Annotated in this window: 58 protein-coding genes, 1 tRNA gene, 3 riboswitches and 1 other annotated feature; of the genes, 10 read left to right on the top strand and 49 right to left on the bottom strand. The window is 27.2% G+C overall.

The genetic code is table 11. The features are described 5' to 3' along the window. The first annotated feature begins 62 nt into the window (after positions 1-62). The gene (locus O212_RS0109685) at positions 63-2,702 is read left to right on the top strand and encodes a cation-translocating P-type ATPase (protein ID WP_024614911.1); all 2,640 of its coding nucleotides are present in this window, start codon (positions 63-65) and stop codon (positions 2,700-2,702) included. 39 nt (positions 2,703-2,741) lie between these two features. On the opposite strand, the gene O212_RS0109680 is transcribed toward O212_RS0109685, so the two are convergent. The 4 genes from O212_RS0109680 to O212_RS16045 all read right to left on the bottom strand — a co-directional run bounded on the left by O212_RS0109680 (position 2,742) and on the right by O212_RS16045 (position 7,133). Next, the gene (locus tag O212_RS0109680) at positions 2,742-4,118 is read right to left on the bottom strand and encodes an aldehyde dehydrogenase (protein ID WP_024614910.1); all 1,377 of its coding nucleotides are present in this window, start codon (positions 4,116-4,118) and stop codon (positions 2,742-2,744) included. A 26-nt stretch (positions 4,119-4,144) separates the two neighbouring features. Further along, positions 4,145-4,876, bottom strand: coding sequence for a DUF3298 and DUF4163 domain-containing protein (locus O212_RS0109675; protein ID WP_024614909.1), 732 nt, complete (start codon positions 4,874-4,876; stop codon positions 4,145-4,147). Positions 4,877-5,085: 209 nt separating this feature from the next. Further along, positions 5,086-5,973 (bottom strand): 23S rRNA pseudouridine(2604) synthase RluF, encoded by an 888-nt coding sequence (gene rluF / locus O212_RS0109670; RefSeq protein WP_024614908.1) that lies wholly within the window; start codon positions 5,971-5,973, stop codon positions 5,086-5,088. A gap of 11 nt (positions 5,974-5,984) precedes the next feature. Then, the gene (locus O212_RS16045) at positions 5,985-7,133 is read right to left on the bottom strand and encodes an anti-sigma factor domain-containing protein (protein ID WP_024614907.1); all 1,149 of its coding nucleotides are present in this window, start codon (positions 7,131-7,133) and stop codon (positions 5,985-5,987) included. A 283-nt stretch (positions 7,134-7,416) separates the two neighbouring features. On the opposite strand from O212_RS16045, the gene ispF reads away from it, so the two are divergent. Continuing rightward, positions 7,417-7,890, top strand: coding sequence for a 2-C-methyl-D-erythritol 2,4-cyclodiphosphate synthase (gene ispF, locus O212_RS0109660; RefSeq protein ID WP_024614906.1), 474 nt, complete (start codon positions 7,417-7,419; stop codon positions 7,888-7,890). Between the two features lie 41 nt (positions 7,891-7,931). Here ispF and O212_RS0109655 read toward each other — a convergent pair whose 3' ends face one another. Further along, positions 7,932-9,242, bottom strand: a complete 1,311-nt coding sequence (locus O212_RS0109655; protein ID WP_024614905.1) for a Na+/H+ antiporter NhaC family protein — start codon at positions 9,240-9,242, stop codon at positions 7,932-7,934. Positions 9,243-9,323: 81 nt separating this feature from the next. After that, positions 9,324-9,493, bottom strand: a riboswitch (SAM riboswitch). A 136-nt stretch (positions 9,494-9,629) separates the two neighbouring features. Then, positions 9,630-10,304 carry a hypothetical protein gene (locus tag O212_RS0109650; protein ID WP_024614904.1) on the bottom strand — a complete coding sequence of 225 codons (675 nt, stop codon included), beginning with the start codon at positions 10,302-10,304 and terminating at the stop codon, positions 9,630-9,632. A gap of 170 nt (positions 10,305-10,474) precedes the next feature. Between O212_RS0109650 and O212_RS0109645 the strand changes: the two genes are divergently transcribed. Together O212_RS0109645 and thrS are read left to right on the top strand one after the other, a co-directional pair. Beyond that, on the top strand, positions 10,475-10,879 hold the full coding sequence (locus O212_RS0109645; protein ID WP_024614903.1) for an HNH endonuclease signature motif containing protein: 405 nt from the start codon (positions 10,475-10,477) through the stop codon (positions 10,877-10,879). Between the two features lie 40 nt (positions 10,880-10,919). Beyond that, positions 10,920-11,128: a binding site (T-box leader), on the top strand. A gap of 74 nt (positions 11,129-11,202) precedes the next feature. Then, complete coding sequence (gene thrS / locus O212_RS0109640) at positions 11,203-13,134, top strand: threonine--tRNA ligase (protein ID WP_024614902.1); 1,932 nt, start codon at positions 11,203-11,205, stop codon at positions 13,132-13,134. A 54-nt stretch (positions 13,135-13,188) separates the two neighbouring features. On the opposite strand, the gene O212_RS0109635 is transcribed toward thrS, so the two are convergent. From O212_RS0109635 to O212_RS0109585, 11 genes are all read right to left on the bottom strand, one after another. After that, entirely contained in the window at positions 13,189-14,118 is a 930-nt protein-coding gene (locus tag O212_RS0109635) for a transketolase family protein (protein ID WP_024614901.1), read from the bottom strand. 13 nt (positions 14,119-14,131) lie between these two features. Continuing rightward, positions 14,132-14,941, bottom strand: a complete 810-nt coding sequence (locus O212_RS0109630; RefSeq protein ID WP_024614900.1) for a transketolase — start codon at positions 14,939-14,941, stop codon at positions 14,132-14,134. Positions 14,942-15,008: 67 nt separating this feature from the next. Then, positions 15,009-16,367 (bottom strand): PTS ascorbate transporter subunit IIC, encoded by a 1,359-nt coding sequence (locus O212_RS0109625; RefSeq protein WP_024614899.1) that lies wholly within the window; start codon positions 16,365-16,367, stop codon positions 15,009-15,011. Between the two features lie 90 nt (positions 16,368-16,457). Next, entirely contained in the window at positions 16,458-16,733 is a 276-nt protein-coding gene (locus O212_RS0109620; RefSeq protein ID WP_024614898.1) for a PTS sugar transporter subunit IIB, read from the bottom strand. A gap of 1 nt (position 16,734) precedes the next feature. Further along, on the bottom strand, positions 16,735-17,136 hold the full coding sequence (locus tag O212_RS0109615; protein WP_024614897.1) for a PTS sugar transporter subunit IIA: 402 nt from the start codon (positions 17,134-17,136) through the stop codon (positions 16,735-16,737). A 14-nt stretch (positions 17,137-17,150) separates the two neighbouring features. Beyond that, positions 17,151-19,037 (bottom strand): BglG family transcription antiterminator, encoded by a 1,887-nt coding sequence (locus tag O212_RS0109610; protein ID WP_024614896.1) that lies wholly within the window; start codon positions 19,035-19,037, stop codon positions 17,151-17,153. A gap of 288 nt (positions 19,038-19,325) precedes the next feature. Further along, positions 19,326-19,883, bottom strand: a complete 558-nt coding sequence (locus tag O212_RS0109605; protein WP_024614895.1) for a 5-formyltetrahydrofolate cyclo-ligase — start codon at positions 19,881-19,883, stop codon at positions 19,326-19,328. A 28-nt stretch (positions 19,884-19,911) separates the two neighbouring features. Then, the gene (locus tag O212_RS0109600; RefSeq protein ID WP_024614894.1) at positions 19,912-20,304 is read right to left on the bottom strand and encodes a hypothetical protein; all 393 of its coding nucleotides are present in this window, start codon (positions 20,302-20,304) and stop codon (positions 19,912-19,914) included. A 196-nt stretch (positions 20,305-20,500) separates the two neighbouring features. Beyond that, on the bottom strand, positions 20,501-20,656 hold the full coding sequence (locus O212_RS16845; protein WP_173391483.1) for a hypothetical protein: 156 nt from the start codon (positions 20,654-20,656) through the stop codon (positions 20,501-20,503). Between the two features lie 69 nt (positions 20,657-20,725). Continuing rightward, positions 20,726-22,552: a glutamine--fructose-6-phosphate transaminase (isomerizing) gene (gene glmS, locus O212_RS0109590; protein ID WP_024614893.1), complete on the bottom strand. Its 1,827-nt coding sequence runs from the start codon at positions 22,550-22,552 to the stop codon at positions 20,726-20,728. 527 nt (positions 22,553-23,079) lie between these two features. Then, positions 23,080-23,328 carry a GIY-YIG nuclease family protein gene (locus O212_RS0109585; RefSeq protein WP_024614892.1) on the bottom strand — a complete coding sequence of 83 codons (249 nt, stop codon included), beginning with the start codon at positions 23,326-23,328 and terminating at the stop codon, positions 23,080-23,082. 152 nt (positions 23,329-23,480) lie between these two features. On the opposite strand from O212_RS0109585, the gene O212_RS0109580 reads away from it, so the two are divergent. The 3 genes from O212_RS0109580 to O212_RS0109570 are packed head-to-tail and all read left to right on the top strand — an operon-like array spanning position 23,481 to position 27,544. Further along, positions 23,481-23,927, top strand: coding sequence for a MarR family transcriptional regulator (locus O212_RS0109580; protein ID WP_024614891.1), 447 nt, complete (start codon positions 23,481-23,483; stop codon positions 23,925-23,927). 13 nt (positions 23,928-23,940) lie between these two features. Beyond that, complete coding sequence (locus tag O212_RS0109575) at positions 23,941-25,680, top strand: ABC transporter ATP-binding protein (RefSeq protein ID WP_024614890.1); 1,740 nt, start codon at positions 23,941-23,943, stop codon at positions 25,678-25,680. A 25-nt stretch (positions 25,681-25,705) separates the two neighbouring features. Beyond that, on the top strand, positions 25,706-27,544 hold the full coding sequence (locus O212_RS0109570) for an ABC transporter ATP-binding protein (protein ID WP_035279390.1): 1,839 nt from the start codon (positions 25,706-25,708) through the stop codon (positions 27,542-27,544). Positions 27,545-27,595: 51 nt separating this feature from the next. Here the strand turns inward: O212_RS0109570 and O212_RS17040 are convergent, their stop codons facing one another. The 3 genes from O212_RS17040 to O212_RS0109555 form a co-directional block, all read right to left on the bottom strand. Further along, positions 27,596-28,696 carry a collagen-like protein gene (locus tag O212_RS17040; protein ID WP_024614888.1) on the bottom strand — a complete coding sequence of 367 codons (1,101 nt, stop codon included), beginning with the start codon at positions 28,694-28,696 and terminating at the stop codon, positions 27,596-27,598. A 91-nt stretch (positions 28,697-28,787) separates the two neighbouring features. After that, on the bottom strand, positions 28,788-29,942 hold the full coding sequence (gene thiI, locus O212_RS0109560; RefSeq protein ID WP_024614887.1) for a tRNA uracil 4-sulfurtransferase ThiI: 1,155 nt from the start codon (positions 29,940-29,942) through the stop codon (positions 28,788-28,790). Then, positions 29,939-31,084, bottom strand: coding sequence for a cysteine desulfurase family protein (locus tag O212_RS0109555; RefSeq protein WP_024614886.1), 1,146 nt, complete (start codon positions 31,082-31,084; stop codon positions 29,939-29,941). Before O212_RS0109555 ends, thiI begins: the two co-directional genes overlap by 4 nt. 187 nt (positions 31,085-31,271) lie before the next feature. Between O212_RS0109555 and O212_RS16575 the strand changes: the two genes are divergently transcribed. After that, positions 31,272-31,436: a hypothetical protein gene (locus O212_RS16575; RefSeq protein ID WP_152524863.1), complete on the top strand. Its 165-nt coding sequence runs from the start codon at positions 31,272-31,274 to the stop codon at positions 31,434-31,436. Between the two features lie 95 nt (positions 31,437-31,531). Further along, positions 31,532-31,607, top strand: a tRNA-Met gene (locus tag O212_RS0109545). 84 nt (positions 31,608-31,691) lie between these two features. Here O212_RS0109545 and O212_RS0109540 read toward each other — a convergent pair. Beyond that, positions 31,692-32,324 (bottom strand): cyclase family protein, encoded by a 633-nt coding sequence (locus tag O212_RS0109540; RefSeq protein WP_024614885.1) that lies wholly within the window; start codon positions 32,322-32,324, stop codon positions 31,692-31,694. Positions 32,325-32,351: 27 nt separating this feature from the next. Then, positions 32,352-33,149 carry a metallophosphoesterase gene (locus O212_RS0109535; protein WP_024614884.1) on the bottom strand — a complete coding sequence of 266 codons (798 nt, stop codon included), beginning with the start codon at positions 33,147-33,149 and terminating at the stop codon, positions 32,352-32,354. A 131-nt stretch (positions 33,150-33,280) separates the two neighbouring features. Continuing rightward, a riboswitch (TPP riboswitch) is annotated at positions 33,281-33,385 on the top strand. A 37-nt stretch (positions 33,386-33,422) separates the two neighbouring features. On the opposite strand from O212_RS0109535, the gene thiT reads away from it, so the two are divergent. Continuing rightward, positions 33,423-34,124, top strand: a complete 702-nt coding sequence (gene thiT / locus O212_RS0109530) for an energy-coupled thiamine transporter ThiT (RefSeq protein WP_024614883.1) — start codon at positions 33,423-33,425, stop codon at positions 34,122-34,124. Positions 34,125-34,176: 52 nt separating this feature from the next. Here the strand turns inward: thiT and glmM are convergent, their stop codons facing one another. The 27 genes from glmM to flgB all read right to left on the bottom strand — a co-directional run bounded on the left by glmM (position 34,177) and on the right by flgB (position 56,249). After that, positions 34,177-35,520: a phosphoglucosamine mutase gene (glmM, locus tag O212_RS0109525; protein ID WP_024614882.1), complete on the bottom strand. Its 1,344-nt coding sequence runs from the start codon at positions 35,518-35,520 to the stop codon at positions 34,177-34,179. A gap of 75 nt (positions 35,521-35,595) precedes the next feature. Further along, positions 35,596-35,910 carry a YerC/YecD family TrpR-related protein gene (locus O212_RS0109520; RefSeq protein ID WP_024614881.1) on the bottom strand — a complete coding sequence of 105 codons (315 nt, stop codon included), beginning with the start codon at positions 35,908-35,910 and terminating at the stop codon, positions 35,596-35,598. Positions 35,911-35,996: 86 nt separating this feature from the next. After that, positions 35,997-36,824 carry an AIM24 family protein gene (locus O212_RS0109515; protein WP_024614880.1) on the bottom strand — a complete coding sequence of 276 codons (828 nt, stop codon included), beginning with the start codon at positions 36,822-36,824 and terminating at the stop codon, positions 35,997-35,999. Positions 36,825-37,057: 233 nt separating this feature from the next. After that, entirely contained in the window at positions 37,058-37,321 is a 264-nt protein-coding gene (gene fliN, locus O212_RS0109510) for a flagellar motor switch protein FliN (RefSeq protein WP_024614879.1), read from the bottom strand. 3 nt (positions 37,322-37,324) lie between these two features. Then, positions 37,325-38,209, bottom strand: a complete 885-nt coding sequence (locus O212_RS16235) for a FliM/FliN family flagellar motor switch protein (RefSeq protein ID WP_024614878.1) — start codon at positions 38,207-38,209, stop codon at positions 37,325-37,327. Between the two features lie 15 nt (positions 38,210-38,224). Further along, positions 38,225-38,986, bottom strand: coding sequence for a flagellar hook-basal body complex protein (locus tag O212_RS0109500; protein ID WP_024614877.1), 762 nt, complete (start codon positions 38,984-38,986; stop codon positions 38,225-38,227). Between the two features lie 10 nt (positions 38,987-38,996). Beyond that, positions 38,997-39,770 (bottom strand): flagellar hook-basal body complex protein, encoded by a 774-nt coding sequence (locus O212_RS0109495; protein ID WP_024614876.1) that lies wholly within the window; start codon positions 39,768-39,770, stop codon positions 38,997-38,999. A 10-nt stretch (positions 39,771-39,780) separates the two neighbouring features. Then, complete coding sequence (locus O212_RS0109490) at positions 39,781-40,488, bottom strand: FliA/WhiG family RNA polymerase sigma factor (RefSeq protein ID WP_024614875.1); 708 nt, start codon at positions 40,486-40,488, stop codon at positions 39,781-39,783. Between the two features lie 20 nt (positions 40,489-40,508). After that, positions 40,509-42,563: a flagellar biosynthesis protein FlhA gene (flhA, locus tag O212_RS0109485; RefSeq protein ID WP_024614874.1), complete on the bottom strand. Its 2,055-nt coding sequence runs from the start codon at positions 42,561-42,563 to the stop codon at positions 40,509-40,511. Between the two features lie 17 nt (positions 42,564-42,580). Then, a complete protein-coding gene (gene flhB / locus O212_RS16230) occupies positions 42,581-43,648 on the bottom strand; it encodes a flagellar biosynthesis protein FlhB (protein WP_160166416.1) in 1,068 nt (355 codons plus the stop codon). Positions 43,649-43,675: 27 nt separating this feature from the next. Next, complete coding sequence (locus O212_RS16225; protein WP_051373004.1) at positions 43,676-44,428, bottom strand: flagellar biosynthetic protein FliR; 753 nt, start codon at positions 44,426-44,428, stop codon at positions 43,676-43,678. A 1-nt stretch (position 44,429) separates the two neighbouring features. After that, the gene (fliQ, locus tag O212_RS0109475; RefSeq protein WP_024614873.1) at positions 44,430-44,699 is read right to left on the bottom strand and encodes a flagellar biosynthesis protein FliQ; all 270 of its coding nucleotides are present in this window, start codon (positions 44,697-44,699) and stop codon (positions 44,430-44,432) included. A gap of 10 nt (positions 44,700-44,709) precedes the next feature. Further along, on the bottom strand, positions 44,710-45,339 hold the full coding sequence (gene fliP, locus O212_RS0109470; RefSeq protein ID WP_242829569.1) for a flagellar type III secretion system pore protein FliP: 630 nt from the start codon (positions 45,337-45,339) through the stop codon (positions 44,710-44,712). A 22-nt stretch (positions 45,340-45,361) separates the two neighbouring features. Continuing rightward, positions 45,362-45,685: a flagellar biosynthetic protein FliO gene (locus O212_RS0109465; protein ID WP_024614871.1), complete on the bottom strand. Its 324-nt coding sequence runs from the start codon at positions 45,683-45,685 to the stop codon at positions 45,362-45,364. Between the two features lie 98 nt (positions 45,686-45,783). Continuing rightward, entirely contained in the window at positions 45,784-46,494 is a 711-nt protein-coding gene (locus O212_RS0109460; protein WP_024614870.1) for an OmpA family protein, read from the bottom strand. After that, positions 46,484-47,299, bottom strand: coding sequence for a MotA/TolQ/ExbB proton channel family protein (locus O212_RS0109455; protein WP_024614869.1), 816 nt, complete (start codon positions 47,297-47,299; stop codon positions 46,484-46,486). Before O212_RS0109455 ends, O212_RS0109460 begins: the two co-directional genes overlap by 11 nt. 16 nt (positions 47,300-47,315) lie before the next feature. Next, positions 47,316-48,161 (bottom strand): flagellar hook-basal body complex protein, encoded by an 846-nt coding sequence (locus O212_RS0109450; RefSeq protein ID WP_024614868.1) that lies wholly within the window; start codon positions 48,159-48,161, stop codon positions 47,316-47,318. Between the two features lie 35 nt (positions 48,162-48,196). Beyond that, positions 48,197-48,658: a flagellar hook capping FlgD N-terminal domain-containing protein gene (locus tag O212_RS0109445; protein ID WP_024614867.1), complete on the bottom strand. Its 462-nt coding sequence runs from the start codon at positions 48,656-48,658 to the stop codon at positions 48,197-48,199. Positions 48,659-48,671: 13 nt separating this feature from the next. Next, a complete protein-coding gene (locus tag O212_RS0109440) occupies positions 48,672-50,042 on the bottom strand; it encodes a flagellar hook-length control protein FliK (protein ID WP_024614866.1) in 1,371 nt (456 codons plus the stop codon). Between the two features lie 10 nt (positions 50,043-50,052). Then, the gene (gene fliJ / locus O212_RS0109435) at positions 50,053-50,493 is read right to left on the bottom strand and encodes a flagellar export protein FliJ (RefSeq protein ID WP_024614865.1); all 441 of its coding nucleotides are present in this window, start codon (positions 50,491-50,493) and stop codon (positions 50,053-50,055) included. 13 nt (positions 50,494-50,506) lie between these two features. After that, complete coding sequence (gene fliI, locus O212_RS0109430; protein WP_024614864.1) at positions 50,507-51,814, bottom strand: flagellar protein export ATPase FliI; 1,308 nt, start codon at positions 51,812-51,814, stop codon at positions 50,507-50,509. 8 nt (positions 51,815-51,822) lie between these two features. Then, positions 51,823-52,575 (bottom strand): FliH/SctL family protein, encoded by a 753-nt coding sequence (locus O212_RS0109425; RefSeq protein WP_024614863.1) that lies wholly within the window; start codon positions 52,573-52,575, stop codon positions 51,823-51,825. Continuing rightward, positions 52,568-53,620, bottom strand: coding sequence for a flagellar motor switch protein FliG (gene fliG, locus O212_RS0109420; RefSeq protein WP_051373003.1), 1,053 nt, complete (start codon positions 53,618-53,620; stop codon positions 52,568-52,570). The genes O212_RS0109425 and fliG overlap by 8 nt, the downstream gene beginning before the upstream one ends. A gap of 12 nt (positions 53,621-53,632) precedes the next feature. Beyond that, a complete protein-coding gene (fliF, locus tag O212_RS0109415) occupies positions 53,633-55,174 on the bottom strand; it encodes a flagellar basal-body MS-ring/collar protein FliF (protein ID WP_024614861.1) in 1,542 nt (513 codons plus the stop codon). A gap of 25 nt (positions 55,175-55,199) precedes the next feature. Further along, positions 55,200-55,502: a flagellar hook-basal body complex protein FliE gene (fliE, locus tag O212_RS0109410; RefSeq protein ID WP_024614860.1), complete on the bottom strand. Its 303-nt coding sequence runs from the start codon at positions 55,500-55,502 to the stop codon at positions 55,200-55,202. Positions 55,503-55,515: 13 nt separating this feature from the next. After that, positions 55,516-55,920, bottom strand: coding sequence for a flagellar basal body rod protein FlgC (flgC, locus tag O212_RS0109405; protein ID WP_024614859.1), 405 nt, complete (start codon positions 55,918-55,920; stop codon positions 55,516-55,518). A gap of 5 nt (positions 55,921-55,925) precedes the next feature. Further along, positions 55,926-56,249, bottom strand: coding sequence for a flagellar biosynthesis protein FlgB (gene flgB, locus O212_RS0109400; RefSeq protein WP_024614858.1), 324 nt, complete (start codon positions 56,247-56,249; stop codon positions 55,926-55,928). A gap of 148 nt (positions 56,250-56,397) precedes the next feature. After that, positions 56,398-56,481, bottom strand: a riboswitch (cyclic di-GMP riboswitch). Positions 56,482-56,604 lie beyond the last annotated feature (123 nt).

The raw sequence follows: 56,604 nt of genomic DNA, 5'->3' as shown, positions 1-56,604 counted from the left end.
ATGATTTATATTAAAAGTCTCTTTTTTATACTGAATATTCTATTTTGAAAGGAGAAATTTTAATGAAACAATTTTTTAATAAGTCAACTGACGATGTGCTTAAAAATTTTGGTACAACAAAAGAAGGCTTAACAGATAGTGAAGTTAAAGCTAAAAGAGAAACATATGGTGAAAATGCTTTAAATGAAAAAAAGAAAAAAAGTACTGTTCAAGTTTTCTTTGAACAATTTAAAGACTTGCTTGTTATAATCCTTATAATTGCAGGTGTTGTATCTATGGCTACTGGCAATATTGAAAGTACAATAGTAATATTTGCAGTTATTATTTTAAATGCAATACTTGGAACTGTTCAACACGTTAAAGCAGAGCAATCTTTAAATAGTTTAAAAGCTTTATCTGCCCCTAATGCAAAAGTTCTTAGAAATGGAACTAAGATTGAAGTTCCTTCAAAGGATATAGTTCCTGGAGATATTTTAATTTTAGAAGCTGGAGATTTAGTTGTTGCTGACGGTAGAATTATTGAAAACTACTCTCTTCAAGTTAATGAAAGTGCTCTAACTGGAGAATCTGAAAGTGTTACTAAAACTGCTGATTGTATAGATAAGGACGAGCTTGCTTTAGGAGATCAAAAAAATATGGTTTTCTCTAGTTCATTAGTTACTTATGGACGTGCTTTAGTCGTTGTTACTGCTACTGGAATGAATTCTGAACTTGGTAAAATTGCTACACTTATGGAGCAAACTCAAGAAAAGAAAACTCCATTACAAATTAGTTTAGATGACTTTTCAAAGAAATTAGCAATAATAATACTTATTATTTGTGCTATAGTCTTTGGTTTAAGTGTTTACAGAAATACTCCAATACTTGATTCATTAATGTTTGCTGTTGCTCTTGCTGTTGCTGCTATACCAGAAGCTCTTAGCTCAATAGTTACAATAGTACTAGCTATAGGTACTCAAAAAATGGCAAAAGAACATGCAATTATTAAATCACTTAAAGCTGTTGAAGGATTAGGTTCTGTTTCAATTATTTGTTCTGATAAAACTGGTACTTTAACACAAAACAAAATGACTACTAAACAAATTTATGTTGATGGAAAGCTTATTCCTTCAGAAAAACTTGATTTATCAAATGAAGTAGAACAATATCTTTTAAATGGTGCTGTTTTATGTAATGATTCAACATCTATAGATGGACAAGAGTTAGGTGATCCAACTGAAGTTGCTTTAGTAAATCTTGCTCACTTATATAATTTAAAAGAAACTGATATAAGATCAGAATTTGAAAGATTAAAAGAATTACCTTTTGATTCTGATAGAAAGCTTATGAGTACGGTACATGAAATTGGTGGCAATACTATAATGTTTACTAAAGGTGCTGTAGATGTGCTTTTAAATAGAATTACTTCTATTAAAACTTCAAATGCTGTAAAACCTATAACCGAAGAAGATAAGCAAAATATAATAGATACTAATATGGAACTTTCTCAAAATGGTTTAAGAGTTTTAGCTTTTGCTTACAGAGAACTTCCTGAAGTTCGTGATTTAACTTTAGAAGATGAAGATAATTATATATTCTTAGGATTAATATCAATGATTGATCCTCCAAGAGAGGAATCTGCTGCAGCTGTTAAAGATTGTATAACTGCTGGTATAAAACCAATTATGATTACAGGAGACCATAAAATTACTGCTTCTGCAATTGCAAAACAAATTGGTATATTACAAGACGGTGATATGGCTGTTACAGGACTTGAACTTGATAAAATGGATGATGAAGAATTATCAAGAAAACTTGATCATATATCTGTATATGCAAGAGTTTCACCAGAGCATAAAATCAGAATAGTTAATGCTTGGCAAACTAAAGGCAATATAGTTGCAATGACTGGTGATGGTGTTAATGATGCTCCTGCACTTAAACAAGCTGATATAGGTATTGCAATGGGAATTACAGGAACTGAAGTATCAAAGGATGCTGCATCTATGATACTTACTGATGATAACTTTGCAACTATAGTTAAAGCTGTTACAAACGGAAGAAATGTTTATGCAAACATAAAGAACTCAATTAAGTTCTTACTATCTGGTAATACTTCTGGTATACTAGCTGTACTTTATGCATCAATAATGGCACTTCCAGTACCATTTATGCCAGTTCATTTATTATTTATTAACCTTTTAACTGATAGTTTACCAGCTATTGCAATTGGTGTAGAAAATCCAACTAAAGATCTTCTAAAGGAAAAACCAAGAAATAGTAAAGAATCTATATTAACTAAAACTTTTATTACTGATATAGCTATAGAAGGTTTAATCATTGCTATATTTACTATAATTTCTTTCCATATCGGACTTGAGTCTAGTGCTGCTGTTGGTGCTACAATGGCATTCTCAACATTATGTTTAGCTAGATTATTCCATGGATTTAACTGTCGTAGTAAATCTTCAATATTTAAACTTGGTTTAACTACTAATAAATATAGTATATATGCATTTTTAACAGGTGCTATTCTTTTAAACTTAGTTTTATTTGTTAAGCCATTACAAAAGCTATTTGAAATAGCTCCACTTAATGGAACCCAAATAGGATTTATTTATCTTTTAGCTTTCTTACCTACAGTTATAATACAAGGTATTAAAGTGTTTAAAGAATCTTTCTCAAAAGATTCAAAAGAAGAAAGTAAAGAAGCTACTATATAATTTTAAAAAAACTCCAATCTATAAAGATTGGAGTTTTTTTTATTTCATAAGTTTTTTAACTAATTTAATCTTATCTTTAAAAGGTGCAAATCTAAATGGAAGTTCCATAAATGTTCCTCTATGAACTACTGATTTTCTATGAGTAAAAGTTTCAAAACTTGCCTTTCCATGATATTCTCCAATCCCACTATTTCCCACTCCTCCAAAAGGAAGATATATTGATGCAACTTGAAGTACAGTATCATTTATTGTAGCACCACCTGATGTTGTATTTGTAATTATATTATTTATTTTATTTTTATCTTCTGAAAAATAATAAAGTGCTAATGGCTTTTCTCTATTATTTATAAACTCTATAACATAATTTAAATCATCAAACTCAAGAATTGGGAAAATAGGTCCAAATATTTCATTAGTCATTATACTACTATTTTTATCAATATTAACTAATATAGTAGGCTCTACAAATCTATCCTTTATGTCAAACTTTCCTCCATAATATATATGTCCATCATTTAAATATAAACTTAATCTTTTAACATCATCTTCTCTTATTATTCTTGGATATTCAGAATTATTTTCAATATTTTCACCATACTGCTCTTTTATTTCCGAAACTAATAATTTTAAAAATTCATCTTTTATATCTTTATGTACAAAGAAATAATCTGGTGCTACACAAGTTTGTCCTGCATTTAATAGTTTTCCCCAAACTATCCTTTTTGCACTTAATTTTAAATTTGCATCTTTATCTATAATACATGGACTTTTACCACCCAGTTCTAATGTAACTGGTGTTAAATTTTTAGCTGCGGCTTCCATTACAATTTTTCCAACCGAAACACTACCAGTAAAAAATATATAATCAAATCTAAGAGACAATAATTCTGATACTGTTTCTTTTCCGCCTTCTGGTTCAACAACTTTTATATATCTTTCATCAAAATTTTCATTTATAATTTTTTCTAAAAGTTTTGCTGTATATTTTGATCTTTCAGATGGTTTTATAATTGCACAGTTTCCACCTGCTATTGCTCCAATTAATGGTGCTATTGTTAATTGAAATGGATAATTAAAAGGACCTATTATTAAAGAAACTCCATAAGGCTCTTTATAAACATAAGCTTTACTTGGGAAATAAATTATTGAACTTTTTTTTCTTTCTCTTTTACTCCACTTTCTTAATCCTTTTATCATAGTATTTATTTCTTCATATACAATTCCAAGCTCAGTTGAATATCCTTCAAAATAACATTTATTTAAATCTTTTTTTAAAGCCTCTAATATTTTGTTTTCATTATTTTTTAAAACTATTTTTAATTTTTTTAATTTATCAATTCTAAAATCAACATCTAAAGTCTTTTTACTTTTATAAAACTCTTTTTGTTTAATTAAAATATTTTCTAAATCCCCCATCCTATTTTCACCTCTATTTTTTTACTTTATTTAATTTTACCATATAAAAAATTACCATCAAATTTTTGTATAGGTATATTAAACTCTGGTATTCCTGAGGCGTATGGTGCTATTTCATATTGCCCATAATATATAACTAAATTATCTCCATTTATATAAAACTTAACTTCATCATTTATTCCATTAAAACCTTCTAAACCTTCAAAATATTTTTCTTTATTAGCATCTACTTGCTTCTTAATCTCTTTATCTATAAAAGATTTATAATCATATCCATTTTTAAATAAATTTTTTATTTTTAATTTATTTCCATTTTTAACATCTAAAGTGTATGCTCTTCTAGTTGTAAGTCCATGTGCTCCACCTGTAAATTGATAATAATCTATATAAAAGCTTAATAAATCATCTCTTTCTAAGGTAACAAAAAACTTTGAAAATAATTCATACTTCATGTTGCATATATACCCTGATTTTTTATAATCTTCTAATATACTTTTTACATCATTAATCCAATTATCCGTCCACCATTTTATTTCATTGTTTATTAATTTTAATGTATTTGGTATCAATTGTGGATAACTAACATTTACTTCTATACACTCATTATTTTCATTTATTTTATTTTCAATAATAAATTTATTATTTTCTAACTGATTAGTATCCCCAAAAGAAGTTATCCACATACCCTGTGCAAAGTTTGTGATTAAAAAACTTATTAACATTACTGCTGAAGCCTTTATTATCCTTAATTTCTTCATATCAAATACTCCTTTTTTTCTACATAATATACTTTAAAATGTATCTTTTTATTAGTATTCTTCAAAATTCAATAAATTATCTACAGTTATATCAACAACTTTATCACAAGTTATCCACAGGCATTTGTGGACAATGTTAGTAATATTTTGAATTTATATAAATATTTAAAAAATTAATACTTATTTAAACCTACAAAAAAGAAGTAGATTTATAAATCTACTTCCTTTGTCTTCTTAGACTGTTGTATTAAATTATTTATTCCTTGAAGTTCTTTCTTGGATAAATCTCTCCATTCTCCAACTTTAAGATCATCTAAATTTACATTCATAATTCTAATTCTTTTAAGTTTAACAACTTCATACCCTAAAGCTTCACTCATTCTTCTTATCTGTCTATTCATCCCTTGAGTTAAAATAATCCTAAATGTTTTATCTCCCTCTTTTTTAACAAAACATTTTTTAGTAACTGTTCCAAGTATTCTTACTCCATTACCCATCCTTTTTATGAAATCATCAGTTATAGGCTTATCAACAGTTACTATATATTCTTTTTCATGGTTATTTCCAGCTCTTAATATTTTATTTACTATATCTCCATCATTAGTTAGCATTATTAATCCTTGAGAATCTTTATCTAATCTTCCTATTGGAAATATTCTTTTATTATGATTTACAAAGTCAACAATATTACCCTTTACTTTTTTCTCAGTAGTACATGTTATTCCAACTGGTTTATTAAGAATAATATAAACTAATTCTTCTTCTTTTGATATAACTTTACCATTAACCCTAACAACCTGACCTTTAGAAACCTTAACTCCCATTGTTGCTACTTTACCATCAACAGTTACTTTTCCATTCTCTATAAGTTTATCTGCTTCTCTTCTTGAACATATGCCAGTTTCACTTATATATTTATTTAATCTGATTTCTTCTCCTCTATCTAAATGTTTTATAACATTTTTAGTATCTTCTTTTGTAATACTTTTCTTCTTAGATTTTTTAATAGACTCATTAATAGTTCTATTTTTTTTATTTTTATTGAAATTATTATTTTTTCTTACATTATTTCTGTTGTTAGTTTTTTTTGTTTTCATTTTTTATTCCTCTATTTTTCAGCTTGTTGATTATATAAATTTCTCTCATTTCCAACATTATTTATAGTTAAATCTATTTTATTCTCAACTACATATTTTCTTGTATTTTCTAAAGTTCCATACTCTAAAGGTTCTCCAGTTACAGTAACTAAAACACCTTTCTCTGGTAACATTCCATTTTCTTTTGAATATTTTAAAATACCTTCAAGTGTTTTATCAAATTTTGCATGATTTAACTTTAAACTATTAATCATATCTTCTCCTTTATCAGTTGGAGAATATGCCTCTATTACATTATTAAAACAATTAAGTTCTATCTTAACTTTTGATGTAGTATTTATAAGGATAGTTCTATCTACTGTATTATATTTATAAGTAAATACTCCTCCAGCTATAGCCAATGCTATTAAAGCTATGACAATAAATGGTTTGAAGTCTTTCATTCTCTTTTTGGATTTAGCGCTAACCTCTTCACCAATAGACATTCCATCCTCTTTATAAACTTTACAAACCTGCCCTAAACTAGTCAATATAAGAGCACTTTTTTTGAATATTTTTAAAACTATACCTCTCTCTGTATTAACTTTCTCAGCTTCATTATTTTCTTCTTTATGATTTACTTCTATAACTTCTTCTTTATTTCCATCTTTATTTTCGCCATTATCTTTTTTTTCTATTATAAGTTTTTCAATTACAATTTTTTTATTTTTATTATTTTTTCTTTCTTTAAGAGCTACTACATTTTTATGTTTATCTTCTTCTTTTACTTCTTCAATGGCTAAATAATCTTGCAAGTATTTATAATTAGGATTTGAAAAAATAATAGTATACGCTATTATATAATCGCTCCATTCTATTAACTTTTTCTTATGCCTTTTCACCTTTTTTGATAACATATTAAATGGTATTTTTTTATGACTATTAATATAGTCCAAAAGTTCAACTTGCTCCACTATAAAAAAAGCAATATTTAATATTAAATTTAGTTCATTTTCACTCGGAACATAAGTAAATAAATCTTTAATTAAAATATTATAAGAAAAAAGTTCTTCCTCAAATTTTAAAATTTCTTCTTTTCTAAGTTCGTTTACATTATTACTTATCTCTACTAAATTTGGAGTAGTTGAGAATTTATATTTATTCTTATCAAATATATCCAACTTACAATTCTCCCCTTTTAACAAATGGTTTTTAAACCCTTGTTATTATATATCTTTATCTATATTAATTATACATAAATACCTGTTGTTTTTAAATGAATTTGATGATTTATTATCATATTTTGTAATATATTCTATAAACTATATTTATTTTTCAACTTATAAAAATATTATTATATAAATTAATTTTAAATATAACTATAAAGTTATATTTTCCCTTTACTTCTTTATGATATTCTTTTATGTTAAACTTATAAAAGAAATATTAAAGAGGTGATTATATATGCGTATAGGTTTAGGTTATGATGTCCATCGTTTAGTAGAAAATAGAGATTTAATACTTGGTGGAGTAAATATTCCTTACGAACTTGGATTGCTTGGTCATTCTGATGCAGATGTACTAGTTCATGCTATAATGGATTCTCTACTTGGAGCAACAGCTCTTGGTGATATAGGAACACACTTTCCAGACACTGATCCAAAATATAAAGGAATCTCAAGCATAAAACTATTATCAGAAGTAGGTAAGCTTTTAGATAAAAATGGCTATGAAATAAATAATATAGATTCAACAATAATTGCTCAAAAACCAAAAATGGCACCACATATAGAAGAAATGAGAAAAAACATAGCAAAAGCTTTAAATATCGATTTTGATATGATTAATGTAAAAGCTACAACTGAAGAAGGACTTGGCTTTACAGGCGAAGGTCTTGGAATATCATCACAAAGCATATGCTTAGTTAGTTTAAAATAATTAAAAGAACACTATTTTTAAAATAGTGTTCTTTTTTCAACTTAATTTTCATTCTCTATATTTTTCTCTTTATTTCTTGCCCAATATATAAATATTGCTATTACAGCTGATATACCCATAAGATATGGATAATATAAATAACCCATTATTTGAAATGCAGATACTCCTGCAAGTGATGATGCTGATATAAGCTGAGCTCCATATGGAATTATTCCCTGGAATGCACATGAGAACATGTCCATAATTCCTGCAACTCTCTTTGGTTCTAAGTCAAATTCATCCGATATATTTTTAGCAATTGGTCCAACTGTTACTATTGCAATTGTATTATTTGCTGTACATACATCAACTAAACTTGTAAGAGCTGCTATTCCAAATTCTGCACCTCTCTTTGTCTTAAATCTTTTCATACCTTTATGAAGTATATATTCTATTCCACCATTATATTCAATAAGTGCTATCATTCCTGATATTAATAAAGAAATAATTATAAGTTCACTCATTCCACTAATACCTGTAGCTACATTTTGAAATAATCCAATTATATCAAAACTTGAAGTAAATATTCCGATAATACCAGCCAATATTATACCTGATGATAAAACAAAAATAACATTTACGCCTAAAAGTGCTGCTACTAAAACTCCTATATATGGAACTATTTTTATGATGCTATATTCATAATTTCCTAAATTAAATCCTTCAACTCCACTTGTTATAACGGCAAAAAGAATTGCTGTAATTATTGCTGCTGGAAGTACTATTTTAAAGTTCATTCTAAACTTATCTCTCATATCACAGCCTTGAGTTCTTGTTGCTGCAATTGTTGTATCTGATATTATAGACAAATTATCCCCAAACATTGCTCCACTCACAACAGCTCCAACCACTAAAGCTACTGCAATTCCAGTTTTTTCTGATATTCCAATTGCAATTGGAACTAATGCAACTATAGTTCCCATTGAAGTACCTACTGAAAGTGCTATAAAACAAGCTACTATAAATATTCCTGAAACTAAAAGATTTGGAGGTAACACTGAAAGGCCTAAGTTTACTGTTGAATCAACAGCTCCCATTGCTTTTGCAATACTTGCAAATGCTCCCGCTAATATAAAAATTAAAATCATTAATATTATATTTGGATTGCCTGCACCTTTACAAAAAATATGCAATCTTTCATCAAAGCTAATTTTATTATTCATAACTAAAGCTGTAACTGCTGCAATTAAAAATGGAATTATTACAGAAACAGCATAAAAATCTTTTGCTACTAAAGATATTGAAACATACGATACTATAAAGACCAATAAAGGTAACAATGCCCATATACTACCTATTTTATTATTTTTCAAATTAAAAATCCCCTTTCATTTTTGAGTATTAAAAAAAGCTTCTGATAGAAATCAGAAGCTTTATAAATCCTATATAAACACCACTTATCTATCAGTTTTTAACTGCTGGAATTAGCACCACACCAAATAATTTAGAGCATAACAAAATCACAATATAAAATTAATTACATTGAAAATTTAAGTCTCTCCTATACTATTTAATAGGTTGCCGGGTTTCATAGGGCCAGTCCCTCCACCACTCTTGATAAGACTTTATTTAATTTTAATTCATTGTAACAAGTATTAACCTTTTATGTCAACACATTTTTCACTTTTTAAACTACCATTTAATACCTTTAAACAAAATAAAATATAGGATAAAACTAAGTTTCATCCTATATTTTTTATTTATAATACTTCAGTTAGTTTATCCAATATAATTTTTCTGAATATATTAGAAGCCTCTTTATCATGTGAAATTTTATGTGATATTTCAACAAAATCTTCAGTTGAAATACCAATAGTATTTTTAAATTCTTCACTTTTCCCAGTCATACTTACTGAATCCTTTATAAATTCTGCTAGATCTGAAGCTTTTTTAAATACTTTTATATACAAGAACTTACTATTATCCCCAAGCCAAACTTTATTAAATTTTCTTCCAAATTTTATAAGTTCACTTAAAATTTCATCTTCTGGCTTATCCCACATATAATTTAGTTCATCATATTCTTGTTTCATCTTCTCCGCTTCTTCTTTTGTTATTTTTCCCTTTAATCGTAAATCAGAAATTAATTCCTTTGTCGGTAATGCAGGTACTTTCATAATTAATTTTTTTGTTCCATTTGCCCAATTATAAAAAGCTTTTTGCATAAATGAATGTTGAAGATATCCTAAAAGAACTCTAGGATTTGGAAAATATGAGTATAAGCTTTCGATTCCATTCTTATCGGAAAATATAAGTGCATGTATGTATACAGACTTTGAATTTGGCATTTCATGCGTGAATGCATGCCCTCTCACAGCATTGCAATCATTTACATTTTTGCCCCAAAAGCTAAATGAATTGTAATTATCTTTCATAAATATCACCTTTCCTCATAAACCTCAATATACTATACTATAAAGCATATACTATACACTATACTCTATATAGTATAGTATACTACTTTTTGTTGTTTCTATTCTTGATTTTTACCAATTTTTATATTAATATTCTGTAAACTATATAAAATTCTAAGGAGGTTAATCATTTGTATTTTTGTGAAATATGCAATAAAAAAGCCGATATACACCACATTGTTCATAAAAGTGAGGGAGGATTTGATATAGAGCTAAACTATATATATTTATGTCCCGAACATCATCGTGGAAAAAAAGGGCCCCATCATTGTATAAAGACAGATATACTCTATAAAATTAATTTTCAAAAAAAATTATACAAGCTATTACCTAAAAGATTTTATTCATTTAAGGAACTTTGTATAATACTAAATGCATCAACTAATATAATAAAGCGCTTAACAAAAAGCTTAAAATTATACAAAGAAGGCTATAAAAAAGAGGAAATTATTTTTATATTGATGGGAAAAGCATATTATTCTGAAGAATTAATAGAAAATATAGAAATTGAAGAACTTTGTGAAAGCATTTATTGACATCTTAAAATTGTATGATTATAATTAATATAAATTAATATTAAACACATTGATGAGAAGAGTAAGTTAATCACTTATATTCAGAGAGAAGGTACATTAGCTGTAAGTACTTTTATATAAGCTTAACCGAAGACTACCTCGGAGTGGCTCTAATCCAGCCCGTCATTGTCACGTTACGACATGCTAAAGTGACTCTTTATTTTAAGAGTAACTAGAGTGGAACCACGGATATTATACTTCGTCTCTATATTTTGAGACGAAGTTTTTTTAATTTAGAAACTAAATTTAAGTTTAAAATAAATTTCAGAAAGGAGTTTTTTAAAATGGTTAAAATCACTTTAAAAGATGGATCAGTTAAAGAATTTGAAAATGGTGTATCAGTATTAGAAATAGCAAAAAGTATTAGTGAAGGTCTTGCAAGAAATACATTTTGCGCTAAGATTGATGGAAAAGTAGTTGACTTACGTCATCCAGTAAACGAAGATTGCGAGCTTGAACTTTGCACTTTTGACTCACAAGAAGGAAAAGATGCTTTAAGACATACAGCTTCTCACGTATTAGCTTATGCTGTAAAAAGACTATTCCCAGATGCAAAAATTGCTATAGGACCAGCAATAGAAAATGGATTCTATTATGACTTCGATAAAGAAGGTTCTTTCTCAACAGAAGACTTAGCTAAAATCGAAGCTGAAATGAAAAAAATAATTAAAGAAAACCCAGAAATAGAAAGATTTGAACTTCCAAGAAATGAAGCTTTAGAACTTATGAAGGATGAACCTTACAAAGTTGAACTTATAAATGATTTAGATGAAAATGAAGTAATATCATTCTACAAAATTGGAGATTTCACTGACCTTTGTGCAGGTCCACACATAATGTCACTTAAACCAATGAAAGCAATAAAATTATTAAGAGGTGCTGGAGCTTATTGGAAAGGCGACGAAAATAACAAAATGCTTTCAAGAATCTACGGAACTGCATTCTTAAAAAATAAAGACTTAGAAGCTCATCTTGAAGCTATGGAAGAAGCTAAAAAGAGAGACCATAACAAACTTGGTAGAGAATTAAAATTATTCACTACTGATGAAAATGTAGGTCAAGGACTTCCTCTATTAATGCCAAAAGGAGCTAGAATAGTTCAAACTCTTCAAAGATGGGTTGAAGATGAAGAAGAAAAGAGAGGTTACGTTTTAACTAAAACTCCTCTAATGGCAAAGAGTGACCTTTATAAAGTTTCAGGACACTGGGATCACTATAAAGATGGTATGTTTGTTTTAGGAGATGAAGAAAAGGATGCTGAAGTATTTGCTTTAAGACCTATGACTTGCCCATTCCAATATGCAATTTATAACTCAGAGCAACACAGCTATAGAGATCTTCCTGTAAGATTCGCCGAAACTTCAACTCTATTTAGAAACGAATCATCAGGAGAAATGCACGGACTTATAAGAGTTAGACAATTTACTTTAGCTGATGGTCATATTGTATGTACTCCTGAACAATTAGAAGAAGAATTTAAAGGTGTTGTAAGTTTAATTGATTACATAATGAACACATTAGGAATTGATGGAGATATCTCTTACAGATTCTCAAAATGGGATCCAAACAACACTGAAAAATATATAAATAATCCAGAAGCTTGGGAAAATACTCAAGATATAATGAGAAATATATTAGATCATTTAAATATAGATTATGTTGAAGCTGATGACGAAGCTGCATTCTATGGACCAAAACTTGATATTCAATTTAAGAATGTACATGGAAAAGAAGATACAATAATAACTGTACAAATAGATTTCGCTTTAGCCGAAAGATTTGATATGACTTATATTGATAAAGATGGCGAAAAGAAACGTCCATATATCATCCATAGATCATCAATCGGATGTTATGAAAGAACTTTAGCAATGCTTATAGAAAAATATGCTGGAGCATTCCCAACTTGGCTTGCACCAGTTCAAGCAAAAGTTCTTCCACTATCAGATAAGTACAATGATTACGCTGAAAAAATCGTTAGAGATTTAAGAAATAATGGTGTAAGAGTTGAAGGAGACTATAGAGCTGAAAAACTTGGTTACAAGATTAGAGAAGCTAGACTTGAAAGAACTCCTTATATTCTAGTTGTTGGTGAAAAAGAAGCTGAAAACAATACTGTTTCAGTAAGAAGCAGAAAAAATGATGATGAAGGTTCACTAGACTTTGAAAGCTTCAAAGCTAGATTACTTTCAGAAATCGCAAATAAAGAAAGATAATTTAATTAAAAAGAGCTTAGAAATTTCTAAGCTCTTTTTTTATAAATATAAATTTTATTTATTTAAAATACCTTTTGCTACTTTAATTATATTTTCAGATGTTAATCCATGTTTTTCTAATAATTTATCTGGATCTCCTGATTCACCAAATACATCATTAACTCCTATTTTCTTTACTGTAGCCTTGCATTTATCACAAACTACACTCGCAACTCTATCTCCAAGTCCACCTATTATTGAATGCTCTTCAACTGTTACTATTCCTTTAGTTTCATTAGCAGCTTTTATAATTATTTCTTCATCAATCGGCTTTATAGTTGATATATTTATAACTCTTGCGTTTATACCTTCTTTTTTTAGTTCTTCCGAAGCTTTTAACGCTTTATGAACCATTATTCCAGTTGATATAATCGCTACATCATCACCTTCTATTAATACACTTCCCTTTCCTATTTTAAAATCATAATCTTCATTATAAATATCATCTAAAGGTATTCTTCCTAATCTTATATATACTGGTGAATTTATTTTTGCAGCAGCTTTTACACATTTACATGCTTCAATATCATCTGCTGGTGATAATACTATCATATTAGGCAAAGCTGACATAAGAGCTATATCTTCAATAGCTTGATGTGAACCTCCATCAGGACCAACTGTAATTCCCGCATGTGTTGCAGCTATTTTTACATTTACATTTGGATAACAAACTGAATTTCTTATTATTTCAAAAGCTCTACCTGCTGCAAAAACTGCAAAAGTAGTTGCAAATGGTATTTTACCTGCATTAGCAAGTCCAGCTGCCATTCCAATCATATTTTGTTCAGAAATACCTACATTTATAAATCTATCTGGATAAGCCTTTGCAAATATCTCTGACTTAGTAGCTTTTGAAAGATCCGCATCTAAAACTACTATCTCTTTATTAGTGCTTCCTAATTCTACTAAAGTTCTTCCATATGATTCTCTAGTTGCTCTTTTCATCCTAAATTCCTCCTTACTTGCTAAGCTCTATTAAAGCTTGTTCCTTTTGTTCCTTTGATGGAGCCATTCCATGCCATTCCACATTATCTTCCATAAATGAAACACCTTTACCTTTTACTGTGTTCGCAATTATAGCTGTTGGACTATCATTAATTCCAACTTCATTGAATGCATTATTTATTGATTCAAAATCATGTCCATCACATTCAACCACATTCCAACCAAATCCCTTTATTCTCTCTTTTAAAGGATCAACTCCCATAACTTCTGAAGTTCTTCCATCTAATTGAATTCCGTTTTTATCTATTATTGCTACTAAATTATTTAACTTGTATTGTGATCCTGCCATTAATGTTTCCCAAACTATTCCTTCTTGTATTTCTCCATCTCCTAACACTACATAAACATTACCTTTTTTATTATCAAGCTTATTTGCTAATGCTAATCCACATCCATTAGAAAATCCTTGTCCTAATGAACCAGTAGAAATTTCAACTCCTGGACATTTTTTTGCATCTGGATGACCTTGAAGAAATGATCCAATTTTTCTTAAATTATATATTTCTTCTTTATCAAAGAAACCTTTTTTAGCTAATGTTGCATACAAAGCTGGTGCTGCATGTCCTTTACTTAATATAAATATATCTCTTTCCTCTAATTTTGGATTTTTACAATCTACATTCATCTTTTCAAAGTATAAATAAGTGATTATATCTATTACAGAAAGTGATCCTCCTGGATGACCTGAACCTGATTCATAAATCATTTCTATAATATCTTTTCTTAATTCTTTTGCTATATCATATAATTTATCTTTATTCATAACCAATACCTCACTATTTTTTATATAAAAAAGGAGGAATTTAATTCCTCACTTTTTAATAATTATATTAATTCTCCTGAATTTTTTTCTTATTGCTTACAACTGATATTACAACTAATACTGCTACTATACCTATTAATGTAATAGTTAATCCCATACCACCAATATATTCTTGAACTTTTCCTAAGAATATACCTGCAACTCCAAAATCTGCATCTGAGAATGTTGAATTAGCAAATCCTAAGTTTCCTAATACAGGTAATAACGCTACTGGTAAGAATGATATTATAATACCATTTACAAATGATCCTATAATAGCTCCTCTTCTACCTCCAGTTGCATTACCAAATACCCCTGCAGTAGCTCCTGTAAAGAAATGAGGAACAACTCCTGGAATTATTATTACTAAACCTAATGCTCCTAATGCTATCATTGAAACTATTCCACCTAAGAATGAGCATATGAAGCCTATTAATACAGCATTTTGTGCATATGGAAATACTATTGGACAATCTAATGCCGGCTTTGAGTTAGGAACTAATTTACTTGAAATTCCTTTAAATGCTGGAACTATTTCATTAAGAACTAATCTAACTCCATTTTGTATTAATATAAATCCAGCAGCAAAAGTTAATGCTTGAATTAATGCATAAACTATAAAGTTTTTACCACCTGATAATTGAGTTTCTACGAATTGTGGACCTGCCGCAATCGCTACAATAACATATAAGATTAACATTGTAATTGATATTGATACTACTGAGTCTCTTAAGAAGCTTAATGACTTAGGTACTTTCATTTCTTCTGTTGATTTTGATCCTTTTCCAACAACTTTCCCAATAGCTGCTGATGCTGCATATCCAACACTTGAGAAATGTCCTAAAGCAACTGAATCATTTCCAGTAATTTTTTTCATAAATGGTTGAAGTATTGCTGGTGATAATATCATTATAAGACCTAGTGCTAATGATCCTGTGAATATTAAATGGAATCCACCCATTCCAGCTGATCCTAATATAACTGCGATCATACAAGCCATAAATAATGTATGATGTCCTGTTAAAAATATGTACTTAAACTTTGTAATTCTTGCTATTATAATATTTGCTATCATACCAAATGTCATAATTAATGCTGTGTTTGTTCCGAATTTATCCATTGCCATTGCAACTACAGCTTCATTATTTGGTATAACACCAGATATTTTGAAACCTTCTTCAAACATTATTCCAAACGGTTCTAATGATCCAACTATTATTCCAGCCGCTGATGAAATAACAACAAATCCTACCATAGCTTTTAATGTAGCTTTTACTATATTATCAGCTGATTTTTTTTGTAATAATAAACCTACTAATACTATAATACCTATTAATATTGCTGGTTCTGATAAAAAATCTACTGCAACTTTTAAAATACCGCTCATCTCTTTTCCCCACCTTTGATGTTTATTTATATTGTTTAATAATTTTTCTAGAAATGTGATAAAAAACTATCACACTCCTAGAATAACTTTCTAAAGACCTAATTTTTCTTGTATTTTTACTTTTAATTCATCTCTATCTAGTAAAGAATCTAATATTATAAGTTCTGGTAAATGACTTGCACTATCTGCTAAGTCAATTCCAGTTACAAATATATCTGCATCTGTTGCAACAACATCTGCTAATGATGTATGACTTGCTTCATATTGATCGTCAACTCCTAATTCTCTTAATACATCTGTTATATTCATTTCCACCATAAAACTTGATCCTAATCCTGATCCACAAACAGCCATTATTTTTTTCATCTTAAAATACCTCCTGAATTTCATTTTCACATTTTGAATTTATAATTAAATTTAATTTTTCTTTATTCATACAAACTTCTGCTATCTTTCTTAATACTTCTAAGTGTGATTTATTATCTTTAGCAGCAAGTGTAAAAAATACATTTACTTCTTTTCCTAAAAAATCTATTGGAGTATTTAACTTTACTATGCTAACTCCTTCTTTTATAACACCATCTTCTGGTCTTGCATGTGGCATTGCCACTCCCTCTGCTATACAAAAGTATGGACCTAATTCATCTATCTTTCCTAATATGGCATCATAATATCTTTCCTCTATAATTCCATTCTCTTGTAATACATCACATGAAATTTTTATAGCTTCTTTATAATCTCTTACTGACTCAATAACCTTTACTAGCATATACTCTGCCTCTCCTAAATTATATTTTTAAATTCATCATAACTATTGCAATTTTTAAACTTTTCTATATTATCGTCTTTAGTCAATATGTTAATTAAATTTACTAAATTCATATTTTGATTTTTGTTTGCTAATACAACTATTGCTTTTACTGGTACCTTATTATTGCTTCCAAATTTCAATTCAGATTTAAGCGTTAATAATGACATTGAATTTTCTAAAACATTATCTGGAGTTGCATGTACAAAAGCAATCTTTGGTATAAAAACCATATAATTTCCTAATGTTTCAACAACATTTATTATTTCAGTTGTGTAATTTTTGTTTATCTTCTTTTCTTTCAATAAAGGCTCTGCTGCTACCTCTATAGCTTCTTTCCAATCATTTATTTCTAAATTAAACTTGGTAAACTTTTCTGGAAATAACTTTTCAATATCAGCTTTTGATTTTCCTTTAACAGCATCAATAAGATATTTACAGTTTTTTTCATACCTTTTGTTGTATATTTCATTTTTTATTTTTTCAGCATCAGTACTATCTAATATAGGATTTACTTTTATAACTTTATAATCATCAACTTTAATTGGTATCGTACTTACTATAAAATCAATTTCTTGACTTTTAAGCACATTATCTAAATCTCTCATCCTACATATACTGCTTATTTCGACTTCTGGAAGCATTGCATTTATTCTTGCTTTTAATAAACTTGAAGTTGCAAGACCTCCATTGCAAACAATCAATATTCTATAAGTAAAATTACTTTTTATATTTCTTTCAAAGATAGCATCGAAGTACATAGCCATATAAGCTATTTCTTCTTCTGGAAATTTAACTCCTATAATATTTTCTTTTTTAGATAATATATCTTCTGTTATTCTATAAATAAATGACATCTTATACTTTATTTCTTCTAACATTGGATTTTCTATTACTAAATTATTTTTTATTCTATGTATAGCAACTTTTAAATGCATAGAAATTTGACTTGTAAATTCTAAATCATTTCTACAATCAATCTTAAGAACACTACAAAGTTCATCTAGTATTTCTTTTGTTATGTTATCTACTTCTCCTCCTATGGTTCTTCTTAAACCATCTATTATTTTTAATAAATAACACATTTCATCTTCTTCCATATGAAGTATCTCTTTTAAAATGTTGAATTCTCTTCTTTCTAAAAGATATTTCTTATCTTCATACTTATATTGAACTTTGAATCCATTTTTATATCTAATTGTAGATAATAAAATTATCATTTCTAATTCTTCAAATGACTCTTCCGAATATAATGTTCCAATATCAACTTCAATTTCAGTTAATTTACTTTTTATAACAGAACTTTCAATTTGAATATATTCTTCTATTCTTGATTTAATATCAGATTTCAGTTCATTATTTAACTTACTAAATATACTAAAAAATACATTCCTTATTTTTTCTTCATTATCATTTATAGTTATTCCATGATACACTTTTTTTAAGACGTTTATATCATATTCTTTTAATTTATCTACTACTTGCCTAAAATCCTGAACTAATGTATTTTTACTAACACCTACATCATTTGCAAGTTCTTCAATTGTAACTCTTCCTTTAATTATTAAAAGTAATATAATAATTGTTATTCTTTCGTCAGATGAATAAACATTATAATCAATCTTTTCTATTAATTTTTCTACATATTGATCTTCATTTAATATAAGTCTTATTCCAAGTCTCGGCTTTCTCTCTAGTGTCACTTCAGAATTCACAAGTAATTCTTCTATAGCACTTAAATCATTTCTAACTGTTCTTGGACTTACATCAAAGTTTTTTGCTATTTCATCTAATTTTGTATAAGTTTTTTTTAATTCTAAAAACTTAAGTATATCTTTTTGTCTCTTATTAAGAGTTATCAACTTGTTACCTCCTTAGCTATCTTACAATATCATTGTATTCGATTTCATAATTAGCTACTATACCAATCTCTTTCATTAAATGTGGCAATTTTTAAACTAACTTAATTTCAATTATTTTTATTGTAAGTTTTATATTTATTAATATTTTTTAAATAAAGTTACCAAACTATGTCTTATTTATGTTGTTTTTGTATTATATCATGTATACAAAAAATTTTTAAGTAATTTTTTTCAAAAAACAACAAAAAACAACATCAGAAAATTTTCCGATGTTGTTTTATTAATTTATTATTTAATTACTCTTTTTTCTGTTATTATTTTATCTACTTTTATATCATGATTTTCAGAATAAATACTTTCTAAAACTTGAAAATCATAAGCTAATGCAATTTTATAAGCTGATATATTGGAATTATATAATAACTTATCATAATATCCACCTCCATAGCCTATTCTATTTTTAAATTTATCAAAAGCTACTCCAGGCATAATTATTAAGTCTAAATCTATTATATTAATATTTGTTTCATTGCCAACTGGTTCTAATATTCCATAATTACTTTTAACTAAGTTATCTAAGGAACTTATTTTTATAATGAGCATTTCTTTTCCTTTTACTTTAGGTACACATACTATTTTACCTTTTTTCAATGCATCATTTATTATTATTTTAGTATTTATTTCTGATCCAAATCCTATATATGAGAAAATAACTTTAGCCTCTTTATATTCATAACTATTTATAAAATTATTTATTATTTCACTATCTAATATCTTTTTTTCAGTACTATTTATTTTATCTCTTATATCTATAATATTTTTTCTAATCTCTTTTTTACTTTTCATTATATTTTTAACCTCCTAATATAAACGATTAAAACCATCTACTAGAAACTTCTATTAAAAAATATTTTAAAATTAATATAATTATAATTATTGAAAGTAAAGTTTCTTTAATAGCATATTTTCTTAACTTAATATACTTCATATATTCTTTTGATTTTAACAAAAATATCATAGCTATTGATATTAATATTAGATTCATAAATACTCTATAAAACCATAAATCAAATCTTTTCACTATAAAAAATAGTAAAATTAATATTATCAAAAATATAACCACTAATTTATTTAAATTATTTGGATATTTCCTACTGAAGTCTTCCCCATAAACTTCTTTCAAATCATTAGTTTTTATATAAGCTAAAAATATTATAATTCCACTTAAAATACATATTATTAAAATTGAACTTACTATATTAAACATATTTAATATCCCTTCTTATAATTAAACTTATTATTTATTCAATTATTATAATATCCCAAATATTGCTACTTTAAAATAGTTTCTTCACTTTAGTCTATATTCTACAAATAAATAATATAACAATTTAAAAGTAAATAAACGTAAACTTATAAAAATAAAAGCTTATACACTTTGTGTATAAGCTTTTAAACATAATTTACTTAATTATATTTTCTAAATCTTCAATGACCATATTGATTACATCAATTTTTGACCTTGCAGCGTCATTATCAGGTAACCATTCTAACCCTGATTTCAAACATCTACCAGTATCCTTATACTCTTTAATTAATCTTACTAACTCATCTCTCATAAAAAAACCCACTCCTTATCTTTACTGGAAAATTATCTCAACTTAAATATTATACATCTTTATTGAGTCTTATTCAACTGTAACTGATTTAGCTAAATTTCTTGGCTTGTCTATATCAAATCCCTTAAGACTTGCTACATAGTAAGCTAATAATTGTAACTCAACAGCTGCAAGAATTGGAGCAAACATATCTATAGTTTCTGGTATAAATAGCATTTCATCTAAAACCCCTTGAGCTTTTTCACTTCCTTTAAATGTTATTCCAAAGTTTATAGCTCCTCTTGATTTTATTTCAACTACATTACTTATCATCTTATCCATTAGCTCTCTTTGAGTAAGAACTGAAACAACTTTTGTTCCTTCTTCAATTAAAGCTATAGGTCCATGCTTTAATTCTCCTCCAGCGTAAGCTTCTGAATGAATATATGATATTTCTTTTAATTTTAATGATCCTTCTAATGCAAGAGCAAAGTCCATTCCTCTTCCTAAGAAGAATATATCATCTTCATCTTTAAGTGATTCTGCTACATTTTTAACTTTGTCAGCATCATTTAATAAATCTTCTATTTTTCCAGGAATCATTAATAATTCTTCTTTTAATTTATTTATTTCTTCTGTTTTTAAAGTTCCAAGTAATTCTGCAAAGTACATTGCTATTGTGTGCATTATTACAACTTGTGTAGTATATGCTTTAGTTGAAGCTACTGAAATTTCAGGACCTGCCATAGTATATATAACATGGTCTGCTTCTCTTGACATTGTACTTCCTACAACATTTGTAACAACAAGAGTTTTAGCGCCTATTTTATTACAATCTCTTAATACTGCTAAAGTATCTGCTGTTTCTCCTGATTGACTTAATACAATTACTAATGACTTTTCTGTAACTAATGGATTTCTATATCTAAACTCTGAAGCTATATCAACTTCAACTGGTATTCTAGCTAATTTCTCTACTGAATATTTTCCCATAAGTCCAGCATGATATGCTGTTCCACAAGCTACCATATATATTCTATCTATATTTTGAAGTTCTTCTTTTGTAATTTTAAAATCATCAAAAACAATTTCATGATCCATTGATACTCTTGAAGTCATAGTATCTTTAATTGCTTTTGGTTGTTCGTGTATTTCTTTTAACATGAATGAATCAAATCCACCCTTTTCAGCAGCATCAGCGCTCCATGTTACTTCATATACATCTTTTTCTATTTTCTCTCCATTTTCATCTAAAAGCTCAACACCTTTAGCTGTTATAACAACAAATTCATTATCTTCTAAAAGATATACTTTATTTGTTCTATTTAAAACTGCTGGAATATCTGAAGCTATAAAATTTTCTTCATCTGAAAGTCCAACAATTAATGGGCTATCTTGTCTTACTGCAATAAGCTTATCTGGTTCATCATTTGAAATAACACCAATTGCAAAGCTTCCTTGTAAGTCTTTTGTAGCTCTAACTACAGCTTTAAACAAGTCTCCTTCATAGTAATACTGTATAAGGTTTGGTATAACCTCTGTATCTGTCTCTGAAATAAAGTTACATCCTTTATCCTTTAAAAATTCTCTAAGCTCTATATAGTTCTCAATAATTCCGTTATGAACTACAGCAATATCTCCTTTAGAACTTAAATGTGGATGTGAATTAGTGTCTGATGGTGCTCCGTGTGTTGCCCATCTAGTGTGACCAATACCTATTGTTCCATTAATAGGAGCTTCCTTTAAGCTTTCTTCAAGATTTGAAAGACGTCCTTTTTGCTTCTTTACTTCAATCTTTCCATCAGATATAACAGCGACTCCTGCTGAATCGTATCCTCTATACTCTAACTTTGATAATCCTTCCACTAAAAAGTCTGTTGCTTGTTTATTTCCAAAATATCCTACTATTCCGCACATAAAATCTTCCTTCTTTCTTAAAAATATTTAATTGTAATCTTCTTTAAAGTTCTCTCCTAGCAAAATTGAAAGAAGGCATAATAATCCTAGGACTACAAAAACCTTAAATTAAATTTTTTACACCAAGCTAGATTTGTGCTATAAATTACTTTATAGTTTTGCTAGCCGTTATCGGTAGTGTATATACCGTGGGGCACCCGCCGAAAATTTCGATAACTCCCCAACCTCGTCAACTTAAGTTAATATCTAGTATTTAATTTGGATTTTGGTGAACTTACTTAAAATAAAATTATTAAGGTTCTATTGTTTCCATCCAAATAAACTATAATTACGTAAACTTAAGTTCTGGCGCTTTTTAAAATTTATTATTAATTTTTAATTTTATACTTATCACACTCCTATTTTTATAAATTTTATACCTTCCTAGTAATTTTATCATAAATTTATTTTTTGTCTATATATTTAAAATACTTTTTTCTCCAAATTTTGCTACAAATTTTATTAATTTTTTTAAATTTTTTTGCAAATTATTTATTCTTATTCTCTATTAATTTAAGCTTATCTTTTTTACTTAATTTCTTTATTTCATATTCTCTTTTCATAGCTAATACTTTATCTTCAAATTCTTCAAAGTACACTATTTTAAGTGGTCCTCTACCTCTAGTATATTTTGCACCTTTTCCATCACAATGCATTTTAAATCTTTTTTCTAAATTATTTGTCCACCCCGTATATAAAGAATTATCTCTACACATTATTATATATACATAGTTCATTTCATCACCTCTTATAATATAATTTAATTATATAAAATTTATATAATCTATTATTAAATTTTTTCAATTTTTTTCTATTGCATTTTAAAGAATTTGATATTACAATATTAAAATAATTAGTCGTCTAACTAATTTTAGAAAGGAGTTATTTTATGGATAGTGAATTTAATTTTCCTTTTTATAAACTTTTAGGAGAAGTTTTAAGAGCTCATTTTTCTTTAAGCCATAAAACACTTGAAAAAGAAGGTTTATATCCAGGACAACCCCCTGTTCTTTTTACAATATATAAAAATGATGGTATAAGTCAAAAAGAGATTGCAGAAAAGACAAAGATAAGACCTGCAACCGTTACTGTTATGATAAAAAGATTAGAAAAAGCAGGATTCGTATCAAAAAGTATTGATTCTAATGATCAGAGAATTTCAAGAATTCATTTAACTGAAAAAGGTATAACTGCCTGCAAAAATTTAAAGACAGTTATAAAAAAAATAGATTCAATATGTTTAAAAAATTTTACTAAAGAGGAAGTTAATTCTTTGCAATATTTATTAAATAAAGTAAAAAATAATCTTAAAGACAATAAAACTGAACTAAATTAAGGAGTGAAAATATATGATAAAGCTGTTTAAGCATTTAAAGCCATATACTAAAAGTTTAATATTTATTCTTATATTACTTTTTGTTCAAACTATGGCTCAACTATATTTACCTACTTTACTATCTGAAATAGTAGATACTGGTATTATAAATGGCGATGTAAATTATATACTTAAAATTGGTGGTATTATGATTTTAGTATCTCTTGTTGGAAGTATATGTACAATATTTGCTAGTTATATTTCTTCAAAAGTATCAATGTCTTTTGGTAAAGATTTAAGAAGAAATATTTTCGTTAAAGCAGAGTCATTTTCTTTAAAGGAAATGGACAAAATAGGTAATTCATCACTTATAACTAGAACAACTAATGATGTTAACCAAGTTCAACAAGTTTTAATTATGATACTTAGAATGATGGTTACTGCCCCACTTACTTGTATTGGTGGTATTATAATGGCCATTTCAGTTGATAAGGATTTATCTCTTATTCTTTTAGTTTCAATGCCATTAGTTATTTTAGCTATAGGATTTATAGGAAAAAAAGGAATGCCTTTATTTAAGGCTATGCAAACTAAACTTGATAATATAAATAAAGTTTTAAGAGAAAACCTTACTGGTATTAGAGTTATAAGAGCCTTCAATAAACAAAACTTTGAAACAAAAAGATTCTCTAAAGCTAATACTGATTTTACTACAAATGCCATTAAGGTAAATAAAATTGTAGCATTACTTATGCCACTTCTTATGCTTATATTAAATTTAACTTCTGTTGCCATACTTTGGTTTGGTGCAAATAGAATAGATGCTGGTGTTATGGAAGTTGGTAATCTTATGGCATTCTTACAATATGTTATGCAAATAATGTTCTCACTTATAATGGTAAGTATGTTATTTATAATGATTCCAAGAGCTTCTGCTTCTGCTGATAGAATTAATGAAGTACTCGAAACTGAACCTTCAATATTAGATAGTAATAATATTGAAAATGAAACTACTAAAAGAGGTTATGTTGAGTTTAAAAATGTTTCCTTCTTCTTCCCTGGTGCTGAAAAAGGTGCATTAAATAACATATCATTTGAAACTAAGCCTGGTGAAACTACAGCTATAATTGGTGGTACTGGATCAGGTAAATCAACATTATTAAATCTTATTGAAAGATTCTATGATCCAACTAAAGGAGAAATTTTAATAGATGGATTAAATATTAAAAATATGTCTCAACAAGAACTTAGAAAGAAAATAGGATTTGTTCCTCAAAAAGCAGTTCTTTTTTCAGGAGATATAAAAGAAAATTTAAGATATGGAAAAGAAGATGCTTCTATGGAAGAGCTTGTGCATGCTGCTAAAATATCTCAATCTTATGATTTCATTATGGAAAAAGAAGATGGTTTTGATTCAGTAGTTGAACAAGGTGGTAAAAACTTCTCAGGTGGTCAAAAACAACGTCTTGCGATAGCTCGTGCTTTAGTTAGAAAACCTGAAGTTTACCTTTTCGATGATAGCTTCTCAGCTCTTGACTTTAAAACTGATTCCAAACTTAGAGCTGCCTTAAAAAGTGAAACTAAAGATTCAGCTGTTATAATAGTTGCACAAAGAGTAAGTACTATTATGGATGCAGATAGAATCTTAGTTCTAGATGACGGTAACATCGTTGGAATAGGAACTCATAAAGAATTACTTAAAAACTGTGCAATTTATAAAGAAATTGCCTCATCACAACTTTCAGAGGAGGAACTTTCAAATGAGCATAGATAAGAATAATCATAAAAAACAAGCTCCTATGATGGGAGGCGGAAAAGGAGGTCATGGTGTTGTTATTGGCGGTGAAAAAGCTAAGAATTTTAAAGGAACTACCAAAAGATTATTAACATACTTAAGACCTCATAGAGCTAAACTTATATCAGTAATATTTATGGCAATATTAAGTACTGCTTTTACAGTATTTAGCCCAAAATTACTTGGAGAAACTATTAACGTAATACTTGAAGGTATGATTGCTAAATTCAAAGGAATACCTGGTGCATCAATTGACTTTACTAAATTATCACATTATATTTTATTACTTTTATTCTTCTATGTTTTAAGTGCAGCATTCATGTATATTCAACAATATATAATGGCTGGAGTTGCTCAAAATACTGTTAAAGACATGAGAAGTGACGTTGATAATAAACTTAATAGACTTCCAATAAAATATTTCGATGCAAATTCAAAAGGTGATATATTAAGTAGAGTTACTAATGATGTTGATAATATAAGTAGTACTTTACAACAAAGTTTAACTCAACTTATAACTGCTATTGTAACTATAATTGGTATTACAATTATGATGCTTACAATAAGCCCACTTTTAACTTTAATATGTATTTTAACTTTACCTGTATGTATAATTGCAACTAGACCTATAATAGGTAAATCACAAAAATACTTCTCAGATCAACAAAGAGAACTTGGAGCTCTTAATGGCCATGTTGAAGAAATTTATACTGGTAATACTGTTGTTAAAGCCTTCGGACATGAAAAGAAAGCTATCAAAGAATTTGATGATATAAATGAAAAACTTTATGATTCAGCTTGGAAAGCTCAATTTATGTCAGGTCTTATAATGCCACTTATGAATTTTATAAACAATGTTGGTTATGTAATTATAGCAGTTGTTGGTGGTATATTAGTTACTAAAAACAAATTAAGCGTTGGTTACATTCAATCATTTATTCAATATTCAAGACAATTTACTCAAATGATTAACCAAACAGCTAACATTGCAAATATTCTCCAATCAACAATGGCTTCAGCTGAAAGAGTTTTTGAAATCTTAGATGAAGAAGAAGAAGTTGAAGATCCAATTAATCCAATAACACTTGATAACCCTAAAGGAAATGTAGATTTTAAGCATGTTAAATTTGGATATAGTAAAGATAATATATTAATGAATGACATGCAAGTATCTGCTAAAGAAGGTCAAACTGTTGCTATAGTTGGTCCTACTGGAGCTGGTAAAACAACATTAATAAATCTTATGATGAGATTCTACGAATTAAATGGTGGAGCTATTGAATTCGATGGAGTTGATATAACTGAATTCTCTCGTGGATATTTAAGAAGCATGTTTGGTATGGTTCTTCAAGATACTTGGTTATTTAATGGTAGCATTAAAGATAATATAGCTTACGGAAAAGAAGATGCTACTTTTGAAGAAGTTGTAAATGCTGCAAAAGCTGCACATGCAGACTATTTCATAAGAACTTTACCTCAAGGATATGACACAATATTAAATGAAGAAGCTTCAAATATATCACAAGGTCAAAAGCAATTATTAACTATAGCTAGAGCAATACTTGCTAACCCTAAAGTATTGATACTTGATGAAGCTACAAGTTCAGTTGATACTAGAACTGAAAGTTATATTCAAAATGCAATGACAAGACTTATGAAAGGCAGAACAAACTTTGTAATTGCACATAGACTTTCAACAATAAAAGATGCAGACCTTATATTAGTTATGAATCATGGTGATGTTATAGAACAAGGTACTCATAATGAACTTCTTGAAAAAGGTGGTTTCTATGCAGATCTTTATAACAGCCAATTTGCCCATGAAGATGAAGAAACTGCATAATTTAAATAAAATAAAAATATGCTACTAAAATTTAGTAGCATATTTTTTATTTTAATTAAGCTTCATTATTGTAAAATATGATATATTCTCTTCTCTACAACCTATTCTTATATCTTCATTTCTAAATGATTCTACAGATACTCTTGTACTGTCAGTTAAAAATATTATTCTATCAAAAAATGCTTGAGTTGTTATTTGACAATGAGAAAATACCGGAACAATATTCCCTTTATCTCCAATTCCATTTACTCTTAATCTATCAATACAACTTCCTCCTGGTATAGTTATACTAAATGTTATTCTATAATTACCACTTTCGCCAATAATAATTTCATTATTAGTATGCTCTAGTGATCCACTCTCATTGACTATCCCATTAAATAAATTTAATAATCCCTCTGAATTATTTATTGAATTAACTTTAGTATATGAACCAAAAGTATTTATATTTGCTTCTCCCGCTGGTCCTTCTGGTCCCTCTGGGCCTTGTGCTCCTTCTATTCCTCTTGGACCTCTTGGACCTTGAGCCCCTTCTGGTCCAATTGGACCTACTTCACCTGTTTCTCCTCTTACTCCTCTTGGGCCTATTGGACCTCTCTCACCCTGAGGACCTCTTGGTCCTCTTGGTCCTACTGGTCCTTGAGGTCCCTGTGGACCTATTGGGCCTACAGTTCTTATAGACTCTAAGAATATGAAAGGATTCCTACTTGTATTATTTGAACAGAATACTGCTGCTCCATTTCCTTCTGGTGATACATTTATATTAATTTCATTAATCGTATTTATATTTAAGCATTCAAAAGCTTTTAATAAATTTATACTAATATATTTTCCTACTTCTGATGAATTTACTCTATAAGTTATACAACTATTTTCTATAATATTAGTTGAATTTTCTCGTATTTCTACATTTATTTTTATTATCATAGAATTTGTACATTTTAAACTATCAAGATATAAACATAATCTAAATACATCTCTATTTAATTGATTAAATGCTAAATTAACATTAAATCTTAAATAAAAAGAACCTTTAATATTTGAACAGTTGCAATTATTTTTCTTACAAATAACAATTAATTTATCTCGTACATCTCTAATTTCTCCATTTAAATATTGTTTTTCTTCAATAGGAGTAATTTTAAATTGCATAAATACCTCCCCTTTTTTTAAAGTTTACTATTACTTAAAATATCCCTTTATATTAATATATTAGAATGCTAAAGGAAGGTTAAAATTAAATTTAAAATACTACAACTTCTGTTTCATTTATAGCTTTTTCTACTAATTCATCTATATTTAAACTTTCTTCTGATTTTTGTATATATTTAACTTTTGGTTTTGTTTTTGGATGCTTTGGTACAAATATAGTGCAACAATCCTCATATGGAAGTATTGATGTTTCATATGTTCCTATTTCTCTTGCCATATCCATAATATCTCCCTTATCCATTGTTATAAGCGGTCTAAATACTGGTCTATCAGCAACTTCAGTACTTACAGTAAGCCCTTCCATTGTTTGACTTGCTACTTGACCTATACTTTCTCCACTTGATATACACTGAATCCCCTCTTTTTCAGCCATCTTGCAAGCAACTCTCATCATAAATCTTCTCATTATTATTGTTAATTCATCTTCTGGGCAATTGTTTATTATTTCCATTTGAATATCAGTAAATGGAACTATAAAAAGTCTAACTTTTTCTGTATATTCACTTAATATTTTTGCAAGCTCCTTTACTTTATCTTTTGCTCTTTCAGATGTGTATGGATGACTATGATAATAAATACAATTAAGTTCAACTCCACGTCTTGCCATTAAGTAACCTGCCACTGGTGAATCAATTCCCCCAGATAACATAAGCATTGTACTTCCATTTATTCCATAAGGAAGTCCTCCTACAGCTTTTATTCTATCAGCACTAGTGTAAACATAAGCTTTATCTCTTATTTCTACATTTACTAGGCACTCTGGATTTTTAACATCAACATCTAAACTATCCTCATATATTGAAAGAACATACGCCCCTATTTCTCTTGATATATCCATAGATGTTCCTTCAAAACTTTTATTAGCTCTATTAGTTTGAATTTTAAATGTATTTGGATCTGCTTCTTTAATTTTATTTAAAACTTCTTCTTTAATATCATCCATATTTCTTTCAACTTGAGTTACTACACATATTTCTGCTATTCCAAATACTTTTCTTATTCTTTTAATTCCTTCTTCCATATTATCTACTTTAATAAAGTATCTATTTTGATCATTTAATATTTCAAAATCTAAGCCTTTAAGTTTCTTTTTTATGTTGTCTCTTAATCTTTTTTCAAATTTATTTCTATTGAGACCTTTTAAAAATATTTCAGATGCATATTTTACTAATATAAGTTTACTCATCTTTTCATCCTCCTTAAAAATGGTAATGACCTTTTTAGATTATTTATAACTATATCTATTTCTTCTTTTGTATTGTCCTCACTAAAAGAGAATCTTACTCCACCTTCAGCATCTTTATCACAAAGACCAATTGCCTTTAATACATAACTCCCACTTGCTATATTAGTTTTTGAAGTGCAAGCAGATCCAGTTGAAACATATATATTATCTTCTTCTAACATATGAAGTAATACCTCAGCTCTTACACCTTTAAATGTAACATTTAATATGTATGGTGAATGTTTATCATCATTAGGACTATTTATATAAATATCATTTATTTCTTTTAATCTATCTATCATATATGTTTTTAATTCTAAAACTTTAATATAATTTTCAGTTCTACTTTCACAAGCTATTTCACAAGCTTTTTTGAGTGCTATTATTCCTGGAACATTATGAGTCCCTGCTCTCAACCCATTTTCTTGACTTCCACCATGTATTAATGAGTTTGGTCTTATTCCCTTTTTTAAATATAAAAATCCTGTTCCTTTAGGTCCATGAAATTTATGCCCTGTTGTTGTTAAAATATCTATATTCATTTTCTTTACATCTATAAAAAACTTTCCATATGCTTGAACTGCATCAACATGAAATTTTGCTCTACTACTTTTTTCCTTTATAAGTTTTCCTATTTTACATATATTCTGAATAGAACCAATTTCATTATTTACAAACATTATGGATATAAGTACAGTATCTTTATTTATAGAATCTTCTAGTTGTTTTAAAGAAATCATTCCTTCTTTATCAACATCTAAATATGTAACATTAATACCTTGCTTTTCTAACTCCTCATATACTTTAAGAACTGAATGATGTTCAAATTTAGTTGTTATAATATGATTTCCCTTCTTTGGTATACCTTTTATAACTAAATTATTTCCCTCACTTGCACCTGATGTAAAATAAATTTCATCCTTAGATGCATTTATAGTACTAGCTATATATTCTCTGCATTCATTTATCTTTTTCTCTGCATTAATTCCTATCTTATGTAATGATGATGGATTTCCATAATATTTTTCCATTGCATTTGCCATCTCTTCAATTACTTCTTTATAAGGCTTTGTAGTTGCAGAATTATCTAAATAAATCTCCAAAGTAATACCTCCTTTTTATTAGTATTTACCTTTAAAATTAAGTTAATCCTAAAACTTTATCCTTAGTATTCCTATAAACTTACTATGAATTAAACTTTATTGATATAATATCAGTTTTTTTTATTTTTTAAAAGTATTATTTTATTTATCTTAATAATATGCTATCTTATTTTTAGGAAGTGATAATATGAATAACAAACGTAAAATTTCAAAAAACAATTTAAAATGTTTAATTTGTCCTATTTGTGGAGATACTATGGAAGAAAACTTATATGCTTATGATAATTCTAAATTTGAAAAAATTAATTTTAAATGTCCAACTTGTGGTCATAAAGAATCAAAAGTTTTATAAACTTTATTAAAATAAATAAAGTTATTTTAATAATTCAGTTGACAAAGGTTTTATTTAAGAGTATAGTTAACCTACTGAATGATTTAAATTAATATCGCGGGATGGAGCAGTTGGTAGCTCGTCGGGCTCATAACCCGAAGGTCGTAGGTTCAAGTCCTGCTCCCGCAACCAAAATAAAAGCTAGTTAGATTTCTAACTAGCTTTTTAAGTTTGTTTTTTTAATTAAATTCTTTTTTAACTGTATGTTTTAATCAATTACTTAACTATTCCATAAACTCTGCAAGGAGAGCCATCTCCACCTTTTATTTTTAATGGTGCTATTATTATTTGAAATTTACTATTTATATTATCTAATCCACAGAGATTTTCTATTATAAGCTTATCATTCTTTAAAAGATTTTTATGATTTATTAAATTCTCATCATTTTCACCATCAATAGATATACAATCTATACCTATGCCTTTTAACTTTTTTATATTGCTAAGAAATTTTGATGCTTCATAAGATAATCTAGGATAATTAAAAAAATATTTTTTATTGTTCCAATATTTTTCGTATCCCGTATTTAATATTAAATAATCACAATCTTCTATCTCTTTTTTATAATTTAAAAGGAACTTTAAATCTATTATATTTCTCTCTTTGCAGTTTATTATATATGCCCTGCCTATAAATTCTTCTACATTAAAACAATCTAATGTTTTGCCATTATTAAATATATGTCTTGGAAAATCTATATGAGTTCCAGTATGTGATGATAAAGATATTTTTAAAACATTATATCCATCTTTATCTATTGTGCTTAATCCTTCTTTAAAATATCCTTCTTCTTCTGAATAAGAAGTCATATTCTCATCTAAATAATGTGTTAAATCATATACTTTCACCTTAATCTCCTTTTCAATTTTATATTTTTATTTATTTTTTATAGTTACACTAACTATCTCTGGCCTATTCAATATTCTAAATGGGAATGCACTATTTCCAAGACCTCTACTTATTACTAACTTTGTATTATTAACTTCATTCATACCTTCAGTATACTTTGGAAAAAGCCCTTGACTTGGAGCTATTACTCCTCCTATAAATGGTATTCTTACTTGCCCACCGTGTGCATGGCCTGAAAAAACTAAGTTTATATTATGATTACTATAAATATTAATTCTCTCTGGTCTATGTACTAAAAGAATTTTATAATTATTTGTATTTTTAATAATTTTATTTAATTTTAACTCTGTACTGTAACTATTTATATAATCTTTAATTCCTATTAAATCTACTTTATTATTTCCTATATTTAAACTTTGGATTTCATCATCTAAAACAACTACACCTATATTTCTAAATTTTTCTTTTAATTCATCATAAGTATTAGTTCTTATTTCATGATTTCCTGTTACATAATATACTTTTGCTATTTTTATTAATTCTTCCATTAATATAATAGCAGGCTCTTTATTTAAAGTATAACTATCAACAATATCTCCAGTAAAAACTATAATATTAGGTTCTAGCTTTTTTATTTTATTAATTAATCTCTTTTGTTTTTTGCCAAAAAGTTTATTATGTAAATCACTTAAATGAACAATCTTATATATATTATTTAAATTAAATTCTTCTACTTCTATATTAATACTGTTAACATATATCCAATTATTTTGAACATATAAAAATATTATTATAGTTAATATAACCACCAATATTAATACCATAATATCCTCCTATGCTTACAATTTTATTATATTAAATTCTACCACTTATTAACTTAAATTTCATTTAATGTTTAAAATTATTGACATTATAAATTTGTAATATTACAATAAGCTTGTCAATTAAATATTATTTTATGTGCTAGGGGTGCCTTTATGGCTGAGAGATGCATAAGTTAGCATTAACCCTTTAACCTGATCTGGGTAATACCAGCGTAGGAAAGCAAAAGACTCAGTTCTTTTACATCCTTCTAGCACAAATAGGAGGTTTTTTTTATGGAATTTTTAAGCGATTGGGGAGAAAGATTTACAAATCTTTATACAAATATCCCAGAAAAATTTAGGACGATTTTAGAAAGCCCTATGTCTATACTTACTATAATTGCTTGTTTAGTACTATTTTTTGCTTTATTTAAATTCAGAAAAATAAAATTAAATGCAAGAATAATGACTAATATAGCTATCGCATTAGCACTTTCTACTATTCTTAATGTTTTTAGAATATATAGATTTCCTCAAGGTGGAAGTATAACTTTAGGTTGTATGGTTCCAATACTTATAATAGCCTTTGCTTATGGTAAAGAAATTGGTTTTTTAACTGGCTTTTTATATGGGTTAATTAATTTACTTACTGATCCATATATAATACATCCAGTTCAAATGCTTTTTGATTATCCATTACCGTCACTAGCTATGGGGCTTGCAGGAATAAATTATTTTAGAAAAAATCATAGGATGCTCGGTGTATTTGTAGCATTTTTCACTAAATTTTTATGTCACTTTATATCTGGAGTTGTGTTCTTTGGTTCATTCGCTCCAGCAGAAATGGGTGCTTTAGTTTATTCAGCAATAGTAAATCTTCCTTTAGTTGGAGCTGAAATGATAATATGTATGATTATTTTAAAACTTATTCCAACTGATAGATTGTTAAGAACTTTAAATCCAAATTTTAATAATAATCTAGTTAATACTATATAAAATAAAAAAGAGAAGTTATAGAATATAACTTCTCTTTTTTATTTAAAATTTACTAACACTTAGCTAATATCATATCAGCTAAATTATGAGCTAGCTTATCTATTTCTTCTTGGTCTTCTCCTTCTAGCATAACTCTAACTAATGGTTCTGTTCCTGAAGGTCTTATTAATACTCTTCCTTTTCCATCCATTAATTTTTCCATTCTTTCAATTTCAGCTATGATTTCAGCATCTTTTAAATAAATATCTTTTTTATCATTAGGTACTGTTGCATTTACTAAAACTTGTGGAAGTTCTTTCATTATTGAACATAACTCACTTAAAGTTTTATTTTCTCTCTTTAATATTGATGCAACTTGAAGTGCAGTAACTAATCCATCTCCAGTTGTATTGCACTCTAAGAATATAATATGGCCTGATTGTTCTCCACCAATTACATATCCTTTATCTAACATTTCTTCTAGTACGTATCTATCTCCAACCTTAGTTTTTACAGTTTTTATTCCTAAACTTTTACATGCAATATCTAAACCTAAGTTACTCATAACAGTAACAACTAAAGTTTCATCCTTAAGTCTTCCTATTTCTTTTAAATGTTTAGCACATAAAGTTAAGATAAAGTCTCCATTTATTAAATTTCCTTTTTCATCAACTGCTAAACATCTATCAGCATCTCCATCAAATGCAAATCCAGCATTACAACCCTTTTTAACTACATATTCCATAAGTTCTTCTGGATGAGTTGATCCACAATTTTCGTTTATATTTGTTCCATCTGGATTATCATTTATAACATAAACTTCAGCTCCTAAATCTCTAAAAGCTTGAACCGCAGCCTTATATGCAGCACCATTTGCACAGTCTAAAGCTATCTTCATTCCTGAAAGATTTACTGCTGTTGTACCTTTTGCAAACTCAATATAATCTTCTAAAGCTGAAACTTCTACTCTTTCTCTTCCAAGTGAAGTTCCTACTGGACTTGGTACTCCTTCAAAACCTGATTCTATTACTCTTTGAATTTCATCTTCAAGTTCATCAGAAAGTTTGTAACCTTTATTATTAAAGAATTTTATACCATTGTATTCTACAGGATTATGTGATGCTGATATCATAACTCCAGCATCTGCTCCATACTCTCTAGTTAAGTGTGCTACTGCTGGTGTTGGTATAACGCCAAGAACTACAGCTTCAGCTCCAACTGATAATATTCCAGCAACTAATGCAGCTTCTAACATATCTCCTGATATTCTTGTATCTTTTGCAACTAATATTTTTGGTTTGTGAGCTCCTTCTGTTAATACATAAGCTCCTGCTCTTCCTAAATTATATGCAAGTTCAGCAGTAAGTTCAGTATTTGCTACTCCTCTTACTCCATCAGTTCCAAACATTCTACTCATAAAAATTTACCTCTTTCTGTTCTTTTAAGTTAACTTTTTTTGTAACTTTTCTACTATTATATTATATTTGTTTCACTATTTATTGACAACTTTTTCAGAGTTAATTCTATCTAAAATTATACTGTATCCATCACTTCCATAATTTAAGCATCTATTTACTCTACTTATAGTAGCAGTACTAGCTCCTGTTTCTTCTGCAATTTCTGTATAAGTTTTCTTTTCTTTTAAAAGTTTTGCTACTAATATTCTTTGTGATAGGCTCTTAAGTTCAGTAATTGTTGCTATGTCTTCAAAAAATCTATAACATTCATCCTTATTTTCTAATTTTAATATAGCTTCAAAAAGTAATTCTATATCTTCACCTTTTATCTTTGAATTTATTGTACCCATATTTCTCCTCCGTACTTCTAAATATACCCTAATTATATCATCTTTACTTTAATAATTCACAACTTTATCATACAAAAGAATTTACATTATTTATCATCAAATTCTTCTTCTCTAAAATTATCTTTAATATTCATTTCTTTCATCTTATCATATACTATTTTTGTCGGAACTAACCATACTTCTCCAGTTCCTTTATAAACATTTAAAAATCCTTCTCCACTTGTTGCACTACCAATTATTGATGTTGCTGACTTTTCTACTGAAAATTGAATATTTCCACTTCTTAATATGGCAAAACTTCCATCAACCTTTAAAGTATCATTATTTAATCTACAAGCAAAAACTTCATTTTCAGGTACCGGAAGCTCTAATGCAACTATTCCACTTCCATAGACCTTTGTTTGAAATAGACTCTCTTCTCCAAAAAGCATAGCTGAAAATGTTTTCTGTCCAGTTGCCTCTATATATACATCTTCTTCGCTTGCTAAAAACATTCCATCATCTATTATTATTTGTTCATCTTTAAGTTCTATAAGTGCGTAATGTTTAAAAGATGGCTCTAAAAAAATTTCTCCACTACCTTCATATATAGGCTTAAACATTTCTTCTCCTGTTAACTTACTTGATATAAATTTTTTTGATATACCAATTAATCCACCAGTTTTATTTACTATATCTATGTCACCTTTCATATAACTTAAAGCTCCATTTTCTACCTTAACGCGACTTTCATTTAATATTATCCTTATTTGCTTTAATTTAATTCCACTTTTTTTCATAATATTTAAATCAAAAGCCGTATCTATATCAACTGCACCATTTAGCTCATCATACTCTAAAACTTGAAATCTAGCATCATTTGTCATTTGAGCTATCATAGTTAATTGATTTTCAAAATTTAAGCTTGTCCTCATAACAACCTCCAATATATTGGTATTACGCATCTAAAAAAAGAGATACATCTACATTATAGACATATCTCCTTTTTTTATTCAATTAACTCATAGGTCAATATGTGCTATTTAAAATAAAATTTTTAATTCTTACAACTTTTTTCTTAATCATTTAACAATATTATAATTCTTTACCAAATATACTGTTTTAAGTATGTATATTAAAACATTAAAATACCTCTTCCTATGTTGAGTTATTTTAATGTTTTAACTAAATCTTCTGAATCTAAAACTTTAGTTATTTTTATTCCAAAGTTTTGCTTAGAAACTACCACTTGTCCATATGCTATCTTCTTTCCATTTGCAAGTATTTCTACCTCTGCATCTTCTAAAGTATCTAATTCAATTATAGATCCTTTTCCAAGTGCCAAAACTTGACTTAATGACATTTTAGTTCTTCCTAATACTGCCGTTATTTCTATTGGTATGTCTAATATTCTAGCTATATTATCTATCATTTCTTACCTCTCCCTACTAATAATATCGGTTATTTGAATACCTTTTTTAATACCTAATACTCCTGGCTTTGCTTTATATGTATCTGCTCCACCAACTTTAACTATAATATCATCATTTATTTTTTGATTTAAAATAACTACATCTCCTTCTTGAAGATTTAACAAGTCATTGATACTTATATTTATAGCTCCAAGTTTAGCTTGTATGTCCATATTAACATTTTTTACATATTCAAAAATTTCATTAGAAAAAATATCTTTCAACTTTTCTTCTTCTTCAGAACTAATATTTATATTTACTAAAGTATTTATTACAGGTTCCATACTTTTATAAGGTATACAAAATCTCATTTTTCCAATAATATCATTATTAATTTTAACTCCTATTATTGATTCAAATACAACATCTTTACCTGTAAGTCTTTGGTACTGAGCTGGAGTTGTATATATATTTGTTATTTCAATATTATCATATTGGTATGGTAAATATATTCTTTGTAATAAGCTTTGTAATAAATACCTTATAAGTTCTAAATCTATACCAGTAGCTTCTCTGCTAATATCTCCAACATTTCCACTACCGCCTAAAAGTAAATCTACTAAACTAAGTACAACACTTTTATCTATAAATAAAGTTAAATTCTGAACATTAGAATCAATATTGTATTTAATTATAATATCATCTTTATTCGTTCTTTCTAAAAAATCATCATAACTAACTTGATTACTTGTTTCTAACTCTAATTTAAAGCCTTCTTTTTTTGTTTCATAACTTATTTGTATATTTGAAGTTTTACAAAATTCCTCACTCATCATTACTAGATGTCTTATATTTTCTATAGAAAACTTTTCACTTTTCTTAAAGTCATATAATTGTACATCATTCATATCTTATCCTCTTTCTTATCTTGATTGTAAATTGTTTATCATAGACCACATATCATCTGCGATTTTAAAACTTTTACTATTTAATTGAAATGCTCTTTGAGTTGCCATTAACTTAGTAATCTCTTCTGCCATATTAACATTTGACATTTCAGTATATCCTTGCATAATATTACGATTTTTTTCTACCTTTATATTAGTTCCATTTTTAGGAGAGAATAAATTATCACCAATTGATAAAAAATCCATATCTCCATCAGATTTATATGTATTAATATTTGCAACTTTATTGCCTTTAACAAATACTTCTCCTAATTTATTAACAGTAAAATTATTATTTTTAAGTCCTATATTAGAGTAATTATTATTTCCTATAAACTGCATATATAATATATTTCCATTACTATCTACTAATTTACCACTAGAATCTACATTAAACTCACCATTTCTAGTATACGCATATGTATTATCACTCTTAATTACTCTAAATAAACCTTCTCCATCTATAGCTAAATTACTATTTTTTTCAGTTTTAATTAATGTACCTTGCTTAAAGACTCTAAATTCTTCAGTCTCTTTAGATCCTGTTCCTATCGTTGTACTTTTATCATTTATAGGAAAAGAATCTCTTTTCATACTTTTTCTAACCAAATCCTCAAATTGAGTATCTAATTTTTTATATCCTACAGTATTAATATTTACAATGTTATTTGATATAACATCTATTTTATCTTGATTAGACCCCATACCACTTTTAGCAATATTAATTATGTCAAACATACAAATTCACCTACCTAACAGTTCCTATTTCATTAGCCATTTTACTTAAAGTAGAATCCATTATTTGAACTACCCTTTGATTTGCTTCAAATGCTCTTAAATTACACATTAATGCTGATGAAGCTTCAATAATATCAACATTTGATCTTTCTTTACAACCGTTTTTTATTTTATAGTTAGTAATTGTATTAGGACTCTCCCCATCTACTAAGTTTTGTCCAACTTTTTTCAAAGTTTTATAATCTTTAAAATCTACTATATTAAACTTATATTTCACTTTTGAATCTAATAAAATATTATTATTTTTATCCATAGTAATTTTAGATTTTCCAACTCTTATTGGCTCTATATTATTATTGTTTTGATTTATTCCAATAATTTGATATCCTGAACTATTAACTAAATAACCCTTACTATCTATTCTAAAACAACCATCTCTAGAATATTTTGTATTACCGTTTTCATCTCGTATAGTAAAAAAACCCTTTCCCTCTATTGAAAAATCTGTATCATTATTTGTTTCAACAATTAATCCTTGAGAGTAATCAGTACTTATTTCATCAATTCTAACTCCAGGATTTAATGTTCCTAAATTTTGCTTTACACCTTTTCCATTTATATATCTATCTTTATTGCTTAACATCATATCATCAAAAGTTTTTGATATAACTTTTTCACTTTTATATCCTGTAGTATTTATATTTGCTATATTATTACCTATTACTTCTTGACTAGCTTGTAAATTAAGCATGGCAGATATTGATGAATACATTCCTCTTAACATATTAGTCCTCCTAATCTATGTTATAATTCATTTTCTTTATTGCATTTCTTAAGTTAATAATTGCCTTACTATGTAATTGAGATACTCTAGATTCAGATATTTCTAATATCTTTCCTATTTCTTTTAAAGTAAGTTCTTCATAATAATATAATGATAAAATTAATTTATATCTTTCCTTTAAACTATCTATAGCCTTTGTTAAAATCTCTATCTTTTCTTCTTTTTCAATAACATTTAATGGCGTTTTCTTCTCATCATCTTTTATTGTATCAATTAGACTAATATCAGTATTTTCTTGAAAAATAATACTATCCAAAGAAGTTATACTCATTTTATAAATTTTATTTTCAAGTTTCTTTACTTCATCTACATTTATATTTAAGTAACTAGAAACTTCAATATCTGTTGGTTCTCTAAGTAATTTATTTTGTAAAGTAAAAATTGCATCATTGTAATTATTTATTTTGATAATATCATTTCTTGATATAGGTGATTGCCTTCTTATTTCGTCTATTATAGAAGCTCTTATTTTTAAACTCGCATAACTTGAAAATTTGCACCCTTTAGTATCATCAAAAGTATTAAACGCTTCTAAAAGCCCAACAGTACCGCAGCTTACCAAATCTTCATACTCTATTCCAATACTATTATTTTTATATTTAGAGGCTATATATCTAACAAGATTAATATTATCTAATATATATTTTTCCTTATCCATCTTATTGAGCTACCCCCTAGTTAAATATTTACTACTGCACTTGCCCTTATTTGAACATCATTTGGAATTTCATTAAGTGACAATATAGATACATTAGGAAATACCATTTCAACTAATTTTCTAAATGGAGCTCTTATTTTAGGAGATACTAAGATTACTGGTATATTATTATAAAAATCAATACTTTCTGAGATTTCTTTAATGCTTGTAAATATTTTATTTGTACTATCAGGATCTACTGCTGGATAAGTTCCATTCATAGATTTTTGAAGATTATTTAGTATTAAACTTTCCACATCACTAGATAATGTAGCTACTGTTATATAATTATTTTCATCTACAAGCCTATTACAAATGCTTTTGTTTAATGCCATTCTTACATACTCTGTTAAAAGTTCGATATCTTTAGTATTTACTGCATTATCTGCTAGAGTTTCTAAAATTGTTACTCTATCTTTAATTGATACCTTTTCTCTAAGTAAATTTTGAAATACTTTTTGTACTTCACCTAATGTCATTAAATCTGGTATTAGTTCCTCTACAACTACACTATATTTTTCTTTAGTTGCATCTATTATAGCTTTTACTTCTTCTCTTCCTATAAGTTCATAAGCTTTATCTTTTATAATTTCTAATAAATGTGTAACTAATATAGTTGATGGATCTACTATTGTATATCCTCTTAACTCTGCTTCTTCAACTTTATCACTACTTATCCATTTAGCTTCTAATCCAAAACTTGGCTCTATAGCTTTTATTCCTTCTATATCTAAGCCTAATCCCATAGGATCCATACATAAAATCATTGTCGGCATTAATGCATATGTAGCTACTTTATTCCCTCTTATTTTTATACAATACTCATTTGGTTCTAACTGAAGGTTATCTCTAATTCTAATAGGTTGTAATATTATCCCCATATCAATTGCACATTGTCTTCTTATTGAAGATATTCTTTGCAGTAAATCTCCCCCATTACTTTCATCAGCAAGAGGAATAAGTCCATAACCTATTTCAACTTCTAAAACTTCCACATTAAGAAGTTCAGTAACATCCTCAACTTCATTTGCTGCTACTGTCTCTTCATTTTCTACTTCTAATTTATTTTCTTCTTCTTTAGCTTTATTTTTATTATTTCTTAAAGTAAATCCAATTAAAACAAGTCCAATTCCTAAAGTGAAAAATGTTAATGTTGGTAGCCCTGGCATAAGTCCTAAAATAAATAACACTACTCCAGTCATCATCATTGCCTTTGGTATAGATGTAAGTTGCTGTCCAGCTAAACTTGCAAAACTTTCATCATTGTCTGCTCTAGTAACAAGTATCCCTGCTGATGTAGATATTAACAATGCTGGTATTTGGCTAACAAGTCCATCTCCTATTGTTAATCTTACATAAGTTTGAGTTGATTGAAGAAAATCCATATTAAGCATTACAACACCAATAATTATTCCTCCAATAATATTAATTATTGTAATAATTATTCCTGCTATTGCATCACCTTTAACAAACTTAGATGCACCATCCATAGAACCGTAAAAATCTGCCTCTTGTTGTAATTCTCTTCTTCTCTTTTTTGCAGTAACTTCATTAATCATACCTGCATTTAAATCTGCATCAATACTCATTTGTTTTCCCGGCATAGCATCTAATGTAAATCTTGCTGATACTTCTGAAACTCTACTTGAACCATTCGTTATAACTACAAATTGAATTATTATAATAATTAAGAAAATAATTATTCCAACAACATAATTTCCTCTAACAACAAAACTACCAAAAGATTCAATTACATTTCCTGCATAACCTTCTCCTAAAATAAGTCTTGTTGAGGAAATATTTAATCCTAATCTAAAAAGAGTTGTTATTAACAATATAGTTGGGAATATTGATAATTGAAGAATATTAGTTGAAAAAAGTGTCATTAATAAAATAAGCACTGATAAACTAATATTTAATACTAACAGTATGTCCAATATAAATGGAGGTAATGGTATTATAATCATTAAAATTATTCCAATAACTCCAAATCCAATAGCTATTTCAAATCTATTTTTTTTACTCATATTTGCCATATTTTTAGTTCCTCTACCTATTTCTTCTTATATCTATTCTTTATTTTGTATACAGCTACTAAAACTTCAGCAACTGCTGAGTACATTTCCTCTGGTACTTCTTTATTAACCTCTACTTCTTTATATATAAATCTAGCAAGAGGTTTATTTTCTATTATTGGTATATCATTTTCTTTAGCTATTTTTCTTATATTCATAGCAAGAACATCAGCACCCTTTGCAAGTACTATAGGTGCAGAATCAATCTCTCTATTATATCTAAGTGCAATTGACAAATGAGTTGGATTTGTTACTACAACTGTTGCATCCTTTGTACTTTGTATCATCCTTGCATTTGCCATTTCTCTTTGTTTTTGTTTTATTTGACCCTTTACTTGTGGGTCTCCTTCTGATTGTTTAAATTCTTCTTTTATTTCTTGTTTGCTCATTTTCATTTTTTTATTATGAGAATAAAATTGATATGCAAAATCCAAAACACCAATTACAACTGCTATTAATATAGATATCTTAAATAACTTTTTTATTAATTTAACTATTACATATATAAGGTTTGGAAAATAAATATTCTCTGTCCTTAAAATCTCACCATAATTATTTTTAACAAAAGAATACCCTATGTAACTTAATATAATTAATAAAAGAGTATTTTTTACTGAACTAATAAAAGCTCTTTGAGAAAACATATTTTTAAATCCATTAATTGGATTAATTTTTGAAAACTTAGGTTTTATTGATTCCTTTGAGAACATTAACCCTGTTTGCATTACATTTGCTATAACCCCAATACATAACACAATAAGTCCAATAGGTAAAAATATTTTCAAAAAAACAATTATTCCATTATTAAGTAATGTATTGGCTATATTCTTATTCAGATCTATACTAAAATCAAATTTTAAAAATGATACTATTAATATCTTTAATTGCTTTATTGTATAATTAAACATACAAAATATAGATAATACAGCACCTATTAATGTTAATGCATTGATAACTTCTTTACTTTTTGCAACATTACCCTTTTTCCGCTCATCCTTCTTTTTCTTAGGGGTGGCTTTTTCAGTTTTTTCAGATATACTACTCACCTCCAAGTTTTTGACTTTAGACCTTTTCTAAAATAAATTTATACTAGTTATATTAAATATAAATGTTCCATCTAAAACATCCATTAATCCTTTAAACATTTCATTCATTCCATTTATTATAAATGGTAGCATACTTAAAAAGAATACTAACCCAACTAGCATCTTTAAAGGCATTCCTATTATCATTACATTTAATCCAGAAATACTTCTTGATATTATTCCAGTTATTAAATCCGTTATTATAAGAACAATTATTATTGGTATTGCCATTTTAATTCCTAAAATAAAATAACTTAAAAATACTTTTAAAATATAACCTAAGTTATTTTTTAATATAAATTGTCCAACTGGTATAATTTTAAAACTCTTTTCTATAGAGCTTATCAAAATATAATGTATATTTAATCCAAAAAACACTACTATTCCAAGAAAATACATTAAATTTTCCATAATTGTAGATTGACTGTGGACATTAGGATCATATATGCTTGCCATAGATAATCCTAATTGATTATCTATTAATTTACCTGCTAATCTTATACTATAAAAACATATGTTAACTATGTATCCTAATACCAGTCCATTAATTGTCTCTAATAAACCAATTCTTATTAATTGAAATAAATTTTCTACTGAAATACTGCTATCAATATTCATTCCGATTATAATTGATAAAAATATTGAAAAACTTATTTTAAAAATTTGTGGTGTTCCATTTGGAAATATAACATTAACTACTACAAAAAAAGCAGCTATCCTAAAAAATATATAAATAAACATATCACTTATTTATAATTGCTATCATATTAAATAGCTCATTAGTTAAGATTATTAGTTTATTAAACATCCATGGTCCACCTATAATTAAAACTAATATAATAGCAACAAGTTTAGGTACAAATGTTAAAGTTTGCTCTTGAATTTGTGTTGTTGCTTGAAATATGCTTATTATTAATCCTACAATTAGCGATATAACTAAAATAGGTCCTGCCACCATAACACCTGTTATTAAAGCTTTTTTTACTATTGTCATTATTGCCATTTCACTCATAGCATTTCTCCTATCCTGTAAAACTTTGTATTAAAGATTTCACCAGTAAACCCCATCCATCAACCATTACAAATAATAATAATTTAAATGGAAGTGATACCATTGCTGGTGGAAGCATAAACATTCCCATAGACATAAGAACACTAGAAACTATTAAATCTATAACCAAAAATGGAATATAAATAATAAATCCTATTTGAAATGCGGTCTTTAATTCACTTATAGCAAATGATGGTACTATTATTGTTAAAGGTAAATCTTTTTTTTCTTTTACAGTTATCTTTTTTGGCGAATTATTAATAAATAACTCTAAATCCTTATCTCTTGTCTGTTTTAATAAAAATTCTGCAATTGGTTTTTTTGCCTCTTCAACTGCTTTTTCCAATTTAATTTCTTTTTTTATGTAGGGCTGTATTGCTTTATCCACAACATCATTAACTACTGGAGTCATTATAAACATAGTTATACACAATGCAAGTCCAATAAGTATTTGATTTGGAATTATTTGCTGAGCTCCTAATGCGGATTTAATAAATGAAAATGTTATTATTACCCTTACAAAACTTGTCATCATAAAAATTATTGTTGTTAAAAACATAAGAGCTGTCATTAAGAAAAACACCTTCATAATTGGTGCCATATTTGAATTGTTAATAAAAATTCTACTTATTGTATCCGTCATATTTTTTCCCCATAAGCTTTTTATTTAAAATATCTTTAAAATCTATATCAGATATTTTGAATAAATCTATAGAACTTTGTTTTTGTTTTTTCATAATCATTATTTCATTCATTTTTTCTTCATCTAACTCTTTTATTTTCTCTATATAGTGCGTTGAAGCTATTATCACACATCCAGTGGATCCAGTCTTTATAAAATAAAGACTTAAATCTTTATTTAAATTAAATCTTTCAATAACTTGAACATATATACCGGAATTCACCTTGTTTATACTTTTTTTACCAAGCCTTATGGAAATAACCATTAGTAGCACTCCAATTGGTATAAGCACAATAATATTGATTAAATACTGTATAATCGTTTTGTCCATATTTTATTTAAATTCCTTCCTTTGGATTTTCTCTATTTCTCCACATCCTTAGAATTTACCTTCTTAATATCCCTATGTTGCATAATTAATATATCAACTCTTCTATTGATTGCTCTATTCTCTTCATTATTATTTGATACTAAAGGTCTATACTCTCCATATCCATTTGCTGAAAATCTCTTAGGATCAATCTTTTTTACTTCAATAAAGTATTGAAGTACAGTTACAGCTCTAGCTGTAGATAACTCCCAGTTTGATTTATATTTACTATTATGTATAGGAACATTATCTGTATGTCCTTGAACGCTAATTTCATTATTTATTTCAGGAATAATTGTACTTATTACATCTAATATTTTTGTACTATTATTTTTAAGTTCTGCTTGTCCAGTATCAAATAAAATACTATCACTAAGCTGAAGAACTACTCCTGCATCTTCTTTTCTAACTTTAATAATATCAGCTAAATTATTCTTCTTTATTACTTCTGTTACCTTGTCCACAAGGTTATCATAATCTGTTTTAATTCCAACTCCAGGTTTTACTTCAGGTATCTTATTAGATGGTTTTCCTAGCATTTCATTTTGAAATGCAGATGCAATAAGTCTAAGTTTCTTATTGTCTGTTGTAGAAAAAGAATATAGTAATATAAAAAATGTTAATAGTAATGTTATTGTATCTGCATATGTATCCATCCACCCATTTGTGTTAATATCATCTGGCTTTCTTTTTTTACGCGGCATTTATCTCTACCTTCTTATTTCTATTTTTTTCATTTTTATATTTTTTCTTTTCTTTTTCTGTTAAAAAACTCATTAACTTTTCTTCTAAAACTCTTGTTGTTTCAGAGTTTTTAATACATAAAATCCCTACTAACATCATCTCTCTATTTTCTGTTTCTTTCTCACCTTTATTTTGCAAATTAAAACCTAAAGGATTTAAAATTAAATTAGCTAACAATGCTCCATAAAAAGTTGTTATAAGTGCTTTTGCCATTCCACTTGCTATAACATCTGGATTATCAAGCTTTGCAAGCATTTGAATTAGTCCAATAAGAGTACCAACCATACCAAAGGCAGGTGCATATGAGCCCCATGTTTTAAATATTTTAGCTCCTTTATTGTATCTATTTTCAATTTCTAATATTTTATTATTCATTACTTCTTCTATTAACTTATCATCTACTCCATCAATAACTAATTCTAAACCGCATTTTAAAAAATCATCTTTAATTCCTTCAACTTCATTTTCTAAACTAAGTAATCCATCTTTTCTAGCTTTTACTGATAAATCTTTAAACATTTCAATAGTTTTAATCTTTGACATAGAAGGATTTGTAAACAATTTTGATGTCATACCAATACATAATCTAATATCATCTAATGGAAATGTTATTAATAATGCTGCAAAAGAACCTCCTACCGTTATGATTATTGATATAAAATCATAAAATGCATTTATTCCAACTGCTCCTTGGGATATAGCATAAATAGTAAATCCTACGCCTAGCAATATCCCAATAGGCGTTAATATATCTTGTTTTTTCATTTCCTTAACCTCTTATTTATCTTTTAAGATTTATTATTTCCTGCAATAACTCATCACTTGTTGTTATTACTTTACCTGATGCTTGAAAAGCTCTTGTTGCAACTATCATATCTGTAAATTCTTCTGATAAATCAATATTAGACATTTCTATAGCTCCTTGATTTATAAGACCAATCTTTGCTGGTGCATCCCCTGCATTATACAAAGGTTTTCCTGAGTTTGCAGTTTCACTATAAACATTCCCATTTATCGCTTCTAATCCAGCTTCATTTTGAAAGACTGCAACTTTAAGTGTTTGAAGATTTTCAACCTTAGTTCCATCTTCTAAAAGATATGTTAATTTACCTTCTGTTGAAATATTAAAAGAAACAACCTTCTTTTTAGCTCCATCAGGTTGTGCTCCATATTCTTTTGGTATTGTAATAGGTTCATTATTTGTATTTAATACTTTATATCCTTTAGATGTTACTAAATTACCATTAGCATCTAAAGAAAAAGAACCATCTCTAGTATATCCTTCAACAATAGTATCTTTTTTCTTATCCATTTGAATTACAAAAAATCCATCTCCATCTATTGCTAAATCTGTAGGTCTTCCTGTTGGTTGAATAGCTCCTTGAGTCATGTACTTTTCTATACTTGATACTTTAGTTCCAATACCAACTTGTCCTGGATTAACTCCACCAACATTTTTCCCTGGAGAACTTGAATATATTATTTTTTGATTTAAAGCATCACTAAATCTAACACTAGATTTTTTAAAGGCAACAGTTCCTGAGTTTGAAACATTATTTCCTACTACATCCATCTTTGTTTGATTAGCTTTCATACCACTTATTCCAGAATACATTGATTTTAACATTTGTATATCCCCCTTATAATCCTATACATTATTTTTTAATTTACCTTTACTAATTCAGAATACTTAAATTTTTTTATTTCTTTAGTATTATCTAAAGACACATCTAAAAATACTGAATTATTTTCTATAGATACACTTTTTATATCTCCTACAAATTTCTTAGTAGCTCCATTTTCATCTGAAGAATGTAATTCTACATTTTTCCCAATCAATGATGATGCTGTTTGTAATGAACTATTAACTAAAATTCCATTATTCATATTTATTAAATCTTTTACGGAATCATTTAAACTTATTATCTGTTCTAATGCAGAAAATTGTGATAACTGAGTAATATATTGTGATGGGTCTTGGGTATTTAATGGATCTTGATTAGTCATTTGAGCAACTAACATTTTAAGAAATATTTCTTTATTAACTTCTCTACCTTTTTTAACTATTGATGTTCCATTTTCAGTCTTATTATTACCTACATCTCTCACACTAGTTATTTCCATATCTTTTCTCCTTCTATATCAATAAATTAATATTTGTATCTTCTACTACAGTATTTTCTAATTCACTATCATTTTTTTTAATTAAAGTTCTCTCTTTTTTTTCTTCCCTATTGTTATTTCTATTAAAATGTCCATTACCATCTTCATTAAATGTATTCCCAAAATTACTTAATTTAACTTCAATATTTACTTCTCTATTATCAAAATTCATATTAATAAGATGTGACTTTATCTCACTTAAGTTATCTTTAATCATAAGTAAAGTATCTTTATTCGCTATACTAATAAGATAACTACTTTTATCTTCTGTTTTTATAATACTTATTTTCATACTTCCTAATTCTTTAGGATTCATAGTTACATTTATTTCTTCTGACTCACTATTTTTAAGATAACTTATCGCTTGTACAATATCATTTTTAATAAATTCTCTTCTAACAACAATATTTCCATTATCGCTAATTGAATTATTTAAATTAACATTACCTAAATTATTTAAATTTGATATACCTGTACTTCTATCTAAAGTACTATTTTTATTTTCTAAAATATTATCCACTTTATTTTTTGAGTCCAAATTTTTTTCTTTGCCATTATCTAAATTATTATTTTTTATAGTTAAAACATTAGAAATCTTATTATCCCCAAGTTGACCACTTTCCATTATATTAGTATTTTTATTTGAAAAATCAGTAAAACTTGATTTAGTAGTATTTTCATTATTAATATTTAAAATACTATTCTTATTAAATTTATCTTTATCTAAAGCTATATTATTTAATATATCTATATCATCTTTAGAAACCTTAAGTATATTTCTATTAATAACTAAATTCTCACTTGATAATTTATCAGTTTTTTCATTAAATATATTTAAAATATAATTTTTTAAATCACTTAAGCTATTATCTATTTCATTCTTAAAATCGCCATTTAAATTTTTTATATTAGTAATATCATTCTTACTTAGAATTTCACTAAAATTTTTATTATTTTTGATATCTATTAACTCTAATAATTTCTTTAATTTATTAATCTCATTAATATCATTGACATTATTATTTAAATTATTTTTTAAATTATTTTTTATTGTATTTATAACTTCATCAAAATTTTGTTTAACATTTTCAGTATCAATACTTTGTAATTTTTTGTTATTTATTATGTTAAGTTTATTTAATAATAAAAATAATATTTCATTTAAATTATCATTTATTTCCGCATCATTATGATTATTCTTATTACTATTATTTATGTCCTTATCGGTTATACTATCTAAAGCTTTTTCATCTAAAACAGATACAAATTCATTTTTGCTTTTATTATCTTTTGCAATATCATTACTTTTATAATTAACTTTTGTTTCCAATATATCTATTTTCATAATCTAACTCCTAAACAATTTGAGCTCTATTTCTTAAAAATGAATACATTCCAAATTCATCATTTGCTATTTGTTCCTTATATTCCGCTTCCTTCATAAAAGCTTTATGCTTACTTTCTTTAATTTTTTCTAAGGATTTTCTTTCTATTTGCTTATTTAAAAGCTCTAATTTAACTTCATTTAATAAATTATTTTTATCTTTTAATTCTGCATTAGTTTCTTCAATTGTTCTTGATAGAGAATATAAATAATTAGAGACTATTTTTCTTGAAATTGTATCTTCACATTTTATATCCTCTGAATATTTTTCATAATTAGCTTTAAGATTCTCCAATTTTCTTTCTATAACTCTTTTTTCGTTTTGTAATTTTGAATATTTAATTTTACTTTCATCTTCATTCTTAATCTTTATATCTAATACTTTTTGAAGTTTAAATCTAAAATTATTCAACGTTAGCTACCTCTTATCTAAATATATTTTTTAAATTATTTATATTCTCATCAAAAGTATTACTCTCATTTATCCCCTGCCTTAAATATGAATTAATATCATCTATAAATTCTATAGATTTATCAATTTTAGGATTTGACCCATGTTCATATGCTCCTATATTAATTAAATCTTCTGCTTCTTTATATGTAGCTATTAAATCTCTAGCATAAGATGCTATCCTTTTATGTTCTTCATCACATATATCATTCATAAGACGACTTACACTATTTGATACATCTATTGCTGGGTAATGATTTTTATGAGCTAAGTCCCTTGATAAAACTATATGTCCATCTAATATTCCTCTTACAGCATCTGCAATAGGTTCATTAAAATCATCACCATCAACTAATACAGTATAAAATGCTGTTATTGAACCTTTATCTGATAATCCGCTTCTTTCCATTAACTTTGGTAACTCAGCAAAAACAGATGGAGTATATCCCTTTTGTGCTGGTGGTTCTCCTATAGCTAATCCAATTTCTCTTTGCGCCATTGCAAATCTTGTAACAGAGTCCATCATAAGTATTACTTTTTTACCTTGATCCCTAAAATATTCTGCAATAGATGTTGCTGTTAATGCTCCCTTTAATCTAACCAAAGGAGGCTTATCTGATGTTGCACAAACTACAACTGATTTTTTCATTCCTTCTTCTCCTAAATCTCTTTCTATAAAATCTAGCACCTCTCTACCTCTTTCACCTATTAATGCAATAACATTAACTTCTGCTTCAGCAGACCTTGCTATCATTCCAAGAGTTGTACTTTTTCCAACACCACTTCCTGCAAATATACCGATTCTTTGACCTTCACCACAAGTAATAAATCCATCAATAGCTTTTATTCCTGTAGGCATAACATTTTTAATTCGCTTTCTTTTCATAGGATCGGGTGGTGCTTTAAATAAACTACACAACTCTCCCCCTAATATCCTACTTTCATCTATTGGATTTCCTAAAGGATCAATTACTTTTCCTAAAAGTTTATCACTACATTTAACACTACAAGGCTTTCCACTTGCTATTACTCTACAGCCTGGTCCAATTCCAACTAAATTTCCTAAAGGCATAAGTATTATTTGAAACTCTTTAAATCCAACAACTTCACAACTTATTGGAATATTACTTACGTTATAAACGGTACAGAGCTCACCAACTGATGCCTTTAATCCTACTACTTCAATAGTAAGTCCTATTACTTTTTCTACTTTTCCTTCTGATATAAATGGAGTTATATTTGAAATTTTTCTTAGTGTATTATTAAAATCTAAAGATATCATATATCCTCCTATAGTAGTTCACTTCTAACTTTATCTAATACTACATCTAAACCTACAGTTAGCTTTCCATTACCTATATCTATCTCTGCATTTCCTTTTTCTATACTACTATCTGGAATAACAAATATTTTTTGCTTTAACTTTGATTCATTAATTATTTTATCTATACTTATTTCCATTTGTTTTGAATGGTTAGGATTAACTTTTATTATCAAGTCTTTTTTAAGTCCATATTCTTCAATTATTTTTATAATCATATTATTCATAGAATCACTTTCTTCAAATTTTTCTTTAAGAACTTGTTCTGCAATTCTAATTGAAATATTTAATATTTCATTTTTATTTTCTTCGATATATTTAGCCATTTTTTCATTTATTTTAAGTAATGTATTATATCCATCCTCTTTAATCTTTTCACTTTCAGAAATAGCTTTTTCTATATTCTCTTCATAAGCTTCCTTATAACCATCTTCATAACCATTTTTTAATCCTTGATTATATCCATCTTCATAAGCTTTTTTTTCAATATCTTTAGCTTTTTCATTTGCTTCTTTAATAATGCTTTCTTTTTTCTGATTTGTTTCAATAACTATCTTTTCATATTCTCTTTTAGCTTCTATAATTTTATTCTCTATATTTTCTTTTTCCAAAAGCTGTTTTTCTTCAATACTTAAAAAGCCACTTTCTTTGGATTCCTTTAACATTACCTTACCTTTTACTTCAACGTTTTTATTTCTTAATATACCAGTGAATCTAGACAAGGATTTCTTCCTCCGCTTCTTTACTACTTATAACACCATCTTTTTCAAGCTGCCTAACTACATTTACAATCTTTCTCTTAGCTTCATCTACCTGAGAAACTTTTACCTTTCCAAGTAATTCAATTTCTTCCTTAAGTTCTTCCGCTGCTCTAGTAGATTGATTTTGTAGTATAACATTTAATATATTCTCATCTGAATCCTTTAAAGCTATTGCTACATCTTTTATATTTACATTCTTTAATACTTTTTGTATTGCTATCCTATCAAGATTTACTATATCTTCAAAAGTAAACATATTCGCTTTAATCTCATTAGCTAATATATTATTTTCATGCTCTAAATAATTAATAATATTCCTTTCTGTCTTTCCATCAACTTTAGGAAGTATATTTAAAAGATTATCAACACCTCTTGATTCATCAACATTACCAGTCTTTTTAGATTTAAGTTTTTTAGATAACACATTATCTACAGCTTTTATTACAATAGGTGATATCTTAGAAATTGTTCCAAGTTTAAGTGCAACTTCCCTTTGTAATTTTTCATCTAAACTAGATAATATCTCTGCAGATTTTTCTGGTTGAATATAGGCAAGTATTATAGCAATAGTTTGTGGACTTTCACCCAAAATACATGCTTTTATTGTTTTTGCATCAGCTTTTCTTGCTGTGATAAAAACTTTAGTGTAAGCATCATATCTTATTCCTTCCATAAGTTTATTAACTTTATTTTCATCAAATGCTCCCTTTAATAAAGAGTTTGCATACTCAATTCCACCCTCTATTGCAAAGTTATTACTTTTCCTCTCATTTAAAAATTCTTTTAATATTATCTTTCTTTCCTCAGCTGTAACATTATTTATATTAGCTATTTCTACACCTATTTTTTGTATTTGTTTATCTGATAATTTTTTTAGGATATTAGAGGATATATCAGCGCCTAAAGTCATAAGTAAAACAGCAGCTTTTTTTGATCCACTAATATTTTTTGAACTTATTTTTTTTAAATCATAAGCTTTTTCATTTTTTTCTTCACTTTTATACACTTAATACCGCTCCTAATCATTTAACCATCTCTTTATTAATTCACTTACTTCATCTGGATTATCTACAGCTAGCTTCTTAACTTCATCTTCAATATTTGTTTCAACAGTTTTATTTTTATCTAATTCATTTTCCCTTTCTTTAGTTTTTAATAAATTAGCAAAATACTCTGTTTCCTTTGACATTTCTTCTTTATTTTCTAAGTCAATTTTCTTTCCTTTTTTCTTAAATATAATAAATGCTATTATTACTAGTAATATTAAAAACACTATTGCTATAGCTATAGATACTTTCATAGGAGTTATATTTAAATTTTTCACTTTTTCTTTATTTAGTTCATTTGTTCCTTCTTTATTAAAATTAATTCCTATAACTGAGATGCTATCTCCTCTTTTAGGATCCATTCCTATAGCTGTTTTTACCATATCTTCTACATTTCTTATTACATCATTAGAAATATTTCCATCAATTGCAATAGAAGCAGTTATACGTTTTACATCTCCTGGAGGAGATAATGTTTTTATTTCACTTTTTCCTATTTCATATTTAATTGATTCTTCTTTAGATTTATTATCACTAGATTTTGCATTTGCAGTATTATTCATATTGTTATCTACTGGTGATCCCTTAGTATTTTCATCAGTTGTTGAGTTTTCACTCTTTGTTGAAGATGAAACAACTTTATTTGGATCTAATTTCAATTCGTTTTTTTCTACAGTAGTAGAATTTAAAGTAGTATTTATACCAATTTCAACCTTACCTTCTCCAAATATAGGCTCAAGCATTGATTTTACTCTCTTTTTTAATTCTTGACTTAATTGTTTTTCAGCATTTTTAGTTCCTGTTAAACCTGCTTCATTCGTAGCCTTTCCAGATTCATCATATATTCCTTCTGATAGCAAATCCATATTTTGATCTATTACTTCTACATTTTTCTTAGGAATATTAATTCCACTAGCTGAAACTAATGATATTATAGATTTAATCTGACTTTTATCTAATGTTCCACCATCTTTTAAAGATATATAAACAGCCGCTTTTCCATCTCTTCCACTTCCATTAAATATTGACTGTTCTCCTTGTGTTATATGTACTCTTGCATTATTTATACTAGGAAATGTCTTTATTGTTTTTTCTAATTCACCTTGTATCATCCTAGTCTTTTCTATTTTAAATTCTTCATCTGTCATAGAAAGATTTGAACCGTTATCCATTAATTCAAATCCCTTTGAACCATTGGTTATGTTTGGAGATAATTCTATTCTTAATTTATCTACTTGATCCTTAGGTACAAGTATTGAATCTCCATCTATTTTTGTATCAACTTTTTTATCTTCTAAAGATTTAGTTACATTTGCTGCATCTACAGAATCTAATCCTGAGAATAATACTTTATATTTATTTTTTACACTGTAATTTATAGTAAAGATTATGGCTAATATTAATGTTATTATTCCAATACATATGGCAACTTTAGTACCAAATTTTAAATTTTTTATTTTTTGTACTGAATCTCTTAAAAAATTTTTTATTTTTTCTATTAATTTATTCTGCATACTATCTTCCTTTTATTAAAGACTTTTATAATTGCATTCTATTTATTTCTTGATAAGCTTCAACAACTTTGTTTCTAGACTCTATAAGTAACTGCATTGATATTTGTGCCTCTTGCATTGATAACATAACGTCGTGCATATTAACATTATCACCCTTAATTAAACCTTCAATTTTATTATCTGCCGTTACTTGAATATCATTTACTTTATTTATTGCATCACCTAATACTTTAGAAAAACTTTCATTATTTTCTTTAACATTTGTTACTTTTTGTGTATTAAAACTATTTACTAATGAATTTGTTTCCATTATTGATTTTATATTCATTTTATCCCCCTATTTACTTTCCTATTTCTAAAGATTTAGAAATCATATTTTTTTGTGCATTTAAAGAATCCACATTAGATTCATATGCTCTAGATGCAGTTATTAAATCAGACATTTCAACTAATAAATCAACATTAGGATATTCTACATATCCATCTTTATCAGCATCAGGATGTTTAGGATCATACTTTTTTTTAAGTGGTGATTTATCATTTTCAATTTTAACTGCCTTAACACCGAGCATCCCCAACTTGCTATCATAATTTTCTGAAAAGACAGCAACCTTCCTTACATATGCGCCACCTTTTTTAGTTCTAGTTGTCCTTGAATTTACAATATTTGATGATATTACATCTAATCTTAATCTTTCAGCACTTAATCCACTAGCACTTATTCTCATTCCACTAAATATACTCATTTAAATTACCTTCCACTTATTGCACTTTTAGCCATAGCTAATTTAATGTTTGTAATACTTATCAAGCTATTATACATAAGCGTGTTAGCTGCTTGATCTACCTTTTCACTTTGTAAATCTACATTGTTTCCATCAGCTCTCATACTTGTTGATTTATCTTCTTTAATTTGAATATTATTTTCCCCACTTTTATCATTTAAACTTTCCTCAAATGTAACATACTTTCTTTTATAGCCAGAAGTGTTAACATTTACAATATTATTTGCTATTGCTTCTCCTCTTAATTTAGCTACATCTAAGCTTGTTTTTATCAGTCCGTAAATCTCCATATATTCCTCCTTATATTATTAAATCTACATAATTATTAAAATATATTTTATACTTTTACTCTTTTTTTGCTCACAAAAAAAGCCACTCCCAAAGCGAGTAGCCTAAAATCAAAAAAATAAGAAAATAAGATAATTATTCTTATTTTATTTGTGCAACTGGCTGGCTTAATATTTGATCTTAGCCCCTATAGCTTTGCGTCATTAAGTTTCCTTAATTTTGCTAATTATTAGGTTGTAATATGCTTAATATTATATAGTATTTATTTGTATTTTTCTACTTATTATTTTAATTTTATACATTTTTTCTTCATAATTTATACCATTTTATTCTTATTTAATTCATTTTTTACTTTAA

Source organism: Clostridium sp. Ade.TY (assembly GCF_000498355.1).
GTDB lineage: Bacteria > Bacillota > Clostridia > Clostridiales > Clostridiaceae > Clostridium.
This window is presented reverse-complemented; position numbering and strand designations above follow the sequence as displayed.

What these genes read in the sequence shown, in the direction of transcription:
- glmS (WP_024614893.1), bottom strand. Translation starts at nt 22,552, where the DNA reads ATGTGCGGAATAGTAGGATATTTTGGAAATAAACAAGCAACAGACTTT.
- O212_RS0109625 (WP_024614899.1), bottom strand. Translation starts at nt 16,367, where the DNA reads ATGAGCGGTATTTTAAAAGTTGCAGTAGATTTTTTATCAGAACCAGCA.
- O212_RS16225 (WP_051373004.1), bottom strand. Translation starts at nt 44,428, where the DNA reads ATGTTTATTTATATATTTTTTAGGATAGCTGCTTTTTTTGTAGTAGTT.
- fliF (WP_024614861.1), bottom strand. Translation starts at nt 55,174, where the DNA reads ATGCAGAATAAATTAATAGAAAAAATAAAAAATTTTTTAAGAGATTCA.
- O212_RS0109630 (WP_024614900.1), bottom strand. Translation starts at nt 14,941, where the DNA reads ATGAATAAAGATAAATTATATGATATAGCAAAAGAATTAAGAAAAGAT.
- O212_RS16235 (WP_024614878.1), bottom strand. Translation starts at nt 38,209, where the DNA reads ATGAATGATGTACAATTATATGACTTTAAGAAAAGTGAAAAGTTTTCT.
- flgB (WP_024614858.1), bottom strand. Translation starts at nt 56,249, where the DNA reads ATGGAGATTTACGGACTGATAAAAACAAGCTTAGATGTAGCTAAATTA.
- O212_RS0109515 (WP_024614880.1), bottom strand. Translation starts at nt 36,824, where the DNA reads ATGAGGACAAGCTTAAATTTTGAAAATCAATTAACTATGATAGCTCAA.
- O212_RS0109465 (WP_024614871.1), bottom strand. Translation starts at nt 45,685, where the DNA reads ATGGTTATTTCCATAAGGCTTGGTAAAAAAAGTATAAACAAGGTGAAT.
- O212_RS0109600 (WP_024614894.1), bottom strand. Translation starts at nt 20,304, where the DNA reads ATGTTTAATATAGTAAGTTCAATTTTAATAATATGTATTTTAAGTGGA.
- O212_RS0109650 (WP_024614904.1), bottom strand. Translation starts at nt 10,304, where the DNA reads ATGAAAGATAATTACAATTCATTTAGCTTTTGGGGCAAAAATGTAAAT.
- glmM (WP_024614882.1), bottom strand. Translation starts at nt 35,520, where the DNA reads ATGAGTAGAATGTTTGGAACTGATGGAGTAAGAGGAGTAGCAAATACT.
- thrS (WP_024614902.1), top strand. Translation starts at nt 11,203, where the DNA reads ATGGTTAAAATCACTTTAAAAGATGGATCAGTTAAAGAATTTGAAAAT.
- fliI (WP_024614864.1), bottom strand. Translation starts at nt 51,814, where the DNA reads ATGATATCTTTAGATTTTAATAATACACTAAGAAAAATTTCAAATATA.
- O212_RS0109570 (WP_035279390.1), top strand. Translation starts at nt 25,706, where the DNA reads ATGATGGGAGGCGGAAAAGGAGGTCATGGTGTTGTTATTGGCGGTGAA.
- thiT (WP_024614883.1), top strand. Translation starts at nt 33,423, where the DNA reads ATGGAATTTTTAAGCGATTGGGGAGAAAGATTTACAAATCTTTATACA.
- O212_RS0109440 (WP_024614866.1), bottom strand. Translation starts at nt 50,042, where the DNA reads ATGAAAATAGATATATTGGAAACAAAAGTTAATTATAAAAGTAATGAT.
- O212_RS0109680 (WP_024614910.1), bottom strand. Translation starts at nt 4,118, where the DNA reads ATGGGGGATTTAGAAAATATTTTAATTAAACAAAAAGAGTTTTATAAA.
- O212_RS0109575 (WP_024614890.1), top strand. Translation starts at nt 23,941, where the DNA reads ATGATAAAGCTGTTTAAGCATTTAAAGCCATATACTAAAAGTTTAATA.
- flgC (WP_024614859.1), bottom strand. Translation starts at nt 55,920, where the DNA reads ATGAGTATATTTAGTGGAATGAGAATAAGTGCTAGTGGATTAAGTGCT.
- O212_RS0109615 (WP_024614897.1), bottom strand. Translation starts at nt 17,136, where the DNA reads ATGCTAGTAAAGGTTATTGAGTCAGTAAGAGATTATAAAGAAGCTATA.
- O212_RS0109620 (WP_024614898.1), bottom strand. Translation starts at nt 16,733, where the DNA reads ATGAAAAAAATAATGGCTGTTTGTGGATCAGGATTAGGATCAAGTTTT.
- O212_RS0109605 (WP_024614895.1), bottom strand. Translation starts at nt 19,883, where the DNA reads ATGAAAAGTAAAAAAGAGATTAGAAAAAATATTATAGATATAAGAGAT.
- O212_RS16845 (WP_173391483.1), bottom strand. Translation starts at nt 20,656, where the DNA reads ATGAGAGATGAGTTAGTAAGATTAATTAAAGAGTATAAGGATACTGGT.
- O212_RS17040 (WP_024614888.1), bottom strand. Translation starts at nt 28,696, where the DNA reads ATGCAATTTAAAATTACTCCTATTGAAGAAAAACAATATTTAAATGGA.
- O212_RS0109535 (WP_024614884.1), bottom strand. Translation starts at nt 33,149, where the DNA reads ATGGTATTAATATTGGTGGTTATATTAACTATAATAATATTTTTATAT.
- fliP (WP_242829569.1), bottom strand. Translation starts at nt 45,339, where the DNA reads ATGGCACCAATTATGAAGGTGTTTTTCTTAATGACAGCTCTTATGTTT.
- O212_RS0109500 (WP_024614877.1), bottom strand. Translation starts at nt 38,986, where the DNA reads ATGTTTGACATAATTAATATTGCTAAAAGTGGTATGGGGTCTAATCAA.
- fliE (WP_024614860.1), bottom strand. Translation starts at nt 55,502, where the DNA reads ATGAATATAAAATCAATAATGGAAACAAATTCATTAGTAAATAGTTTT.
- O212_RS0109580 (WP_024614891.1), top strand. Translation starts at nt 23,481, where the DNA reads ATGGATAGTGAATTTAATTTTCCTTTTTATAAACTTTTAGGAGAAGTT.
- O212_RS0109635 (WP_024614901.1), bottom strand. Translation starts at nt 14,118, where the DNA reads ATGAAAAGAGCAACTAGAGAATCATATGGAAGAACTTTAGTAGAATTA.
- O212_RS0109455 (WP_024614869.1), bottom strand. Translation starts at nt 47,299, where the DNA reads ATGAAAAAACAAGATATATTAACGCCTATTGGGATATTGCTAGGCGTA.
- O212_RS0109520 (WP_024614881.1), bottom strand. Translation starts at nt 35,910, where the DNA reads ATGGGTACAATAAATTCAAAGATAAAAGGTGAAGATATAGAATTACTT.
- O212_RS0109685 (WP_024614911.1), top strand. Translation starts at nt 63, where the DNA reads ATGAAACAATTTTTTAATAAGTCAACTGACGATGTGCTTAAAAATTTT.
- O212_RS16575 (WP_152524863.1), top strand. Translation starts at nt 31,272, where the DNA reads ATGAATAACAAACGTAAAATTTCAAAAAACAATTTAAAATGTTTAATT.
- O212_RS0109675 (WP_024614909.1), bottom strand. Translation starts at nt 4,876, where the DNA reads ATGAAGAAATTAAGGATAATAAAGGCTTCAGCAGTAATGTTAATAAGT.
- O212_RS0109460 (WP_024614870.1), bottom strand. Translation starts at nt 46,494, where the DNA reads ATGCCGCGTAAAAAAAGAAAGCCAGATGATATTAACACAAATGGGTGG.
- O212_RS0109450 (WP_024614868.1), bottom strand. Translation starts at nt 48,161, where the DNA reads ATGTTAAAATCAATGTATTCTGGAATAAGTGGTATGAAAGCTAATCAA.
- O212_RS0109445 (WP_024614867.1), bottom strand. Translation starts at nt 48,658, where the DNA reads ATGGAAATAACTAGTGTGAGAGATGTAGGTAATAATAAGACTGAAAAT.
- ispF (WP_024614906.1), top strand. Translation starts at nt 7,417, where the DNA reads ATGCGTATAGGTTTAGGTTATGATGTCCATCGTTTAGTAGAAAATAGA.
- fliN (WP_024614879.1), bottom strand. Translation starts at nt 37,321, where the DNA reads ATGATAGATAATATAGCTAGAATATTAGACATACCAATAGAAATAACG.
- O212_RS0109490 (WP_024614875.1), bottom strand. Translation starts at nt 40,488, where the DNA reads ATGGATAAGGAAAAATATATATTAGATAATATTAATCTTGTTAGATAT.
- O212_RS0109585 (WP_024614892.1), bottom strand. Translation starts at nt 23,328, where the DNA reads ATGAACTATGTATATATAATAATGTGTAGAGATAATTCTTTATATACG.
- flhA (WP_024614874.1), bottom strand. Translation starts at nt 42,563, where the DNA reads ATGGCAAATATGAGTAAAAAAAATAGATTTGAAATAGCTATTGGATTT.
- thiI (WP_024614887.1), bottom strand. Translation starts at nt 29,942, where the DNA reads ATGAGTAAACTTATATTAGTAAAATATGCATCTGAAATATTTTTAAAA.
- O212_RS0109495 (WP_024614876.1), bottom strand. Translation starts at nt 39,770, where the DNA reads ATGTTAAGAGGAATGTATTCATCAATATCTGCCATGCTTAATTTACAA.
- fliQ (WP_024614873.1), bottom strand. Translation starts at nt 44,699, where the DNA reads ATGAGTGAAATGGCAATAATGACAATAGTAAAAAAAGCTTTAATAACA.
- rluF (WP_024614908.1), bottom strand. Translation starts at nt 5,973, where the DNA reads ATGAAAACAAAAAAAACTAACAACAGAAATAATGTAAGAAAAAATAAT.